Consider the following 57,671-nt stretch of genomic DNA (forward strand, 5'->3'; position numbering starts at 1 on the left):
GAGCTACTGTATCCACTGTCCAAGTCGTTGTACGTGAAACCGGTGCTGCTGCGTTACCGCACGCATCAGTTGCATTCCAGGTTCTGGTTTGTGAACGTAAACAGCCCGTGATCGTAACCACGCTATCGGTGAATGTCGGAGTTACCATTCCACAAGCATCCATTGCTGTTGCTGTTCCAAGTGCTGCATTTATTGCATCAGCGGATGGATTACAACCCAATGTACCGTTGGTTGGTGTTCCTGTAGCCGTGATTACTGGMGCTACTGTATCCACTGTCCAAGTCGCTGTACGTGAAACCGGTGCTGCTGCGTTACCACAGGCATCAGTTGCATTCCAAGTTCTGGTTTGTGAACGTATACAGCCCGTGATCGTAACCACGCTATCGGTAAATGTTGGAGTTACCATTCCACAAGCATCCATGGCTGTTGCTGTTCCAAGTGCTGCATTGATTGCAGATTCTGATGGACTACAACCCAATGTGCCGTTGGTAGGTGTTCCTGTAGCCGTGATTACTGGCGCTACTGTATCCACTGTCCAAGTCGCTGTACGTGAAACCGGTGCTGCTGCGTTGCCGCACGCATCAGTTGCATTCCAGGTTCTGGTTTGAGAACGTAAACAGCCCGTGATCGTAACCGCGCTATCAGTGAATGTTGGAGTTACCATTCCACATGCATCCATGGCTGTTGCTGTTCCAAGTGCTGCATTTATTGCATCAGCGGATGGGTTACAACCCAATGTGCCATTGGTAGGTGTTCCTGTAGCCGTGATTACTGGCGCTACCGTATCTCGAACATTGATGGTTTGCGCAGCGATAGCTGTGTTCCCACAATCATCCGTAGCAGTCCACGTTCTGGTTACACTATAATTTCCTGCGCAATTGCCTGGTGTAGTTACATCTACATAGACTAGTGACTTCACTGCGCAATTGTCAGTTGCTGTTGGTGTTGCAAAAGACAAAACTGCAGGACACTCAACCGTTGTTGGAGCTGGCAATGCAGAAATTACAGGAGGAGTCTTGTCCCGACACAATTTCAGTTGAATGGGAGCTCCAGGAAAATCTTTTAATTCAGATTGATTTGAACTTCCTGAAGATCTTGTTCTGATAAATAGTGTACTGAGGACAAAACAATCATTGTTGACAGCATTAAACACTTTGGTAAGGTTTACTGCTCCCTCGGCCCATTGATTCACTTGATAACTTCCACCAACGCCAGTACCATTAGGATCGCTTCCATAAACATCAAAAGGTACAGGAGTAATCGAGGTATTCTGCGTTATAAAAATATTACCAAGAAAATCGGAGTTTGGATGAAGTACATATTCATAAACACCAGGTGAGGTTTGTGTCCATACGCGAATAGAAGCGTTTGCGTCACCACCTCCCTGAACAAATTCAATGGTCACCAATATGTCACCAATTGTACGACCTCCATCAGTTCCGGCAGATTCAAAACTGCCACTACCACCAATGACTGGGCTAGTACCCGTTTGGGGGTTAAAAGCACCGTATACCGCTCCCGTTAATGTTAAGGATTTCTGTAAAAATTCGAAATCAATGTAACTGCTTCCATTGGTAACCTGACGGTCACCAGCAAATAGAACCCATAAATCATTAGGGTCTCCCATAACAGGAACACCATTAACAACCAAAGGAACTCCATTAACAACAGTTTGAATAGTTGGATCTCCATACGAAAAATGAGCACCGGCATTTTGGATTTCATTTTTATTAGGATTTTGTCCAGCGCCCCATGTATAGGTGCTAGGATTATCGTTTATTTTGTTGGAAAGGGTAAATATGGTTGGATCTTGTCTATCCCCTCCCCATGGATCCTGCAAGAAAAAAGTAAAACCCGGATACAGAAGATTACCCGTTGTTAAATCAAGGACGCCATGAGTACCGTTGGGATGGACTGCGTCAAACAAGTCGCCCACATTTGTGTAGCCGTTAGGCGTATGTGCGAAGGCATCGCCATCAACCCCTGAACCCAGTAAAGGAGTTTGAACCGGCACAACACCCTGAATGGACTGTGCTTCTGCCGTATAACCTGTTAGTAAAATTGCCATAAAAACAAGTGGCAACACAAATGACTGACGCCAACAGCGGAGCCATACATTTGACATGTAATTAATTGGATTTCCATCATTAAATTTTAAAAAATCTAACTTAGAAACAGTGTTTTTCGGTCTGAGACAACAATATATTTTGCTGGACAAAACATCGAAAAACTTGGTAATTGTACTCTTTTTCATAATTAAAGTATTTTTACATCATAAATTAGAAAAAAACGGAAGTTTACAGACTTGGAGGATCAAACTTGTATAAAAAGAAAACCTCTTCATAAACATTATGAAGTACTCGTCATTCAAAGAATTTTTGTTGACAATACAACAACTAAATTCTTTTACAGCCAGATTGTCGATTAAAAAATAACAATCTTAAAATTGTACTTTAAAACAAATAGCATTCTGATTAATAAAGTAGGATCGCACAAAAGTTTTCAAACTTGGGGAGAAAACTTGCAGATAAAAGAAACATCTTCAAAAAGTAATTTTTTGAAGTACTCCATCAATTAAAGGATTATTATTGCGGGGAACAATAGATTAATTCTTTACTAGCCATATGACTGCATGGTATGCGATCATAAATTGTACTGTAAAACAAATAACATTCTAAGTACTTTAATAAGATAAAATAAAAGTTTTCAGATTTGGGAAGAAAACTTGCAGCCAACGAAACATCTTCAAAAATAATTACTGGAAATACTCCAGCAAGTGAGGATTTATTGCTCAAAGAATAAAAAATATCTTTTGAATAACTTAAAATTTGTTCTAATAATAACTTTCCTCAGACCAGCTAAAGATTAAAATTAGTTAATTAAATTACAAAACGAAACAACAAATCAGCAAAAATCGTTAACAAACATTTATAACCGACAAATTACTTAGAGTTTTAAGAAAATTAGCACATAAAAGGCATAAATATTAACAATTGTTCACTATTTAAAAACTTGATTAACAGATAATTACATGTTAAAAAAAATGTTAAAATCACTTTTAATTATTGTGACTTTAGCTACTAAAAAACCATTATAATTTCACTTTCGAGAAAAAGTTAAATGAACCTCCATAAATTGAAGTAATTTACCTAATAATAATATTTTTCTGTAGAAGAACAATGAATTTACATATTAAAAATTAGACTAGAATATGCTTGCGGAATATAATCTTTTAACTTTATAATATTAGACACTTTCAATAACACTATCTAAAAACATGTTAAAAATCATCTGACAAACTTTTAATAAATTATTTAGAAACCTATAAAATTTATTCCAACACAAACAAAGGTAATCAGTGTTTTTAATTTATAAAAACAAAGAAACCTTTCTATGTATAGAAAGGTTTCTTTTATAAAAAGGATACGGTACTATTATATATAAGTTTACAGCAACAGCATTCACCCTTTCTAATTATCTAAAAATCGTTGAAAGGCTTACATATTACGTCTGTATTGTCCGCCTACTTCAAATAAAGCAGAAGTAATTTGTCCCAAAGAACAAACCTTCGTTGCTTCCATTAAATGTTCAAATAAGTTTTCGTTTTTAATGGCTGCGTCCTGAAGCGTATTTATATGTTCATCTACCAAATCCTGATTGGACTGGTGTAAATGATTCAACATATCAATTTGATATTGTTTTTCTTCTTCGGTGGCACGAATTACTTCCGCTGGAATGACCGTTGGAGAGCCTTTAGAACTCAAAAACGTATTGACACCGATAATTGGAAATTCACCCGTATGTTTCAAAGTTTCATAGTACAGACTTTCTTCCTGAATTTTTGAACGTTGGTACATTGTTTCCATCGCACCAAGAACGCCGCCACGTTCGGTAATTCTATCGAATTCCTGTAAAACCGCAGCTTCAACCAAGTCGGTTAATTCTTCGATGATAAAAGCTCCCTGAATTGGGTTTTCGTTTTTAGCTAAACCTAATTCTTTATTAATAATCAATTGGATCGCCATCGCACGACGCACAGATTCTTCCGTTGGCGTTGTGATTGCTTCATCATAAGCATTGGTATGCAGGGAATTACAGTTGTCATAAATCGCATATAACGCTTGCAAAGTGGTACGAATATCATTGAAATCAATTTCCTGCGCGTGCAAAGAACGTCCAGAAGTCTGAATATGGTATTTCAACATTTGCGCGCGTTCGTTAGCTCCGTATTTATTTTTCATGGCTTTCGCCCAAATTTTACGAGCCACACGACCAATAACGGCATATTCCGGATCAACTCCATTCGAGAAAAAGAACGATAAGTTAGGTCCAAAATCATTGATATTCATGCCGCGACTCAAATAATATTCCACGTAAGTGAAACCATTAGAAAGCGTGAATGCCAATTGCGTGATAGGATTCGCACCCGCTTCGGCAATGTGATAGCCCGAGATAGAAACGGAATAAAAGTTTCTTACATTCTTGGTAATGAAATATTCCTGCACGTCACCCATCAATCGCAGCGCAAATTCAGTAGAGAAAATACAGGTATTTTGTGCCTGGTCTTCTTTAAGAATATCAGCCTGAACTGTCCCACGAACTTGAGATAACGTTCTTGCTTTAATTTCATTATATACTTCTAAAGGTAAAACCTGATCTCCGGTAACCCCTAATAGCATCAGCCCTAATCCGTTGTTTCCCTCTGGTAAATCCCCTTGATAATGTGGTCTTTCGACTCCTTTAGCTGCATATATTTTGTTGATTTTTGCTTCAACTTCTTTTTCAAGACTATTCTCTTTAATATAAAACTCGCATTGTTGGTCAATAGCCGCATTCATGAAAAAACCTAATAACATCGGCGCCGGACCATTGATGGTCATACTCACCGAAGTCATCGCATGAACTAAATCAAAACCAGAATATAATTTTTTAGCATCATCCAAACAACAAATAGAAACTCCGGCATTACCGATTTTTCCATAAATATCCGGGCGTACATGCGGATCGTTTCCGTATAAAGTTACGCTGTCAAAAGCCGTTGACAATCGTTTTGCCGGTAATCCAGCACTTACATAATGAAAACGTTTGTTGGTTCTTTCCGGTCCGCCTTCTCCGGCAAACATGCGAGAAGGATCTTCTCCTTCGCGTTTGAAAGGATAAAGTCCAGCTGTAAAAGGAAATTCTCCAGGAACATTTTCCTGCAAACACCAACGTAAAATATCACCCCAAGCTTTATACTTTGGCAACGCAATTTTCGGGATTTGAGAATGTGATAAGGACTCGGTATGCGTCGCCATTTTTATTTCCCTGTCACGAACTTTAAACGTATAAACTGGATCTTTGTACTTGTTTACTTTTTCGTCCCAAGTCAAAATGATTTCCCAATTGTATGGATCCAAATCCATTTTTACTTTTTCAAACTGATTCAGTAAAAGATTTAGGAAAATTTTATTTTCAGCAACCCCTTGTTTTTCGGATTCCAAAGCCGTTGGCAAAACTGAATCATCGTCGATTCCAGTTTTGTTAATTACTGGACATTTTCCGGAAACACTCTCCAAAGTTTTGAAAATCCCGTATAATTTTTGTGCAACTTGCTCTTGGCTTATCGCAGTAACATCATATTTTCTGTTGCTTTCGGCAATTTCAGATAAGTAACGCGTTCTGTGGGGAGGAATAACGAAAATCTTCTCGCTCATTTCACGCGTAATTTGAAACGTTGATTTCAAATCAGAATTTGTTTTTTCATGGACTTTATCCATAATCGCTTTGTATAGCGTATTCATTCCCGGATCGTTGAACTGCGAAGCAATCGTCCCGAAAACCGGAAGTGTATCTAAATTCGCATCCCAAAGATTATGGTTGCGTTGGTATTGCTTTTTTACGTCTCTCAATGCGTCGAGAGAACCGCGTTTGTCAAATTTGTTTATCGCTACCAAATCAGCAAAATCAAGCATATCGATTTTTTCCAATTGGGTTGCAGCACCAAATTCCGGTGTCATAACATATAAAGAAACATCAGAATGATCCATGATTTCTGTATCGGATTGCCCGATTCCAGAAGTTTCCAGGATTATAATATCATAATTTGCCGCTTTAATCACTTGAATCGCATCAGCAACATATTTAGACAAAGCCAGATTCGATTGACGTGTAGCCAACGAACGCATGTAAACCCTAGGATTATTGATGGCATTCATTCGGATTCTATCTCCAAGAAGTGCTCCTCCCGTTTTACGTTTTGATGGATCCACAGATATTAATCCGATTGTTTTTTCCGGGAAATCGATAAGAAAACGACGTACTAATTCATCTACCAACGAAGATTTTCCTGCTCCACCCGTTCCGGTAATTCCCAAAACCGGAGTTTTACAATTGGCATTTTTTTTATGAATTGCATCTAAAGTATCCTTTGCAACATCAGGGAAATTTTCCGCGGATGAAATAATTCTGGCAATTGCCTTTGGATTTTTTTCGTCAAGCTGATTAATCTCTTGATCCAATTTATCTCCGACAGCATAATCTGATTTCTGAACTAAATCATTGATCATTCCCTGCAGTCCCATGGCTCTTCCATCATCCGGAGCATAAATTCTGGTGATTCCGTAGTCTTGCAAGTCTGCAATTTCTGAAGGCAGGATCACTCCTCCTCCACCGCCAAATATTTTGATTTGCCCGGCTCCTTTTTCCTGAAGCAGGTCATACATATATTTAAAATATTCGTTATGTCCTCCTTGGTAGGAAGTTATAGCAATTGCATTGGCATCTTCTTGTATTGCAGTATTCACCACTTCTTCGACACTTCTGTCATGACCTAAATGAATCACCTCAACACCTGTAGATTGAATAATTCTGCGCATGATGTTAATTGCTGCATCGTGGCCATCAAAAAGGGCCGCGGCGGTTACAATTCTTACTTTATTAACAGGGATATACGGTTTTACTAGTTCCATTTTATGAATATGATAATTTAAGTCTGCAATTTACAATTTTATTTTAAGAATTATTTGTTCCGATTTAGTGGATGTTGTTAAAAAGTAGGAATTTTGTCTTTTAGCCCCGATGGAAGCGGCATCTCCCGATTTAGAAAAACAAGGCTTTTTTAAGCCGTAGTTTTTATTAATCGGGAATACAGCGCACAGCGGGACAACTGTTCCTTAAAAAATACTAAATTTTGTGCTCCTAAAAAAAATTATGGCTTTGTTTTTGAATAAGTGTTAGTTTTACACGAGTCTCACGGCGATAATGCAATTAAACCTTAAAAACAATTTACAATGAAAAAAATTTTAATTATAATGGCAGCGGTGTCACTTTCCAGTTGTGCCGAAATGCAGCAGGTACTGAATCAGCTACCGCAAACGCAGGGAATAGGTGGCGTTGACATTTCAGGAGGATTGAAAGAAGCGTTAAACAACGGGATTTCTAAACAAGTGACAAAACTAACCACAACAGACGGTTTTTATAAAAATGCTGCTGTGAAAATCTTATTGCCGGAAGAATTGAGAAAGGTTGATGCAGGATTGCGAAAAATTGGAATGAGCTCATTGGCAGACGAAGGTTTAAAAGTTTTGAATCGCGCTGCCGAAGACGCAGTGAAAGAAGCGACTCCTATTTTTGTTGATGCGGTGAGAAATATGAGTTTTATGGATGCCAAATCGATTTTGATGGGTAATGAAAGTTCAGCGACAAATTATTTACAAAATAGTACTTCGAATGCTTTGTACGGGAAATTCAGTCCGGTTATTAAAAATTCGTTTACAAAAGTGGGTGCCGACAAAGTTTGGGCAAACATTATCACTAAATATAACAGCATTCCATTAATCACCAAAGTAAATCCTGATTTGACCGATTATGTGACCAATCAAGCGATGAACGGCGTTTTTAAAATGGTTGCTGTCGAAGAAAAAAACATAAGAACGAATATTACTTCAAGAACTTCACTTTTATTGCAAAAGGTTTTTGCTATGCAGGATAAAAGATAGTTTCGATTTTAATATACATTCAGAAATAAGAAATGCTTCCTTCTAGACTGCCCCCAAAAAGTTAGACACTATTTGGGGGTATTTTTATGGAAAGAAACTTCCGAAGCTCTGATTTTTCAATTCTTGTTATAAAAACAAAAAATATTCGCGTTCCCATTATAAAACGCAGTGATTTAATCAAGTGGAATTTTGGACAAAATCACTGTCTTGTTCATTTAATGTTAAGGTTTTACGAAACTCTTTGTTCAACAGGGTTGAATCAAAAAGATAAACTGCATTAAAATTTTCAGATATTCTGAAAATTAGTTTTATGGAATCGGTAACAAATAAATTGCTCGAATTGGTTTTGGAAATCGTTTGTGATCCAGTAACATCGTTAAAAATGGAATCCGTTTGATAATTATCATCGGTTAAAAATTCAGTTGCACCATATTTAATTAATTTGCAACTAGTTTAGTAGAGTTACTAAATCATCTGTAGATTAGATAGTTTTTACAGAGAAATACACTATCGTAGACCCATTTGAGAATTTAAACATTGTATGCAAGAGCTTTTAAATTCTATTTTAAAAACAAGACAGAAAATTGTGAGATTAATTAGAATTACGATTTACAGAAAAAAATATTTAGCTCTGAATCAACCTTTTAAAAAAGTTTCGAAAAACTTAACGTATCTGCAACAAAGTAATAACATAATCTTAACAGCAGAAGATCAAGTTATATTTGATCTTTGCAGAGTAATAAACTGGTTATTTATTATTTGGTTTTGGTTAGTAAAAGAATTGCCTGTATCGTAATGATACAGGCATTTTTTATTTGGTGTTATTGATAAAAGAAAGTACGGCACCATTAAAAACTATTGGCTGTTCCACATTGACCACATGTCCACATTTTTCAATTACAAACAATTTAGAAGATCGGTAATGATTGTCCACTACTTTGCGGACCGACGGTAAAAACATATAATCTTCTTCTCCCATTACATATAATGTCGGAATATTTAATTCGACCTGACGAAACCATCTCAGGACCGGATTTATTTCGGCCGTTAGCTTAAACCACTTTATAAATTCTTTCTGATATAATTTTTTAGCCTCATTGATAAAAAGTAAACGAGATTGTTTGTGACTTTTTTTAGGCATAATCACAAAAGCAAAAAACTTGTATAAAACTAAATAAGGCAAAACATATTTAAACATATTTCCCAACCTCATTAAAACCTGCGAACGAAAATTCATTTTTAAGATTGCGCCGCCAAGAATCATACTTTGCACTCGTTTCGGATACATTTCCGCTAGTTGTCTGATTAAAATTGTTCCCAGCGAAATCCCAACAAAGTGAGACTTTTCGATTTTTAGATAATCTAACACTTCCAGAATGTCATTGGCAAGAGCCGCAAAAGTATATTTCTGTTTAAAAGCAGTTTTGAGCGTAGGTTTTGAGTTTCCGTGACCACGTAAATCCAATAACAACACATTATATCGTTTTTGAAAATCCCGAATTTGCCTGAACCAAATAGACGAACTTCCACCAGCACCATGAACAAAGGTTACCCATTGCTCGCTATTTTCATTCTTGTAAATGGTATAATTAATCACTACTTTTTTTTGCAAAAATAGAATAATAAATTTAAATTGTATTCTTAACATATAATAATGAGGAATTATTATGTACAAAACGTAAATTTGCAAAAAATTACACCCATGATTGGATTATTGAAAGAGAAAAGTGAAATAGAAAAGCTTAAAAAAGAATACCAAACTCTTGCTGAGCAAAATTTTAATATCGAAAGAAAACATACTGAAATCGTACCGGAAGAATTAGTGCTTGAGGAATGCGAATCATAATCTGATATGCATTTTTTTAAAATAATCAAACGCTTTTAACAATCGGCTTCCATACCAGGAAAACATTTCGCCATCTACAAATATCGCTTTTGCGTGGTGCGTGTGCCTTCCTATTTCAAAAGCATCTTCTTCCTGAAAAGGATACGGTTCTGAGGATAGGAAAACCAAATCAGGGTCACCTTGCAAGCGTATTTTTTTGAGTTCAACTTCAGGATAACGCCCTAAAGTCGCTGGATTGTCAGCATAAATGTTCTTAAAATGATTTAGTTTCAGCAATTCATTGATGAAATTATCCGAACCAGCGACCATAAAAGGATTTTTCCAAATGAAATATGCCACTTTTTGTTCCGGTTTATCGTTGATGAAGTTTTTAAAATCGCTCAAGGCAAAAGCCAATTTGTCGTTCCATTTCTGTGATTCGGTTCTGCAATTAAAAAGTTGACCAAAGTCAGAAATCATCTGGAAATTATCTTCAATCGTAATAATATTCGTCACCCAAACTGGACAAATTTTACGCAATTCTTCCACAATTTCAACTGTATTTTCCTCTTTATTACAAATGATAATATCCGGTTGCAGCAATCTGATTTTCTCGTAATGCACTTTCTTGGTTCCGCCAACAATTTTCTTCGTTGATTTAAGATGATACGGATGCACACAAAATTTTGTAATTCCTATAATGCGGTCTTCCAAACCTAAATCATACAGCAACTCCGTTTGTGACGGAACCAGTGAAATAATACGTTTTGGCGACGTTTCAAAAGAATGTGTTATTCCAATTTGATCGATTAGAGTTTTTTGTTTCAAGTTTAAAGTTTAAAGTTGATAGTGTTGCAGCATCACTTGACTGCTTTTTTACCGTTAAGATATTAAGTAAAGTTAAGATTTTAAAAATTTAACCGCAAAGGACGCAAGTATTTTCGCAAAGTACACAAAGTTTTTCTTGTTTAAAATTTAAGATTTAACCATTAAGAAATTAAGAAAAAGTAAGGCTTAAAAAGTTTGACGGCGAAGTTTTCTATATAAATCCTAGCGCAAGTTTAATGAAACTTAATGCCTTAATGGTTTAAAAATTAAGTTGCATTGAATTCAACATATTTTATGGACCATTCAAAAAACTTTAAACCTTAAACTTTAAAATTGTTCCACTTTAAAATCATAATCTCTTCCATTTCCTGCTGCATTTTCAACGCTTCTGCTCTTGCTTTTTCAGCAAAATCAGTTCCGTTTGAAGCATAAATAATACCACGTGACGAATTAATCAGTAATCCCACATCAGCGTTCATGCCATATTTACAAACTTCGGATAAACTTCCGCCTTGCGCGCCTACTCCGGGAACAAGCAAGAAACTGTCAGGAACAATCTTTCGAATTTCAGTAAAATATTCGGCTTTGGTCGCCCCGACGACGTACATCAGGTTTTCGCTGTTTTTCCAGGTTTTAGATGTTTCTAACACCTGTTTGTACAATTCTTTAGCTGCACTCCTTTCGGCTTCGCCTCGGGTTCCGTTTGTGGTTAAAGTCTGGAAATCAAACGCACCCTCATTGGAAGTCAAAGCCAACATGATCGTATGTTTGTTTTCGAAAGCTAGAAAAGGTTCCACCGAATCTTTGCCCATATAAGGCGCAACGGTTACGCTGTCAAAATTTAAATCTTCGAAAAAAGCTTTGGCGTACATCGATGATGTATTCCCGATATCACCTCGCTTGGCATCTGCAATCGTGAAGATATCCGGATACGTTGAATTGATATAATTGATTGTTTTTTGCAACGACATCCACCCTTTTATTCCGTAAGCTTCATAAAAAGCAGTATTGGGTTTATAAGAAACCACCAAGTCATGCGTGGCATCGATTATTGCTTTGTTAAATTCAAAAATAGGGTCTTCCAGTGCTAATAAATGCTGCGGAATTTTTTCCAAATCAACATCTAATCCTACGCAAAGGAACGATTTCTTAATTCTGATTTGGTCAATAAGTTGTTGTGTAGTCATGTGGTGTGTTTAACGGCAAAGTTCGCAATCCCGAAGCGTCGGGACTCGCAAAGTTCACAATATTGTTTTATATACTATTCGTTTTTAGCCCCGATTGATCCCGAAGCTTCGGGAGATATCCTCGCAGTGAAACGGAGATATAAAGGCGAAAGCGAGAAATAGCTCCAAAAAAAAAGCCTCAAATAATGAGGCTTAATTATTAAAAAACCTCGCTGGCTTCTTTCAGTTTTTCCATGTTGTTGACTAACGCCAACTCATCTACAATTTTCTGAATGTCACCATTCATGATATTTCCCAAATCGTACAACGTCAAACCTACGCGGTGATCCGTCACACGACCTTGAGCGTAATTATACGTACGGATTTTTGCAGAACGGTCACCAGAACTTACCTGAGACGTACGCGTTGTTGCATCTTCCGCTTGTTTTTTGGCTAATTCCTGTTCGTACAAACGGGAACGCAGAACGCCAAAAGCCTTATCTTTATTCTTGTGTTGTGATTTCTGATCCTGACATTGCGCCACCAATCCGGTTGGAATATGCGTCAAACGAACCGCTGATTTGGTTGTATTTACAGATTGTCCACCAGGTCCTGACGAACAGAAGAAATCCACACGAACATCATTCATATCAATTTGTACGTCAAATTCCTCTGCTTCCGGAAGCACCATAACCGTCGCTGCCGAGGTGTGAACACGTCCTTGCGTTTCCGTTTGCGGTACACGTTGGACACGGTGAACACCGGCTTCAAACTTCAAAGTTCCGTAAACATCTTCACCGGTAACTTCAAAAATCACCTCTTTAAATCCACCCGAAGTTCCCTCGTTCATATCCACCACAGAAGTTCTCCAACCTCTGTTTTCACAATATTTCGTGTACATACGAAACAAATCCCCGGCAAAAATACTCGCTTCATCCCCACCCGTTCCGGCACGAATTTCCACCATGACATTCTTAGCATCTTCGGGATCTTTAGGAATCAACATAAACTTGATTTCTTCCTCCAGTTCCGGCAATCTCTCTTTGGCTTCTTCCAGTTGCATTTTGGCCATTTCGGTCATGTCAGCATCACTGTTATCAGCAATTATTTCGTTTGCTTCGTCGATATTTGCCATCAAAACAACATATTCATCGCGTTTTTCAGCCAAAGCTTTTAAACTTTTGTACTCTTGATTCAATTGCACATAACGCTTCTGATCCGAGATCACATCCGGCTGAATTATCAAATCCGAAATCTCATCGAAACGTTGTTTTACTATTTGAAGTCTATCTAACATTTTCTTAGTCCTTTATTTAGGCTGCAAATTTAGTGAAATATTTCACATTATTTAGTGAAAAGATTTCACATTTTAGATTGTAGATTTTACATTTCTTTTCAGGAGCTGTTTCCTGCTGTCATTCCAATCTTTATTGATAAAACTTGCTTCGCGTTTTATCAATAAAGGATTTTCCCTTCCATCAGGGCTAGGGTATTTGTGTTAAAATAATTGCGTTTACGGTTTCCCGTAAAGTTCTTGAAACAAAAGGAGTTAGTTTTGGAAATGAAAGATAACTAAATGCATTTTCATCAGTATTTTCGGAAGAAAGTAATATATTTGAAATAAGATAAGGGGAACAAACTTTCGCCACTATCTCCATATTTGATTGTATGTAAGAAAGTTTATCTCGCCGTATGAAAGTTTACTGTAACCATAGCAAGAATATCTCTGAAAAAATATAAATTCACAAAATAAATATCAATGGAAGATTTAAAATTAAAATTGCAACAATTACATGAAAGAGTTGACTCTTTAAAAGATCAAATAAATACAGAGGAAGCTACAAAAAATGCTTTTGTAATGCCTTTTATTCAAATTCTCGGTTACGATATTTTCAATCCAACAGAAGTAATTCCTGAATTTGTTTGTGATATTGGAACTAAAAAAGGAGAGAAAATAGATTACGTAATAAAAAGAGATGGTCAACCAATTTTAATAATAGAATGTAAAAATTGGAAAGAAAATGTTGATGCTCATAATTCCCAACTTCATAGATATTATCACGTTTCAAAATCACGTTTTGGCGTTTTAACAAACGGACATATTTATAATTTTTATGCAGATTTGGAGAAACCAAATATAATGGATGAAAAACCATTTTTCACTTTAGATATATCAAACCTGAAAGATACAAGTTTAAAAATTTTAGAAAATTTTTCTAAAAATGGGTATAATCTTGAAGAAATTTTAGATTCCGCGGAAGGATTAAAATATATAAAGGCAATTAGAAATGAATTTGAAAAAGAAATACAAGAACCTTCCGACGAAATTGTTCGCCTTTTAGTAAACAGATTTTTCAATAAACCTTTGACAGCTCCAAGATTAGTTGCATTCAAAGAATATACTAAAAAAGCATTTTCAAATTCAATAAATGAATCAATAAACTTTAGATTAAAAAATGCTCTAAATATAACTGAAACTGTTCCTTCAAAAACGAATGAACAAATTACAGCAATTGACGAAAATGTCGAAACTCCAAAATTCATCACAACGGAAGAAGAAATTGAAGGTTCTCAAATAATTAAAGCAATTTTAAGAGAAATTTTGCCAGCTTCAAGAATTGCATTTAGAGATACACAATCTTATTTTGGTATTTTATTAGATGATAATAATCGAAAACCTATTTGCCGTTTACATTTTAATTCTTCAAATAAATACATTGAACTTTTCAACAACGGAAAAGATAATGGAGAGAAAAAATTAATACCTTCTATAGACGAAATTTATAATTACAAAGCTGAATTATTGACAACAATAAAAAACTACGGGTAAATCCAGATTGCATGGTTATGTTTTCAGTTCGATAGCGTGGATTTGCAAACCGTATAATTAGCTAAAAAAAGGACGAAAAAATATTTTAATAAAAACTCAAGTTGTTAACAACCAAGTAGTTTCGTTAAATTCAACGATTGAATTTAGCGAACATTCTTAATCTTTAAAACAAACAAAATTATGTCTAGTTGTACAGCACCAAGAAATGGACATCGCACAGCGAGCGGAGCAGCAGCTTGTCCCTCATGTAGCAGCCGAAGTTACCGTAGTCACTACAATTCATATCCATCGTATTCATCAACACCTTATTCCGCATCAAGTATCAGTGGAAGCAGCAGAAGCAGTGGTGGCGCAAGAAGTTCAAAGCCACGGTGGTCACAAGCAAGTTCTCCAGTTTATTACACACCTGCTGAGGTAATAGCACTTACACCAATCCGCCGAACAGTCGAGAATCTGGTAGAAATGAAACCCGACCTTAGAGATGTATTTCTCTGTCATGCTTGGGAAGACAGACAGGATGCCGCAAAAGAACTTCACGACTTACTTATTTTGAACGGAGTTTCTGTTTGGTTCAGTGAGAAAGATATTGCACTAGGTGTGCCATTAATGCGTGCCATCGACAAGGGTTTAGCAAACTCGCGAATTGGACTAGTATTGGTAACTCCTGCCCTACTTCGTCGTCTTCCTCTAGAAGGTATTGCAGACAAAGAACTATCAGCGTTACTAGCAACCGACCAGCTAGTTCCAATAGTCCACAATACTACATATGAAGCTCTACGTGATGTCAGTCCTCTTCTTGCATCGAGAACAGGTTTGAGCACTACTGACGAGACAATGAAAGAGGTTGCTGCTAAACTTGCAGAACTTATCGCTTATGAACCTGCAAAAACATAATGCTGTCTATTACAACAAAAAAATTACGAAAAAACATTTTTAATTCTTCTTTTTATTGTCACTTCAACTTTATTTGCTCAAATCTTGACAAGTTAAAGCTTGTTGAAAATGAAATTTCTAATGTTAAAAATTGACAGAAGAATCGAAATGCATTTCAATCCAAGCGTGTACTTTTTATAAACATCCAGGAATGTATTCAGCGTTACTTGGAAAAGTCAAAAGCAAAGAAACCCACTGGCGCTCGTTTGCAACGAATGCCAATTTTAATTTAGAGCACAATCGTAGCGTTTTCAACGCGGGTATTTTAATTTTAAGAAGTAGTTCTCCTCCAGCCGTCGCGAGAAGAAATAAAACCCGATCGCTCGGATATCCACAAGAGTTACCGTAATTTTGCAAACTGAACACAACGAGCAGCAAATAATCTGAATGGGATTGCTTCGTTCCTAGCAATGACTTAATTAAATTGCCCACAAATAAAACCAACTGAAATGAAAAAGATCCTCATTATATTTTCGATAGTTACATTCTTATCGTCCTGCAAAGAAACGACTAGCAAAAAAGCGGCTGAAGTTAAAAATCAACAAATTGACAGCACAGCAAATCAAGTGATAGAGGTTGCTGCGTTCAAAGGACAACAAGTTACCGGAGTCACAATTACTGATGTCGGGCGTATTTTTGTGAACTTTCCGAGATGGAGAAAAGGAGTTGATAATTCCGTCGTGGAAATAACAAATACTACCGTTCAAAAAAGCTATCCGGATGAAAATTGGAATTCTTGGGAGATTGGACAACCAGTTGTAGCCAATAAATTTGTTGGAGTGCAATCAGTAGTTGCCTTTGAAAACCAATTGTATGTTTTGGACACCAGAAGTCAATTATTCGAAAATGTACTGGATGCGCCTCGTATTTTTGTTTTTGATTTAACAACTGATAAATTAGTTAAAACCTATATTCTAGATAAAAACAGTTACCATCCCGATTCATACATCAACGATCTTAGAATAGATAAAAAAACTCAAAAAATTTATCTTACTGACTCAGGAAACTCTGGTATTGTCATCATCGACATTAAATCCGGTCGCTCCAGAAGAGTTTTAGACAACCACAAATCAACAGCTGCCGAACAAGGCTTTTTGACATTTGGAGACAAAAAATGGGAAAATACCATTCATTCTGATGGAATAGCCTTGGACACTGTAAACGACCGTCTTTACTTTCATGCCCTTACAGGATACAGCCTCTATTCAATTGCAACAAATATGCTGGCTTCTGAAGATGAAAAAAGCATAGAAGAAAGCGTTCGATTTGAGGCAAAAACTGCCGCACCTGACGGTATGATATTTGATGACAACGGTATTTTATATTTTGCCGATTTAGAAAACAACAAAATTCAGTATCGAAAACCAGATGGCAGTATTCACACTTTGGTAGAAGGTGAAAAGATTAAATGGGCTGATACCTTTAGCATTTATAACAACTACTTGTATTTTACAAACTCAAGAATAAATGAGGTTACTGCTGATATTTCAAATTTGACTTTTACTTTAAACAAAATCAAATTAGACAAATAGTCGAGAAAAGCTCACTAACAAATGTAGCATTTGCAGCGGACACGAAGTTTACTGATTTGGAGCGCTCGTTTTAAGTTTCAACACATATTATAAAATGGGTTCGCTTTTTCGGAATCCACTCAGTCCGATATCCACGAGCGTTGCCGTATAGCTAATTCGTCAGTTCGCTGTCGTTGTGTTGTATCCTGTGCCCAAAAGGAGAACCCGACCCCTCGAATATCCACAATCGTTAGCGCAGTTTTGCAAACTGTGCCCACAACAAGGAGCACGTTAAATAATAGCCAAACTGAATGGGATTGCTTCGTTCCTCGCAATGACTTAAGCCTACCGCTGACAAATAAACCAAAAAAACGCAAATAAGTACGAGTCCATTAAACAAACCAAACCGACGAAATTTCTACTGAACACCTTACTTTTAATGTTCAACCTTACACTATTCTCGCAATCGAATGGGTTTTCTGGTAAATACAATCTTACTTTTAGCAAATAAGGCGATCATTTAATTGAATAAAAATTGACCTTGTATCAAGATGGAACATTTGTATTTCATTCGTATTCTAAAATTAAAAACGGAATTCCCTTTGAAATAAATAAATATGGAAAGGAAAATCGACTGCTAAAGACATTGTGATTACTTTCTCTTCGAACAAACAAGAAGACTTTGATGAGAAATATAAGTTCGATTTTACGAACTCCAAAGCGAGATTTGTCACTAAAAATCCCAAAGATAAAAGTGACCAAATTATCCTGAACAAACTTGCGTTTGTAGCATCAGAAATTCCCCGTATGCAAAGACTGGATATTTTTAAAATATAAAAATGCGTTGTAACGCTGCTGATCGTAGTTTAAATAAAGAATTTCCTTCCGCTAGTGCATCATACAGACCAATTTTATTTTTTTATTTCGCTAAAAAAATGGGCTGCAGCACCAGTAATTCAAACAAAAAATCAAAATCCTTTGCTACTGCTTTCTCTATAATTTTATTTTTTGTTTAAATAATTGTTAAAAGAGATAAACAATCATTAATTATATGTACATTTGTTATTATTAAATAATTTTAAACATAAAACACTGACTATGAAATTAGTAAAAACAATTGGCGCATTTGTATTATTGGGAGTAATAACTACTTCTTGTGGAGAGAAAAAACAAGCTGAATCTACAGAAATGACTGATTCTACTGCAGTAGCAATGGATACTACAGTTGTAATGGAAACATCAACCATTGTAGACGTAGCTGCTGGAAATGCAGATTTTTCTACATTAGTTACTGCAGTAAAAGCAGCAGGATTAGTTGAAACGTTAAGCAGCGAAGGTCCTTTTACCGTTTTCGCTCCAAATAACGCAGCATTTGCTAAACTTCCAGCAGGAACTGTAGATGGATTGTTGAAACCAGAAAGTTTAGACAAACTAAAAGCAGTATTGACGTATCATGTAGTAGCAGGAAAATTTGAGGCTGCTGCGGTTATTGACGCAATAAACAAAAATAATGGAAAATATAGCGTTACAACTGTTCAAGGTGGTACTATTGTTTTGAGCTTGAAAGACGGAAAAGTGATGTTGACAGACGCAAATGGAGGAACTTCGACAGTAGTTCTTGCTGATGTGGCGGCTTCTAACGGAGTTATTCATGCAATTGACACCGTTGTTATGCCTAAATAAGGTTTTAATTCATTAATTCAGAAACCGTTACTTAATTGTAACGGTTTTTTTTATGGAATTATACAAGCAATTAACAACTGCTTTTTTTACACCACTTTACAGTCATGAACTAACTTTGGAGTTGGAATATTTGTTCCAAAATAAAATGAGATTCAAAAATTGATTTTGAAAAACTAAAAAATGACTTCTAAAACCTCTATTATGCAGTCATACAGACTTTTAATTATTCTTTCCGTGACGCTGATCGGTTGCCAAACTAAAGACAGCAATACGCCGCAAACCACAAATACAGAAATTAGTCTGGATACCGTTAAGGTTTTTGAAGAAAGCAAAGAGAAAATCATTGACAGTACTACGACTATCAAAACTAAAAATACCCATAAACTGCTGCTGACTTCCAATGCACTGCAATTAATACATAGAAAAACAGGTTCAACTATTGAAATCCCTTTTGGTAAACCCATCGATCAGATGATTGAGATCACAAATACCGCTCTGCAATCCAAACCGACCTCTATTGGAATAAATAAGGAATGTGGCGCCGGACCGTTAAAAATGGTTTCTTGGAACAATGGCTTAACAATAGTATTTCAACAAAAAAAATCAGAAACCGCAAAACCGGAAACCGATTGGAAATTTGCGGGTTGGTATATGGGTATCAGTTCCAGTAGTGCGCAAAAGATATCGACGATGGCTGGAATTAGTATTGGATCCTCCAGAGCTGAAATGGAAAGTGCTTACGTGATTACTGTTTCCCAAACCAGTTTAGGATATGAATTTTCCACTTCATCGGGATTGTATGGAATTTTTGAAGGTCCAGAGAAGGAGGCTAAAATCACAAGTTTATGGAGCGGGCTTAGTTGTAATTTCAGATAAATTGAAGCAGGAAACGTATCAGAAAACATTCAATCTTACGTGGGCAATTATCTTTTTTAACTTTTTTTAGTCTGACACTATTGACTTAATTCTGGATTGAGCAACTCAAATAGTGGTCCTGCCGTTCATAACTCCATTAAATTTCTTTTTAATACCAATTTCTAAATTCCTAATTTGCGCTCTTAAATTAAAGGGAGAAAATGAAGGTCTGTATTGCCGAAAAACCAAGTGTAGCGCGCGAAATCGCATCCGTTTTAGGAGCCAATACCAAGCACGATGGGTATTACGAAGGCAACGGTTATCAGGTAACTTATACTTTTGGTCATTTATGCACCTTGAAAGAACCAAACGATTACAAACCGCACTGGAAAAGTTGGGACCTCAACAACCTGCCCATGCTTCCCGAAAAATTCGAAACCAAAGTGGTAGAGAATTCGGGCATTCAAAAGCAATTCAAAATCATTAAAAGCCTTTTTGACAAAGCTGACTTGGTCATCAACTGCGGGGATGCAGGGCAAGAAGGAGAACTTATTCAGCGCTGGGTATTGAACGAAGCGAAATATAGAGGCGAGGTACAGCGCTTGTGGATTTCGTCCCTGACCACCGAGGCCATTAAAGAAGGTTTCCAGAACTTGAAACCATCCTCAAACTACGATAATTTATATTACGCCGGATTTTCCAGAGCCATTGGCGACTGGTTACTCGGTATGAATGCCACGCGTTTATATACCGTAAAACATGGCGGATACAAACAAGTTTTGTCTATTGGAAGGGTGCAAACCCCAACTTTGGCAATGGTCGTGGATCGATTCAAAGAAATCGAGAATTTTAAACCGCAACCGTATTGGGAACTACAAACCTTGTATCGAGAAACGCTTTTTAGTTATGAGGAAGGACGCTTTTTGAAAAAAGAAGATGGCGAACTCTTGGCTAATAAAGTCCAGGAAAGTGAGTTCGAAATCATTTCGGTTGAAAAAAAGAACGGCAATGAGTTTGCACCAAAACTGTTTGATTTAACTGGCTTACAAGTATATTGCAACACCAAATTTGGTTTTACGGCAGATGAAACGCTTAAAATTGTGCAGACTTTGTACGAACAAAAAGTAGTTACGTATCCAAGGGTTGATACCACCTTTTTACCCAATGATGTTTATCCAAAAGTACCCGGAATTCTTAAAAATTTGACGAATTATGTGGCGTTGACGCAACCACTTTTAGAAAAAAAGATAAAAAAATCGCCTAAAGTTTTCAATGATAAAAAAGTAACGGATCACCACGCCATTATTCCTACGGGCGTACAAAACAATTTGCAGTACAATCAGCAACAGGTTTATGATATTATTACCAAGCGATTTATTGCCGTGTTTTATGACGATTGTTTAGTAGCCAATACTACCGTGGTCGGTAAAGCAGCCGATGTTTTATTTAAAACAACCGGAAAAGAAATCTTGAAAAAAGGATTTCGAGTAGTCTTCGAAGATCCGAATACCAAAGAAAAAGAAGCCGATATCCTGCCGAGTTTTGTTGTAGGCGAGAAAGGACCACATCAACCTTCGTTTTTAGAAAAGGAAACCAAACCGCCGAATCAATTTACCGAAGCCACCTTGTTACGCGCCATGGAAACCGCTGGTAAACAAGTCGATGATGAAGATTTACGTGAATTAATGAAAGAAAACGGTATTGGTCGTCCATCCACGCGAGCCAATATTATAGAAACGCTTTTCAGACGGCAATACATCGTAAGAAATAAAAAACAGGTTTTGCCAACACCAACGGGGATTCAACTGATTGACACCATTCAAAATGATTTGGTTAAATCGGCTGAACTTACGGGTTCCTGGGAAAAGCAATTGAAAGATATTGAAAAAGGAACCTTTACCGCTGCTGCGTTTATTAACAATATGAAGCGCATGGTAGAAGTCTTGGTGTATGAAGTGCGAAGCGAAACCAGACGCGCTAATATTTCCCACGCAGGAAGCATTCAAAAAGAAGTCGCTACAGTAGAAAAAAAGAAAGCAGCGGGAATTTGGGCGGAAGCCTGTCCAAAATGTAAAAAAGGAAAACTCATCAAAGGGAAATCCGCTTATGGGTGTTCTGATTATAAATCAGGCTGTACTTTTCTATTGCCCTATAGTTTTGCCGACAAAAAAATATCCGAGAACCAATACTTGCGACTGCTTCAAAAAGGATCTACTGTCAACTTAAAAGACTTTAAAACGGATGCCGGCGTTGTGGAAGGTTTACTTCGCTTTGACGAAAATTTCAAACTTGTATTAGAACCTAAGAAAACTTTGGCGAAAGCCATTCCAGATGAATTGCCTTGCCCGAAATGCCAAAAAGGAACGATTTTGAAAGGAAAAACGGCTTACGGTTGTAGTCACTATAAATCAGGCTGTGATTTCAAAGTCACTTTTGAAACGGTGAGAAAAAAATTAAAAGATCAAAAACCAACAAAGGAATTAGTTTATACTATTTTGAAACAAAGTATTTAAGAACATAAACTAAATTTAATTTTTTACCATATAAGTCATATAAGAACAATTAAGTTAGCTGCTAAACAATCGCTTATATGCCCTTATATGACTTAGATGGTTAAGTTTTTTATAACGGTTGCATTTTAATTATTTGTTTGAAAAAGTATTCAAAAGTCTAGTCTTTTTTGAAAATTAAAAAAGTAAAAAAAGAACACTATTTTATTTATTCATAACTTAGCTTAATGAAAATAATCATTTAAAATCTAAACATATGTTTCAAAAAATGACTCTTATAATAATTTTGTTAGCCGTTGTTTCCTGCAAAGATTCGGATGCAAATGAAAAAGAAAAAATAAAAGCCGCCAATTGGCTTTTGGGTAATTGGGAAAGTAAATCAGTTGAGGGCAATCTAACCGAAACTTGGAAAAAAGTAAATGACAGCACGTTTCAAGCTAAGTCTTACTTCATTAAAGAAAAAGACACCTTGCATTTTGAATCCATCACTTTGCAACAAAAAGGGGAAGAATTAACGTATTCAGCTGCCATACAAGGACAAAATAATGACAAACCGGTCGCTTTCAAATTGACCACCGCAACAGAGAAACAAATAATTTTTGAAAATTTGAAACACGATTACCCTCAAAAAATAAGTTATACCCAAATTACGCCTGACAGTTTAGTGGCCAAAATTTCTGGAATCCAACAAGGAAAACCCAGTTCCGAGCAGTTTTCAATGAATAAAATTAAATAAAACCTTATTATTAGGGTCCCTGTTATAACCTTGCTCCAATTAAGCAAGGTTTTTTTATGACATTAAAATACTGTATTTCAATAGTGTAAAAAGTATTTACAAAACCTTATTCATATTTAATCTAAATAAGTTTTGTCAAACCAATATCAGATTATATATTTGCATCGTTATTTTTAATTATTCCAAATAAACGATCATGAAAAATATTTTTACACTATTATTAACTGTATTATTTAGTCTTGCCGGCTTTGCACAACAAGATTCAAATGACATTAAAAACGAGAACATTTTTGCAGCATTCAATAGTCCGTTTGACACTATAAAAAATAAAAAGGGCGGAATTCTTAAAGAAGTTGTTGTAACCCCAAATCAACAAAAAAAATCAGTTTCAGCCCTTAGATCAGGATTAAAACCGATGGATGTTCCTCAAAGCATTCAAATAATAGGGAGCGAAATTATAGGACAACAACAGTCTATCAGACTGAGTGATGTAATAAAGAATATAAACGGTGTTTATGTGGGTTCTGCCCGCGGCGGAGCACAGGAATCTTTCTTTTCACGAGGATATGACATGTCTAGCAATAATATGTTTAAAAACGGATTTCGTTTTAACAGTGGTTCAATTCCAGAAGTAGCTTCATTGGAGAAAGTAGAAGTACTCAAAGGAAGTGCCGCTTTACTCTTTGGAAATGTAGCTCCGGGCGGGATTCTGAATATGGTTACTAAAACTCCTTCTTTCCAAAAAGGAGGAGAAATAGCCATGCAATTGGGAAGCTATTCTTTTTACAGACCATCAGTGGATTTCTATGGTCCCTTAAACGATATAATCGCTTACCGCGTTACAGGTTCCTATGAAAACTCGGAAAGTTTTAGAGAAAATGTAACCAAAGAGCGATTTTACATCAATCCGTCTGTTCTTTTCAAAGCAAGTGATAAAACCGAAATTATCTTACAAGGTGATTATTTAAAAGATGATTGGATTCCCGACTTTGGAACTGCAATCATTGGAAAAGAAATTGTGAATCTTCCCCGCAGTACGTATTTAGGTGCGACTTGGTCCAATGGACAAACTAAGCAAGCTACCGTATCCGCATTGGTAAACCACGATTTTAATAAAAACTGGAAACTAAACTTCAATTCGTCATTTCAGGACTTTAGCAGAACTTCTAAAGGAACGGAACGAATACAGCCAACAGCAAATGGAAACTGGAGCAGACCTTTGGGACAAAATAAAAATATGGAACAAATAATTGGAGAACAATTAAGTCTGCAAGGTAATTTTTCAACGGGAAAAATAAAACACCAACTTTTTACAGGTGTAGATGTTGAAAACTCCTTTACAGAAGCCTATACTTTTACATTCAGCCCTTCTACTTACGGTAGCGGTAACATATTTGATTTCGAAAATTTTGATCAAGGCGGCGCAATACCAAATGCGACAAATACCAGAATCGTAAAAACTGACACCAACCGTTTTGGGATCTATGCACAAGATTTAATTTCAGTTACTGATAAATTTAAAGTATTGGCAGGATTGCGTTGGTCGTGGCAAGAAGCTAAAGTTGATACATATGACTTGGTTAAAAATACAGTTTTAGAAGCTCCAAAACGTAAAGACGAAGCTTTCACTCCCAAAGTTGGACTGGTATTTCAACCGACACATAATACGTCTTTATTTGCCAGCTATTCAAATTCATTTACACCAAATACGGGAACAACAGTAGACCTAAAAGCAATTGAACCTTCCATTATCGACCAATATGAAGTTGGGGTTAAAAAAGATTTCTGGAGAGGATTTTTAAGCACAAACATTACTTTGTACCAAATTACAAACAGCAATTTAGCACAAACCGCCGAGCTTAAAGCCGATGGTTCCAGTAATACAGATAGCTCGATAAAGGTTTTAAGCGGCGAAACGAGCAGCAAAGGAATCGAATTTGACATTACTGCAAAACCGGTTGAAGGCCTGAATATCATCGCGGGTTACAGTTATAACGACATGCGTTACACAAAAACATCTGGTTTAAAAGGTAGTTTAATCGAAGGTGATCGTTTAGCACGAACTCCTGCAAACACTGCTAATTTAAGCTTTTTCTATACATTGCCTTCGGGATTATTAAAAGGTGTATCTATTGGAGCTTTGGGGAATTACATTGGCCAGAGAGTGGGTGGTTGGAACAATCAAATTGATCCATCATTACCTAACGGAATTTATGACAGAGAAATTCCTTTGGAGGGATATACAATAATAGATGTATCGGCTGGATACAACTGGAAACAATTTTCTATCTTGTGCAAATTATCAAATATAACTAATGAGCTGAATTATACCGTTCATGAAAATTACAGCGTCAATCCAATTGCGCCACGTCAGATAATGACAAACTTGAAATATAAATTCTAATTAAACCTTTTTACCGATAACCGGTCTCAAGCATAATCCATTTCACAAAATATAATCAAATGAAAAAGAAAACCTTCAGAAATTTACACAGAGATTTAGGCTATTTCTATATCGGACTCATCGTTTCGTTCGCCATTTCCGGACTTATGATGAACCACAGAGATTCTTGGCATCCTGAAAAATATACGACGGCCACAAAAGCCATAAGCGTAAAATTACCCGCAGAAAGTGAAATTAGTGAAAAATTCGCTAAAGATTTAGGCGAAAAACTAGGCATCGAAGATAAATTCAGACGCCAAACTGTAAAGAAGGATGTATTTAAAATTTCTTTTGAAAAACACGATGTTGAAATTGATATGAAAACCGGAAAGGGTGAAATTGTAACGTTTTTAAAAACGCCAATTATCAGTCAATCCATGAGTCTGCATAAAAACACCTCTAATTTTTGGATTTATTATTCTGATATTTTTGCTTTGAGTTTAATTATAATTGCATTAACCGGAACTGTAATGGTGAAAGGTGGTAAATTCAGTTGGAAAAGCAGAGGCTGGAAACTGGCAGTAGCCGGAGTAATTTTTCCATTGATTTTCCTGTTTTTATTGGCTTAAATTTTAATTCAAAAACATAAAAAATCCCAATGCTGAAAATTTTTCAGTATTGGGATTTTTATTTTATAAATCTATTAAATCTTATTTCAAACCCGCCAAACTGTGTTCGATCGTTTCAATTTTTGCTAAAGCATCTGCTTCTTTTTGTCTTTCGTTTGCCAAAACTTTCTCCGGCGCACCAGCCACAAATTTCTCATTTGCTAATTTATTTTGAACAGATTTTAAGAAACCTTGCGTGTAAACTAACTCAGTCGTAAGTTTAGCAATCTCAGCTTCTACGTCAATATTTCCGGTGATTGGAATGAAATATTCATTCGATTTTACACGGAAAGATAATGCTCCGTCTACTTTATCCGATACATATTTTAACGAGGTGATGTTTCCTAATTTGGTCACAACCGAATCAAAATAAGTGGAAGCTTTATCGTTGTTTACCACTTTCAATTCGATGGTATCTTTAAACGGTATATTTTTGTCTTTACGAATCGTTCGAATTCCGGAAATCACTTCTATTGTATTGTCAAAATCAGCAATTAAAGCTGCGTTAAACGGTTTCATTTCTGGCCAAGTCGAAACGATTAACGCTTCTTCTGGAGTTCTTTCGGCAAGAATCTGCCAAATTTCTTCTGTCAAAAACGGCATAAACGGATGCAATAATTTCATGTTGTTTTCCAACATTTCTATGGCTTTCGCCAAAGTTACACTGTCAATTGGCTGTTGGTAAGCCGGTTTTATCATTTCCAAAAACCAAGAACAGAAATCGTCCCAAACCAATTTGTAAATTGCCATCAATGCATCGGAAATTCTGTATTTCTCGAAATTATCTTCGATTTCCAGAAGTGTTTGTTGCAATTTGGCTTCGTACCATTCGATCGCCACTTTTGAAGATTCCGGTTGTGGAATAGCATCCGAAACTTCCCAACCTTTGATTAGTTTGAAAGCATTCCAAATTTTATTAGTAAACGCTTTTCCTTGGTTACACAATTCTTCATCAAACATAATGTCGTTTCCTGCAGAAGCACTCAAAAGCAATCCTACTCGAACTCCATCGGCACCAAATTTTTCAATCAAGTCTAAAGGATCAGGCGAATTTCCTAATGATTTAGACATTTTGCGTCTTTGTTTGTCACGAACCAAACCAGTCAAATACACATTTGTAAATGGTTTTTTGCCTGTGTATTCATAACCTGCTATAATCATTCTCGCTACCCAGAAAAACAAAATATCCGGGCCGGTTACTAAATCATTTGTTGGATAATAGTATTTAAAATCTTCACTTTCAGGATCCATAATTCCTCCAAAAACCGACATTGGCCATAGCCAAGAAGAGAACCAAGTATCAAGAGCATCAACATCTTGCTTTAAATCTTTTGTTTCAAGTTTAAGGTTTAAAGTTTTCTCTCTAGCTAACTTTAAGGCGTCTTCAATGTTTTCCGCAACCACGAAATCTTCTTTTCCATCGCCATAGAAATATGCAGGAATTTGTTGTCCCCACCATAATTGACGGGATATATTCCAGTCGCGAATGTTATTCAACCAATGGGCGTAGGTATTATTAAAACGTGCAGGGTGCAATTTGATTTCGCCATCTTCCAAAACGGATTTAATTGCCGGTTTTACCAAATCTTCCATTTTCAGGAACCATTGGTCTGATAAACGTGGCTCGATAACGGCTTTCGTTCTTTCCGAAGTTCCCACTTTATTGAGGTGAATTTCTGTTTTTGCTAAAGCTCCAATCGTTTCTAATTCTTTGGCAACAGCCTCACGAACCACGAAACGATCTTGTCCTTGGTAGTGCAATCCAAAACTATTTAAAGTAGCATCTTCATTGAAAATATCCACAATCTCAAGATTATGTTTTTCTCCTAAAGCCTTGTCATTCATATCGTGCGCCGGAGTTACTTTCAAGCAACCCGTACCAAATTCGATATCAACATATTCATCTTCGATAATAGGAATTACTCTTCCGCAAATAGGCACAATTGCTTTTTTGCCTTTGAGATGAGCAAAACGTTCGTCATTTGGATTAATACAAATTGCTGTATCACCAAAAATAGTTTCCGGACGTGTGGTTGCAATCGTCAGAAATTCCTCCCCCAACCCCTCCGAAGGAGGGGAGTCAAGCGCATCGGCTCCCTCTCCTTCGGAGAGGATTTTATATTTTAGGAAATATAGTTTTCCTTGTTGTTCTTCATAAATTACTTCTTCGTCAGACAAAGTAGTTTTCGCTTCGGGATCCCAGTTTACCATTCGATATCCTCTGTAAATCAAACCCTTATTGTATAAATCGACAAAAGAACGAATTACTGATGCTGACATATCAGGATCCATCGTAAACTTAGTTCGCTCCCAGTCGCAAGACGCTCCCAGTTTTTTTAATTGGTCTAAAATTACGCCACCGTATTTATCTGTCCATTCCCACGCATGTGCCAGGAATTCTTCGCGAGTTAAATCATTTTTATTGATTCCTTCGGCTTTCAACTTCGCTACCACTTTTGCTTCGGTTGCAATCGATGCGTGATCTGTTCCCGGGACCCAACAAGCATTAAACCCTTTGAGACGCGCTCTTCTAATCAAGACATCTTGAATGGTGTTGTTCAACATGTGTCCCATATGCAAAACCCCAGTCACATTTGGTGGAGGAATTACAATGGTATATGGTGTTCTGTGATCTGGTTCTGAGTGAAAATAATTATTTTTCATCCAGTAGTCATACCACTTATTCTCAATAGTTTTGGCGTCAAATTGTGCAGGAATTGTCATTTTATCGTGGATTCGTTTACTCGTTAAATTAGATTTTTATTAATTCAGTTAAACAAATAACCAAATAAACAAACAACCTTTTAAATTTTGGTCTGATATTTGTAATTACAATAGGGAACAAAAGTAAATAATTAAGTACAGTATAAAAAGAGAAATATTTATTTGTACATTAATTAAAACAAGTACTTTTACTTTAATGAATTTAAAAAAAATGAAAATGAAAAAAACAATTACTTTAATAGCGATCCTCTTAGTAGGCAGCATCGGTTTTGCTCAAAATGGCCCTAAAATTGTATTTTCTGCCAAAGACAACACTATCGATTATGGAAAGGTGACTAAGAACGAAAACGGCGCGCGCGATTTTATATTTACAAATACTGGAAACGCTCCGTTAATTATCACCAATGTGCTTTCTACATGTGGTTGTACGGTTCCTACAAAACCTACTGAACCAATCATGCCGGGAAAAACAGGAAAAATAACGGTAAAATACAACATGGCTCCTGGGCCAATAAGAAAAACAATAACCGTTGAATCAAATGCGGTAAATTATGAATCGGGAAGAGTTGCTTTGAAAATAAAAGGAGAAGTTATTGCCAATTAATTTCAGAATTATACAAAAATAAAATAAGTTAAACGCTTTTGGAGACCACTTCCAGAAGCGTTTTTATTTTATAAGATATTATATAATTGAAAACTGAATTGTAAGATTTCATTATTGCGTTCCACTTCTAAAGTAATCCATTTTTCATCCTCGGACTTAAAAAAAGAATAAATTTCCTGTAAAGTATATTTATAGGCGGGATTCCTATTTATTGTAATGATTATATCGCCTTTTTGCAATCCGGAATTTGCTGCAGGAGAATTTTCTCTGATATAAGCTATATCGTAAATTGGCTTTAACTGGAATTTATATTTAAAATCACTAGTTATTTTAGAACCTCCAAAGTTTTCCGGAACAGTTTCCAACTTTACAGTCTCTTGAACCCATTGCAAGCCGTTATGCTGCACTTCAACTCCACTTTTATTATAAGTAAAATGATCATTAAAGTCACTATTCTTTTTAAAATACATTTGACTTTCCGGGTAATCAAAAACAACAGTAAATCTTTTCATAATCTCCGCTCCTACTGAGCCCATTCTGTCTGGAACCATACTCACATTTTTAATCGAGTTGGGATCTGGAAAAGCGACTATCGGATTGTTAAATTTAAATCCTGCCATCTCAAATTTTTGAATTTTGGCTCTCTTTCCCTCCACATCGCCGCTAAAACCCCGACCTAAAAAATCATTAAAATTTTTAACAGGAACTTTCAGTAAATCGGAGCGACCTTCAAATAACCAAATTGCGTCGCTGTTCCCTATATCAATCAACAATTTTACAGGAATTTCTATATCGTCCTGAAACACGTTACTATTTATATAAGGCTTAGATTTTTCGATCGATATAGGAACACTGACAAATTTTTTTCGAATCTTTTTCCTGACAGCCTCGTTCTCTTTGTATACCACAATCCTCTTTTTCTGATAATTAATTTCAATTAAATTATTCCTAAAAAACTGAAAACCAATAATTCCGTTGACCGGAATTCCAACATGAGAGGACAGATTAAATTCAGGATCCAAAATGATGTAAAGCATGTGACTCTTACATTTCATAGTACTGAATTCCAAAACATTATTTGTTGATTTTAATCCTTCTACTGCATCCTGACTCCCAAGACCTCTTAAAAATATTTTCTCGGCATTAAAAAAACGTACCTCCTTTTTTTCTTCCAGGCTGAACAATATTGTTTCTTCAACACCGGAATCTAATAAAAAATTCAGTTCCACTCCGTTAACTTTGATGGGTATAAAGACCAAATTATTAATCAATTTGAAGGGCATGCTAACTTTATTTTTGTTTTTTTCAAAAAGAAAACCTTCCTGCGCTGAACTGCTGCAGATACCCAGACTTAAAAAAAACAAAATTACAATTCGGTTCATTTTTGTCGCTTTTTATAAAATTACTAAAAATATCAACCAAAACCATTCTTTAGAAAATATATCCACCTGCTGATTGTGAAAAATTTAAAAAAAAAATCGCAAATTTGCACTTCAATAATTAAGACTATGCCAAAAATATCAAATAAAGGCAAACAAATGCCTGAATCACCAATTCGAAAATTGGTTCCCTACTCAGAAATAGCCAAGAAAAAAGGACATAAAGTCTATCATTTGAACATTGGCCAACCGGATATAAAAACTCCTGAGGTTGCAATGAACGCCGTTAAAAATATCAATTTAACTATTTTGGAATACAGCCACTCTGCCGGAAATGAGAGCTATAGAAAAAAATTAGCTTCTTACTACAGCAATGAAAGTATTCCGGTAAACATCGAGGATATTATAATCACTACTGGTGGATCAGAAGCGCTTATGTTTGCAATGGGAAGTACGATGGATCACGGAGATGAAATCATTATCCCGGAACCTTTTTATGCCAATTACAATGGGTTTTCAACAGCTTCAGGAGTTACTGTAGTGCCTGTAATATCAACAATTGAAACTGGTTTTGCGCTTCCGGCTGTAGAAGATTTTGAAAAACTGATTACTCCAAAAACGAAAGCGATACTTATATGTAATCCAGGAAATCCAACCGGATATTTATATTCTAAAGAAGAAATCATGAAACTGGCAGCATTAGTCAAAAAACATGATTTGTTCCTGATTGCTGATGAAGTATATCGTGAATTCACTTACGATGGTGATATACATTATTCTGTTATGAATGTGCCTGGACTTGAAGAGCACGCGATCATGATTGATTCTGTTTCTAAAAGATACAGTATGTGTGGCGCAAGAATAGGATGTATTGTTTCTAAAAACAAGGAAGTGATGGCTACTGCCATGAAATTTGCACAAGCACGATTAAGCCCTCCTACTATTGAACAAATTGCAAGTGAAGCCGCTCTGGATACACCACAAAGCTATTTTGACGAAGTAATTTCAGAATATAGAGAACGCAGAGATACTTTGATTGAAGAATTAAATAAAATCGAAGGCGTTATTGTAAGCAAACCAAAAGGTGCATTCTACTGCATTGCGCAATTGCCGGTTGAGAACGCTGATGCGTTTGCACAATGGCTTTTAGAAAGTTATGATTTAGATGGTGAAACGGTAATGGTAGCTCCTGCTGCAGGTTTTTATTCCACTTCAGGAATGGGATTAAATCAGGTTCGAATCGCCTATGTTTTGAAAAAAGAAGACTTAATAAGTGCGGTACGCATACTAAAAGCGGCAATTCCAGTTTTCAACGCCATCCATACTTTAGTGTAAGTAAACACATAGCTTTTGATTGACCGAGGAAGCAAATTGAATGATTTTTAAAAAGGCAATAACGAGTTCGTTATTGCCTTTCTTTTTAGGTTCCAAAACGAAACGAGAATCTGCTGATTAACAAATAAAGTAGTCTTAAATAGTACGTGCTATAGAAATTCTTTAATTTTTATTATTTATCTTTACCCCTTAAATATTTATACCAACAATAATAGTTGCTTTTAATGATAAAAAACGAAGAATTTCAAGACGAAATAGGAGACAATCATGTTAGTTTATCCGCAAAAAATCCAGTAAGAGAGGATGCTTTTGATATTACTGATGACGAAAAAATTGAGAAAATAAAAAAACACGTTGAAAGCATTCTTATCACACTTGGGATGGATTTGACAGATGACAGCTTAAAAGGCACACCCAATCGTGTAGCAAAAATGTTTGTGAAAGAAATCTTTGGTGGTTTAAATCCATCCAAAAAACCAAAAGCTTCTACATTTGACAATAATTACAAATACGGCGAAATGCTCGTCGAAAAAAATATTATTGTTTATTCTACCTGCGAACATCACTTATTACCCATTATAGGAAGAGCACATGTTGCTTATATTTCTAACGGAAGAGTAATTGGCTTATCCAAAATGAATCGTATTGTGGAATATTATGCCAAAAGACCTCAGGTTCAAGAGCGTTTAACGATGCAAATTGTTCAGGAATTACAAATCGCTTTGGGCACCGAAGATGTAGCTTGCGTGATTGATGCCAAACACCTTTGCGTAAATTCAAGAGGAATCAGTGATATTGAAAGTAGCACGGTAACCTCCGAATTTGGTGGTAAATTTAAAGATGCAGTAACTCGCAGAGAGTTTTTGGATTATATTAAATTAGAAACTAAGTTCTAGTCCTCTCCCCGACCCTCTCCAAAGGAGAGGGAGCCTGGTCTGAAAAGATCAGAACAAGATTATAACAATTATTAATAACACATTCACGTCTCAGCTCCCTTCCCTTTGGGGAGGGCTGGGGTGGGGAAAACAATAATTTACAATGCCATTATACAGTAGCCAAAATCTAAAAATATACAATTCTCTTTCGGGAGAAAAGGAAGCATTTACACCAATACACGAAGGAAATGTGGGAATGTACGTTTGCGGACCGACGGTTTACAGCAATGTGCATCTTGGAAACGTACGTACTTTTATGTCTTTTGACGTGATTTTCAGGTATTTTTTGCATTTGGATTACAAAGTGCGCTATGTTAGGAACATTACAGATGTAGGTCATATTGTGGATGATGTGGATGAAGGCGAGGATAAAATTGCCAAAAAAGCACGTCTGGAGCAACTGGAACCTATGGAAGTTGTACAACGGTATACCGTAGATTTTCATGACATTCTGAATGAATTTAACTTTTTGCCACCAAGTATTGAGCCAACGGCAACGGGTCATATTATTGAACAAATTGAAATTATAAAAACTATCATTGAAAAAGGAATTGGTTATGAAGCCAATGGATCCGTTTATTTTGATGTGGTAAAATTTAATGAAACCAATCATTACGGACGATTAAGCGGTCGTAATATTGAGGATATGCTTACCAATACCCGTGATCTTGATGGACAAAGTGATAAGAGAAATCCCCAGGATTTTGCACTTTGGAAAAAAGCGGAAGCACAACACATTATGCGTTGGCCTTCGCCATGGAGCGATGGATTTCCGGGATGGCATCTAGAATGTACCGCGATGAGCACCAAATATTTGGGTAATCATTTTGATATTCACGGTGGCGGAATGGATTTGAAATTCCCGCATCATGAATGTGAAATTGCACAAAACGAAGCATGTACCGGACAAACTCCTGTGAATTACTGGATGCATGCCAATATGCTGACTTTGAACGGTAAAAAAATGGCGAAATCAACTGGAAATAATATTTTACCAAGAGAAATATTGACCGGAGAAAATACAATTTTGAGCAAAGCTTTCTCCGCATCGGTTGCACGATTTTTTATGTTACAAGCGCATTACAGAAGCATTCTTGATTTTTCTGACGATGCTATTGTTGCCGCCGAAAAAGGGTACAAACGATTAATGGAAGCGTTGCATTCATTAAAAGAAATCACTGCTGGCGCAAAAAGCTCGATTGATATTGCTGTATGGAAACAATCCTGTTATGATGCAATGAATGACGATTTTAACACCCCAATTTTGATTGCTCAATTGTTTGAAGGCGTTCGCTTTGTCAATTTATTAAAGGATGAAAAAGAAACTTTGAATGCCGATGACTTAAATTATTTTGCAAAAGCTATGCATTCGTTTGTTTTTGATGTTTTGGGATTGGAAGACGAAAAAGTGTCCGACAGCAATAACGACAAATTGGAAGGCACAGTGAATATGCTTATTGAAATGAGAAAACAAGCTCGCGACAATAAGAATTTTGCCTTGTCTGATCAAATCAGAGATCAACTGATTGCATTGGGAATTCAGCTGAAAGATGGTAAAGAAGGAACATCATTTAGTATTTAGTGTTGAATACTCCTTTTTTAATGATTAGGGCAAAATTTCAAATTGAAACTAATAAAATATGATTTCAAAAATTCTCATATTTCCTTTTGTGCTGTTAGTTCGATTTTATCAGGTCGCCATTTCACCATTTACACCTTCCGCTTGCCGATTTGAACCAACTTGCTCTTCCTATATGATTCAAGCATTACAAATTCACGGTTTGTTTTATGGAAGTTTTTTGGGGATAAAACGAATTGTAAGTTGCAATCCTTGGGGAAAAACTGGGTATGACCCTGTTCCTAAAAAAAAATGCGATCATAAACATTAAACTTTTTGAGTATAAATGTACTTTAAAACTCTATTTTTACGACTAATAAATAAATTTAACACTAAATGACACACGCTTTAAACATCGTTTGGAATCCATCAGAAGGAATTGATTTAGGCTTTTTTATCATTCGATATTACAGCTTAATGTTTGTAATTGCTTTTGGATTAGGCTGGTACATCATGAAAAACATCTTTGAACGAGAAGGTGAATCGATAGAAAAATTGGATTCTTTGTTTATCTGGACTGTGTTGGCAACCTTAATTGGTGCGCGTTTGGGACACGTTTTCTTTTACGATTGGGAATATTATCGGAATCATTTATTAGAAATTATTTTACCTTTCCGCTTTTCTCCAAATTTTGAATTTACGGGTTATCAGGGCTTAGCGAGTCATGGTGCTGCTATTTCTATTATAATTGCAATGTACTTTTACAGTAAAAATGTCTTGAAAAGACCACAGTTATGGATTTTGGACCGTGTGGTTATTCCGGTAGCGAGCGGCGCTATTTTTGTACGTTTGGGTAATTTTTTCAATTCGGAAATTATAGGACATGAGACAACTTCGCCCTTTGGAATAAAATTCATCAAAGATCATTTTAGCCCGATGGACGCTGTAAATGCAACTCAAATAGCCAATCCTAAAGATGCTTATACAGCAATTGCAACAGATCCTAAATTTGCCGCTTTATTGGAGCAAGTTCCTGTAAGACATCCTACGCAATTGTATGAAGCATTTAGTTATGTTTTTGTTTTCGCAATCTTATTTTTTATGTATTGGAAAACCGAAAAAAGAAACTACACCGGATTTATTTTTGGAATGTTTTTAGTGCTGCTATTTACAGTACGTTTTATAGTAGAATCCGTTAAGGAAAGTCAAGGTGGTTTCGAAAGTGCCTTAGGCCTTTTTTCTACAGGACAATGGCTCAGTATTCCATTTATACTTATTGGACTTTATTTTATATTTACTGCAGAGAAACCTGTTAGAATATAATATTAAAATAAATCTTTACATCCGATTCTAATAAAAAAGCTTCCAAAATTTTGGAAGCTTTTTATTTTATCTTTTTAATGAAAAATGAGCACTAAACTTTTTGGGAATAGCCTGTTCTGTGTATTCTACACTAAACCAATAATCAGTTGCGGGCATAGGTTGTCCAATATAAGTTCCGTCCCAACCTGAACCATCTGGAAAAATTTGTTTTAAAAACTTACCATATCGGTCAAATATTAAAATTCGGGAACTAGGCTGATCTTGTAAACTAAAAATATTCCAAGTATCGTTGTGCCCATCGTTATTAGGTGTGAAAAATTTAGGATAATTGATTACTAAAATATCATTAATAGTAATCGGCGGGCTACAACCATTTTTGTCTATCACTGTGGCAGAATGTGTTCCTAAAGAAACATATTCAAAAACAGGGCTTTCCTGGAAAGGCCCATTATCCAACTGATACAAATAATCTCCAGAACCGGAAGCAATAATAGTTACTATTTGATTATTGGCAAATGCGTCTGCAACCGTCCAGTTTACACTGTCAAGAGTATTCGAAGGAGTTATCGTAACATTGATAGTCTGTGATATCGCGCATTGATCTGGATTTGGAGTAAAAACATAAGTTCCGCTCGTAGTGTTGTCAATAACAGAAGGCAACCAAGTACCAGTTATTCCATTTGGTGACGTACCATTCAACGCGGGAACAATTCCACCGGTACAAATAGCTAAATCTGTGAAATTTGGCTGAATTAGTGGATTAATTGTAACTGTTAGTGTTTGATTTGTAGCACATTCCGTTACGTTAGGTGTAAAAATGTAGTTCCCACCCGCTGTATTACTTATAGTTGCTGGAGACCAAGTGCCAGCAATACCGTTTGGTGAAGTAGTTGCTAAAGTTGGTGCGGTTGTTCCTGAACAAAAAGCAGGTATCGCAGCAAAGTTTGGAGTTGATTTTGGTGTGACTGTTACGTTCAAGGTTTGAGTCGCGGCACACTGATTTGCATTTGGAGTAAATAAATAATTCCCACTTACTGTATTGTTTATCACAGCTGGTGACCAAGTACCTACAATTCCGTTGGGAGACGTATTAGATAGAATTGGTGCTGCGGTTCCAGAACAAAAAGGTGCAATAGCCGCAAAGTTAGGTGTTACCACAGGTACGATAGTGATAATAACCGTAGTCGGCGTTGATGAAGCACATTGACCAGGAGCGGGATTAAAAGTATACGGTACTGGACCTAAAACTGTAGTATTTACAGTGGCTGGACTCCATGTACCAGTTATATCTATAGAATTTGTTGAATTGGGTGGTAAAACTGGTGCTGTTGCATTTTGACAAACAGTGGTTGGAATCGTAGTAAAAGTTGGTGTTACTAATGGATTTACTGTTACCGTTAGCGTTTGAGTTGTAGCGCAAGGGAATAAAACCGTATTTGGCGTAAATACATAATTGCCGCCAGTGGTATTGTTTATTATTGCGGGAGACCATGTTCCGGTAATGCCATTTGGTGATGTAGCACCTAGTACTGGCGACATGGATCCTGAACAAAAAGGAGCGACTGCAGGGAAATTTGGTGTAACTGTAGAAGTTCCACAAGGCACACTACAAGTAATCGTTTGCGGAGGAACACATGGATGAGTTGCTGAGCTTAATGTTAATGTCGCCGATTGTCCAGGTAACATACCAAAAACCTGAGCATTAGATACACCTGTACTTCCTTTAATAACCGGCCCACCTTGAATGGTATATGAATAAGTGTATGAATTAGAGATCAAAGGATTATTTGACCAATCAAAAAGTACTGAAGAAGCTTTATCGGCTGCGGCAATTTGTGAAGGATCACATCTGAAATTAAGAATCTGGGCTCCATTATCGGCAACAACATTTACAATTATTTGAATACGAGCACTTTCAACTCCTCCGACTGTTTCGCTGACATAATACGATGTGGAACCCACTGCTGCAGTGCTGGGCACAGGCGCAGTAGCAGATGCCGTTCCGCCGGTTACGTTAGTGCCATACCAATTCAAAGTTCCTCCTGATGAAGGTGTTGCGGTTAATGCCGTTGCGGTACTATTTTGACAATAATATACAGGAGAATTGACTGTTGGCGGAGCTGCAAGAAAAGTCAGTCCAACGTTTCGCGAAACGTGACTTTTTAAAAATTCTCCCATATCAAAGCGGGACTCAGATGAGAATAGCAAATAATTAACCACAATATCTTTATAGCTACTTTCATGATTAACATTTTCAATTTTTGCATAAACGCTTTCATTACATAAAAAAGCAACCAAAAAAAGTAGCACGAAAGAATTGATTAGTTTTTGCATTATATGTAAGTTTTTAATTTTAACTATAACAAAGAAGTTTCTCTTAACAAATATTTAGTAAATATATAAAATTTGCTACTTTGATAATACAAACTTTCAATTAATATATAACTTTAGAGATGCTAAGTGATTTTAGAGCATAAAGAAAGATTCATCATTCTATAAAGAAAACAAGAGGCCAAAATCAATATTTGTAGTATCATAGCCTGAATTTACCGTTTTTAATCCAGCATTTGATACATGACGGAAATTTGGTCTTACATCAAATGTAATGTTATTTATCTTAAAAGATATTCCTAAAGCAACGATGTTTGAAAAGGCAAACCCTTCTGATAATCTTTCTGTCTCAGTATCAATAATCATTGGCCCAACACTTCCCGAAACATAGATACTAGCCGTTTTTAAAATTGGTTTTCGCATCAAGAACCCAATATTCAAAACATATTCCTTTATATCTTTTAGCTTGGTATATCTTTCCCGTTTCTCAATGTAATTGGGATCATCAGGCTTTACAAAATAAAAGTTCAAAAGTTGATGCTTTGCAAAGTTTAGTTCTGGTTGTAATAAAAACTCATATTCTAAATGCTTTGTTTGTAAGACTGAATAGTATACTTGTAATTTATAATACCTGTTACTATACGAATAATTAGTGTTTTTTAATTCATTTCCAATACCATATGCAAAGCCGAATTTCACTTTACTCAATTTATCTTGAGCGTAAAAAGACTTTGAAATAAAGATAAAAATTAAAATAAAAACTATTTTTTTATACATGAAATTTATTTTTAAAACCAACACATTCCACCCATTTTAAGTACTACTATAAAATTAAAAAAGCATTCATAAATTAAAAAAAAAAGAGATTCAACTTTCGCCGAATCTCTTTTTTAAATTAAATTAAAAGCAATTTTACTCTTCTAAATGTGCATTTTCAACTCTGTTTTTATCTTCTTTTGAAATTGTATCAACTAATACTGGTGTTGCGATGAATAATGAAGAATATGTTCCTACAATGATACCGACCAACATAGCGAATATAAATCCTCTTATAGATTCTCCACCAAATACAAACATGATCAACAAAACAACAATCATAGTCAATGAAGTATTGATCGTTCTTGACATTGTTGTATTAATAGACTGATTTACGATTTCGGCAAAAGTTCCTTTTGTTTTACCAGCTAAATATTCACGAACCCTGTCAAATACGATAACAGTATCATTCATCGAATATCCAATAACGGTTAGAATCGCAGCGATAAAATGCTGATCTATTTCCATACCAAAAGGCATGAACTTATAACATAAAGAGTAAATTCCCAAAACAAAAATAACATCATGTGCAACAGCAGCAATGGCACCTAAGCTATATTGCCATTTTCTGTAACTGATCATCAAGTATAAAAACACTATAGCCAATGCTCCAAGTACAGCCCAGTAAGCATTTGTTTTAATGTCTTCTGCTACTGTCGGACCAACTTTAGATGCTAATAAAATACCTGTTTTTTTACCATCATAAGCATTTACAAATTTCTCGTAGGTCATGTCTGCTGAAAAATGCTTTTTTAAAGTAGCAAACAACAATCTATTCACTTCTTCATCCGCTTTAATTCCTGGCTCTTGAACTTTGTATTTTGTTGTGATTTTTAATTGATTATCACTACCAAAAACTTTTACTTCTGCATTACCATCAAAAACTTTTGCTAATTCTGTTTTTACAGTTTCTGGTTCAATTGGTTTTTCAAAACGCACTTGGAATGTTCTCCCTCCTACAAAATCAACTCCTTGATCCAGACCGTTTGTCGCTAATGAAATAACACTAATAATTACAACGATACTAGAAAATAAATAGGTCCATTTTTTCATTCCTAAGAAATCAAAATGAAAGTTATTAAACATATTCTTAGAAAAATTTGTTACAAATGTCAAATTATTCTTTTTGCTTATGTTCCAGTCAATAAAGATTCTTGCAATAAAAATAGATGTAAATAACGACGTTACTATACCAATTAATAATGTTGTAGCAAAACCTTTAATTGGTCCTGAACCAAAGATAAACAATACAGCTCCAGTTAAAATATGCGTAACATTCGCATCTGTAATAGATGACATCGCACCTCTCCAGCTGTACGACGTTTTCACAGCTTCTTCTAATGTTTTACCAGCACGTAATTCTTCTTTTGCTCTTTCATAAATAATGATATTCGCATCCACTGCCGTACCCATTGTAAGAACAATACCTGCAATACCCGGCAATGTTAATACTGCTCCAAGACTTGCTAAAATTCCGAATAAGAATAATAAGTTAACCGCTAACGCGACATTAGCATACCAACCCGCTTTACCATAATAGATCATCATCCAAAGTGATACTAAAAGCAATCCTATCAATGCGGAATTCGTACCATTGTCAATTGCCTCCTGACCTAAGGATGGTCCTACCACTTCTGATTGAACAATATCTGCAGCAGCAGGAAGTTTACCCGCTCTTAAAACATTTGCTAAATCTTTAGTTTGTGTTACATCAAAAGTACCAGAAATTTCAGATCTTCCACCAGAAATTGGACCACTTGAAACACCCGGTGCTGAATATACTACATCATCCAAAACAATAGCAATATTGCTTTTTTGAGTAAATGCTCTACCGGTCAATTCTTCCCAAGTTTTAGCTCCCTGGCCATTCATTTGCATAGAAACCGCTGGTTTACCCAATTGGTCAAATGTATCGCTTGCATCTGTAACAACACCACCAGCCATGGCTGGAACATTGTCTCTGTTTCCTTTTAATGCATACAATTCTAATACTTCAACATTTTTACCCTTTGCATCTTTGATTGTAGTTGGAATACCCCATACAAATTTTGCATAACGTTGGTCACCAGCCAATAAAACTTTAATGTCAGCTCTTTTCAAATATCCGTTTACAACGGCAGTATCTTTTGGAGAGAAAAGACCTAAAACTGGACCACCACCTTGACCGATAATTTTATCAAATAGAGGATTTTCACCTTTATTAGCTGTAGTTGAATCTTTAGCATCCGTCAGTAATGCACTTAACGAATCTTTTACCACTGGTTGTACTTCGGTAGTTTTTATTTCAGTTCTTTTCAATGACTCATTTGCAGCCATTAGAAAGTTACCAATTTCTTCAATTTTATATGTTTCCCAGAACTCTAATTGAGCGGTACTTTGTAATAATTTCTTGATTCTGTCTACATCCTTAGCCCCCGGAAGCTCTACTAGAATTCTTCCAGATTCTCCTAATTTTTGAATATTAGGCTGAGTTACACCGAATTTGTCGATTCGTTTTCTTAATACTCCAAAAGCACTTTCTACAGATTCGTCTACTTTTCTTGAGATTACCTTTTTTACTTGTGCATCAGTCATTTGAAAATCAACTCCACCTTCACCCTGCAAACTTCTGTTTGCGAAAATGTCCGGAGACGCCAGTTTTACGGTTCCTTTTGAATTTGCATCAAAAGCATCATAAAAAGCATCTAAATAACTTTGATTTCCTTTTTGGTTTGCAGTAGCATCAGCCAAAGACTTGTTGAAAACAGGATTTTTTGAATTATTAGATAAACCTTTTAAAATATCTTTAACCGAAATTTGAAGTATAACATTAATACCACCTTCTAAATCAAGACCTTTATTGATCTGCTTATCACTTACTTCATTAAAAGTAAAATCGGTAAATCCAAGGTTAAATACTTTTTCTTTACCAATAGAATCTAAATATTTTACTTCTTTGTCAGCATTTCCATTGGCAAAAGATTTTGCATCGTTTTTTACTTTACTTGCGACAAAAGTGAAAGAAAGTTGGTAAATACTTACCAATGCAAATAGAATTGCGAAAAATTTAATAAGTCCTTTATTCTGCATTATTACTAAAAATTAATTATTTTTTATTTATTTATTTTTGCTTTAAACCTTATAGAATAAGACTTGACGTTGTTTTTTTAATTTAAAAAAGAAAATCCCGAATTACATTATTTTTTTAAACCGAGCAAATATATAATTAACGTTAAGATTAACCAATTTATTTATAGATTAATCTCAAGAAAAAGACTGCAAAGCTGCAGTCTTCTCTTTTTTATATATAAATTTTTATACCAAAATCGATTTTAAAGCGTCATTCATTTGTCTAACTGCATCTGCACTTTTAGAAAATAAGGCTTTTTCTGCATCGTTTAGTTTAATGTCAAGAATTTCTTCTACTCCATTTTTACCAATAATACATGGAACACCAATACAGATATCATTTTGTCCATATTCTCCTTCAACAAAAACAGAACAAGCAATCATTTTCTTTTGATCATTCAAAATACTGTCCACCAAGAAAGCAACTGAAGCTCCCGGAGCATACCAAGCTGATGTTCCAAGAAGGCCTGTAAGTGTAGCTCCACCTACCATAGTATCAGCAGCTACTTTTTGCAATTCTTCCTCTGATAAAAATTGAGAAACCGGAATTCCGTTATAAGAAGCCAATCTTGTCAAAGGAATCATAGTGGTATCACCATGTCCACCGATAACCATTGCTGAAATATCATTAGCTGGTTTGTCTAAAGCCAAAGACAAATACGTTCTAAAACGAGAGCTGTCTAATGCTCCACCCATACCAATAATTCTGTTTTTTGGCAATCCGGTAGATTTTAATGCCAAATAAGTCATGGTGTCCATTGGATTGGAAACTACCACTATAATCGTATCAGGTGAATGCTTTAATACATTTTCAGCAACAGTTTTCACAATTCCTGCATTTATACCTATCAATTCTTCACGAGTCATTCCTGGTTTTCTTGGAATACCTGATGTAATTACCACTACATCACTCCCTGCTGTTTTAGAATAATCATTGGTAACGCCTGATACTTTAGTATTAAAACCTGTGTTTGTAGCACATTGCATGATATCTAGTGCTTTACCTTCAGCAAAACCTTCTCTGATATCCAATAATACTACCTCACTTGCAATCCCTCTATAAGAAATTACATCCGCACATGTTGCTCCTACATTTCCTGCTCCTACAATGGTAACTTTCATATTTTAAAATTTATTCGGTTATTTGTTAATTCGGTTATTTGTTAATCTGTTACTATTTTCTAAATAAAAAAGAATGATCAATCCAGTTATGCATCAATCTTAGCATAAACAGCATTTTTCTCAATAAATTCTCTTCTAGGCGGTACCTCATCACCCATTAACATAGAGAAAACTCTATCAGCTTCCGCCAAACTGTCAATAGTTACCTGACGCAAAGTTCTGAAACCAGGATCCATTGTGGTTTCCCATAATTGCTCCGCATTCATCTCCCCAAGACCTTTATAACGTTGAATTCCTGCGCTTCCGCCCATTCTTTCGTTCGCCTGATCACGTTGCAGGTCATTCCAAGCGTATTCTTTTTTGTTTCCTTTTTTAACTAAATACAAAGGTGGTGCAGCAATGTATACGTGACCTTCTTCGATTAATTCTTTCATAAATCTAAAGAAGAACGTTAAAATTAAAGTAGAAATGTGACTACCATCGACATCGGCATCACACATAATAATTACTTTATGGTAACGCAGTTTTGAAATATTCAATGCTTTGCTGTCTTCTTCTGTGCCAATGGTCACACCAAGGGCCGTGAATATATTTCTGATTTCTTCGTTTTCAAAAACTTTGTGATGCATCGCTTTTTCCACATTCAAAATCTTACCACGCAATGGCAAAATAGCCTGAAATGCACGATCACGACCTTGTTTTGCAGTTCCACCTGCCGAATCTCCCTCGACAAGATATACTTCACATTTTGCAGGATCTTGTTCAGAACAATCAGATAATTTCCCTGGTAATCCGCCACCACCCATTACGGTTTTGCGTTGCACCATTTCACGGGCTTTTTTGGCTGCGTGACGCGCTTGTGCTGCTAAAATTACTTTTTGAACAATGATACGTGCATCATTTGGATTTTCTTCCAAATAATTCTCAATCATTTCACTCACCGCTTGACTTACCGGAGAAACGACTTCTCTATTTCCAAGTTTTGTTTTAGTTTGCCCTTCAAATTGTGGTTCCGCAACTTTTACTGAAATAATTGCCGTAAGTCCTTCACGGAAGTCATCCCCAGAAATATCAAACTTCAATTTGTCTAACATTCCTGAAGCATCCGCATATTTCTTAAGCGATCTGGTTAGACCAGTTCTAAAACCTTGTAAGTGAGTTCCTCCTTCGTGTGTATTGATATTATTTACATACGAGAAAATATTTTCGGTATAACTTGTATTATAAATTAACGCAACTTCAACCGGAATTTCTCCCTTTTCATTATCCATCGAAATCACGTGGGCGATGATTGGCTCACGATTTCCATCCAAATAACGGATATATTCTTTTAAACCTTCATCAGAATGAAAGATTTCAGAAACAAAATTTCCGTCTTTATCTAATTCTCTTTTGTCAGTAAAAGTAATTGTAATTCCTTTATTCAAATAGGACAATTCACGCATACGAGCAGATAAAGTATCGTAAGAATACTCTATTGTTTGCGTAAATATGGATGGATCTGGGTAAAAAGTAACGATTGTTCCTCTTTTTGTCGTTTCACCAATTTGTTTTACAGGATATAATGCTTTTCCTTTTTCGTATTCTTGTTCGTATATTTTACCATCGCTACTGTGAACGGTAGCTCTCAAATGATTCGATAAAGCGTTTACTACAGAAACCCCGACACCGTGAAGTCCTCCAGAAACTTTATAAGAATCTTTATCAAATTTTCCTCCGGCGCCAATTTTAGTCATTACAACTTCCAATGCCGAAACACCTTCTTTTTTATGAATTCCAACTGGAATACCACGACCGTTGTCTTCTACAGTAACAGATCCATCTTCGTTAATATCAACAATTATGGTATCACAATGGCCTCCCATCGCTTCATCGATAGAGTTATCTACGACCTCATAAACTAAATGATGCAGTCCTCGAACACCTACATCTCCAATATACATTGAAGGACGCATTCTTACGTGCTCCATTCCCTCTAATGCCTGAATACTATCTGCTGAATAACTGTCCTTCTTGATTTCTTCGCTCATATATTTTATTCTAAAAAAATGTAATTTTTGTATAACACGCAAATATATAAAAACGTAAATTATATAACAGTTAAAATCAATTTTTAAGCCTTTAAGTTATTAACATTTGTTCATATAATTACAAAAAAACGCTCTCAAAATTGAGAGCGTTCTTCATTTATAAAAAATTCAAATTTTTGTTTCAAATTACAACTCCTGTTTTGGCAATTTGAGTATCTGCCCGAACGTGAGCTGCATTAGCTCTTCCGCTTGGATCTAGGTTCTCTTGCCATTTTGGAATCCATTTCCTAACTGTTTGCGCGGCACTTATTTGCGGATAATATTTATTAAATATCGACCTATAAAAATAGGCTTCTTTGGTTGTAGGAGAATTGTATGGGAATTCGGCTGCAGCTCCGGCTAATTGCTCGTCCGTAACTTGCGTTGCACAATATTCAATCAATTGATCGATCCAATTGTATCCTACTCCATCCGAAAACTGTTCTTTTTGTCTCCATAAAACTTCTTGTGGAAGATATGGATTGTCCGGAGTATCAAACGCTTTTCTTAGAATGTATTTTTCTTTTCCATCGTATGTTTTAGGCATTTTTTCTTCTGCTTTGATGCGAATTGACACATCCAAGAACGCTTTATCCAAAAACGGAACTCTAGTCTCTAAACCATGCGCCATCGTTGATTTATCGGCTCTTAACAAATCGGCAGTGAATAATTTCTGCACTCTTTCGATTGTTTCTTTCTGGAAATCTTCCGCTGAAGGCGCATTTCTAAAATACAAATATCCACCAAAGATTTCATCAGCTCCTTCACCTGAAAGCACTACTTTTACACCCAAATCCGTAATCGCTTTCGACAAGAAATACATTGGCGTACTTGCTCGCACCGAAGTCACGTCATACGTTTCTAAATGCCAAATTAGTTTCTCTAAAATTTCAATTCCTTCTTCGACAGTAAAATGAATTTCATGATGCTCTGTTCCTAAATACTCCGCAACTTTTCTGGCTGCCGCAGCATCTGGCGCATCAGCATTTAAACCAATTGAAAATGATTGTAATTTATTGCCGGTTTCTGCCAATAATCGCGAAGCAATTGCTGAAGTCAATGAAGAATCTAATCCTCCAGAAAGTAACACACCAATAGGCACATCGCTCATTAATCGTTTACGAGTCGCTTCGGTCAACGTTTCTCTGATTAACTCCAAATCTAATTCTTGGTCGGCTTTCAAATAATCTTCATATTCCGGTTTGTAATATTTTACAAAACCAGTTTTTGCAGTGTAATAATGTCCTGGAGGAAAAGTAGAAAATGTTTTACATTGATCCGCGATAGGTTTCATTTCAGAGGAGAAATAGATTCTTCCTCTTTCATCCAAACCATAATATAGCGGTTTCACTCCCATTGGGTCTCTACCGGCAATAAAGTCATCACCATCCACAACCACAAAAGCCCAATCTCCGTCCAGCATATTGCAAAAATCGTATCCAAACTCTTCATACAAATGCACAATAACTTCAGAATCTGATTTTGTTCTAAAAGTATGATCTTTCAAAACACCATCTCTTAATTCCTGATGATTGTATATTTCGCCATTATGAACCATATAAGCCGTTTTCGTGCCTTGTATCGGTTGTTTTCCGGAATGCAAATCAATTATCGATAGCCTTTCATGACTTAGAATATGCCCTTTTTCAGTAACATGCAAATCACTTTCATCCGGACCACGATGCGTCATTCTTTTTGAAAGTTCTCCAAACAGTTGTTCTTCTTTTCCTCTCCCGATAATGGCTAATATTCCGCACATAAGTCTGTATTTTTATTTTTTTCCAATTCTAAGTCGACAAATATGCAATAGCAGTTACAAACACAAAACATAATTAATGTATTTAGTTACTATTTAAAACAAAAAAATGAATTTTATCTTAAAAATGTAATTCAAATACCAATAAATTAAAATATTCTATTACAACTGTAAATTATCGCTATGTTAGAAAATAAAAAGCTTTAATTTTAAACATATAAGTCATGTAAGTTTAAAAAAGTCAGTTTCTCAAATTGTAATTAAAAGGAAAAATAAGTTAAAAAAGTTCTTCGCAAGACTATGTGACTTTACTTAAATGAACTTTTAGTTTTATTTGATTTTATTCAAATTAAAAACTTATATGACTCATATGTTTTAACAATGTATTCTACAAAATGCTATTATTTGCAGAATTAATCGTAAATTATAAAAGGCTGACAATTCAATTATTTTACTTTCTTCCCCTTTAAATAGGTGTTGGTAGGTTTCATTTTCACTATTTTATTTTCTTCCACTTTCATTAAATCCTGATCAAAAATTACAAAATCAGCCCATTTCCCCACTTCCAAACTTCCTTTCTCTTTTTCTTCGAAATTAGAAAAAGCAGCCCAAATGGTCATTCCTTTTAAAGTTTCGGCTCTGGTTAATGCATTTTCCATTTGGAAACCGCCTTTCGGATATTCCTTACTGTCTTTCCTGGCTACAGCCGCATGAAAAGTTAACATCGGATTGACTTCTTCCACAGGAAAATCAGTTCCAAGAGCTACCATTCCCGCTTTTTGAAGTAATTTTTTATAAGCATACGCATTTTTAAGCCTTTCTTTCCCCAACCTATCTTCAGCCCAATACATATCAGATGTGGCATGTGTAGGTTGAACCGAAGGAATAATTCCAAATTTAAAATAATCAAAATCTTGTTCACGCAAAACTTGTGCATGCTCAATTTTCCATCTTCTGTCTTTTGTACCGGTCAAAACATCTTCGTAAATTTTCAAAATCACCGTATTTGCCGAATCGCCAATAGCATGCGTATTCAACTGAAATTTTGAAGCTGCAATCTGCTTAGCAACATCGCTTAATCCAGAAATTGGTGCCAACAAAGCACCGTATTGGCCTGGCTTGTCAGAATACGGTTTGTGCATACAAGCACCACGAGAACCCAAAGCGCCATCGCCATACATTTTAAAGGAACGCACATTTAAATTATCCGTTTTATAAATTCCTTTTTTTAGGTATAAATCAATATTTTTCTGATTTGCCGTAATCATAGCGTACACATTAAGCTTCATCACTTTTGCTTTTTGCAAGCTGTCCATCAAATGAATAATGTCCGGATCCAATCCTGCATCATTTACCGTTGTCAATCCATAATCAAACATCACTTTTTCAGCATCTAGCAACGCGTCAATTTGTATTTTACGAGTTGGTTTTGGAATTATTTTAAACACTAATTCCATCGGATTGTCAACTAAAATTCCTGTCGGTTGCCCGTTTTCGATTTCAATCTGACCACCATCTGCTTTTGTATCTTTAGTGATTCCTGCTAATTTCAACACTTTACTATTAACGATAATCGCATGACCGTCAACTCTGTTTAATACAACTGGAATATCTGGAAATGCAGCATCTAAATCTTCTTTTGTAGGATACTTTTTTACTTTCCAATCGTTTTGATCCCAACCATTACCCACAATAAACGTTGGATTTTTATCTTTTTGAAAAGCCTTTAAGCGGGTTATTATTTCGTCCATACTTTTAGTACCGCGTAAATCCGCTTCCTGTAAACTTAAACCATAACTGTAAAAATGGCAATGTGCGTCAATTAATCCCGGGTAAATGAATTTCCCCTCTGCATCTATTGTATTCTTGGATTCATATAGATTTGAAATTTCACTATTAGTACCAATAGCCACAATTTTCCCCTTATCAATTGCCATAGCCGAAGCCGTTCCAAAAGAGTTATCTACCGAGTAGATAGTTGCATCGGTAACAATAGTATCAACGCTAACTTTATCTTTTTGATTACAGGAAATCAACAAAAACAAAGCAAGAAATAAAGTAATAGATCTCATAATAAACATTTTAGTTGGGCTAATATAAAAAACTGCAGCCAATTATTTTAACCAAAGGAGAATTAAAAGAAATTTTTGAATTCTTAACTTAATTATTCCCATAAAAAAACGCTCTCGAAAAGGAGAGCGTTTGTCTATTTGTAAAATCTTAATTAATTGTTTATGCCTTTGCATACGCATCATCATGCACGCTAGCTACTGCTCTTCCGGATGGATCATTCATGTTCTTGAATGCTTCATCCCATTCCAATGCAATTTTTGTACTACACGCAACGCTTGCTTCTTGTGGAACACACAAAGCAGCGGCATCACTTGGAAAATGCTCATGAAAAATAGAACGGTAATAATACTCCTCTTTTGAAGTTGGTGTTTGTAAAGGGAACTTGTATTTAGCATTTGCTAATTGTTCATCCGAAATTTCAACAGCAACAACCTCTTTCAAAGTATCAATCCAGCCGTATCCTACACCATCACTGAATTGTTCTTTTTGTCTCCAAGCAACACTTGGCGGCAACATTTCTTCAAAAGCTTTACGAACTACCCATTTTTCCATTGGATGTTCTGCATTGATCATTTTATCTTGTGGATTAACGCGCATCGCCACATCCATAAATTCTTTATCTAAAAACGGCACACGACCTTCAATTCCCCATGCGGCTAAACTTTTGTTGGCACGCAAACAGTCATACATGTGCAATTTACCTAATTTACGTACGTTTTCTTCGTGGAATTCTCTTGCGTTTGGCGCTTTGTGGAAATACAAATATCCTCCAAAAAGCTCATCCGCTCCTTCACCTGACAACACCATTTTGATACCCATAGATTTAATAACTCTCGCCATTAACCACATTGGTGTTGATGCTCTAATTGTCGTTACATCATAGGTTTCTAAGTTGTAAATTACATCTTTAACCGCATCCAAACCTTCTTGAATAGTGAATTTAATTTCGTGGTGAATCGTTCCAATATGATCCGCCACGATTTGAGCTGCCGCTAAATCTGGAGAACCTTCTAATCCTACAGAAAACGAGTGTAATTGAGGATACCATGCATCAGCAACATCTCCAGATTCAATACGTTTTTGCGCATATTTTTTGGCTACAGCCGAAGTAATAGACGAATCTAACCCTCCAGAAAGCAATACTCCATAAGGCACATCACTCATCAACTGTCTGTGAACCGCAGCTTCTAAAGCCACTTTAATTTCGTCAATGCTGGTTACGTTGTCTTTAACGGCATCGTAATCTGTCCATTCTCTTTTATACCATTGTACAAATTCGCCATCTTTGCTAGTCATATAATGTCCCGGAGGAAACAATTGGATTTTGGTACAATATCCTTCTAATGCTTTCAATTCTGAAGCTACATAAAAAGTTCCGTGCTCATCCCAACCAATGTATAATGGAATAATTCCCATGTGATCACGAGCAACAAAATACTCATCTTTTTCTACATCATAAATCGCAAATCCAAATATTCCGTTCATTTCATCTATAAAATGAGGTCCCTTTTCTTTGTATAGTGCCAGAATTACTTCGCAGTCACTTTCTGTTTGAAAGTTGTATTTCCCTTCAAATTGTTTGCGTAATTCTCTGTGGTTATAGATTTCACCATTTGCAGCCAAAATCAGTTGTTTATCCTCGCTGAACAAAGGTTGTTTCCCTGAAGCCGGATCTACAATTGCCAGACGTTCGTGAGACATAATCGCTTTTTCATTACTAAAAATTCCACTCCAGTCCGGTCCACGATGACGGATAATTTTAGACATTTCTAATACTTGCGGTCTTAAAACTTCCGCTTTTTGTTTTAAATCAAAGGCACATACTATTCCGCACATAACTATATATTTTTAATGTTTTGTTTATTTTGATAGGGCAAAGATGGAGTTATAGTTTCAATCGAAAAACACAAATGCCATTTTTAGTTATAAATTATAACCAAAAAATAGCATTTGTATTTAAAATGTAATTAAAAGAGAATAAAAAAGGAATCGAAGTTGAGAATTGTAAAAATGGAATAAAAAGCAGACGAATTTTATTCAATATTCTCCACCAAATACTTCGTTCCATTAATCTCAAAAGTAAAACCTTCTTGATTTCCCATCAATTTATTGCCCAAAGGCGATTGTGGAGATAATGCGATAATATTGATTCCTTCAACATTAATTTTAGGAAGCGCCACACTCAGATACAAATAGATTCCGTTGGCTTTTACCAAACTCCCTACGATAATTGTTTCGGCAACTGCAGCAGCATCAATTTTATCCAAAACTGTTTTTTGATCCAATACTTCTCTCAATTTACGATTGAGTTTTTCCTGTTCAATGTGCATCATTGATAAAGCGGTTTCATGTTTGTCTCCGGCTGAACCTTTGGCATCGTTCTTAGAATCTTCGGTAAGCGCCACAATCATGTCTTTGAAAACATCGATTCGATCCTGAACTAATTGCACGTAATGAGTATGTATTTTTTGTTTGAAAGTCATTTTTAGTGAGAGGCAAAGTTATAAAGGGACAAAGAGGCAAAGGTACAAAGCAACAAATAGACAGTATCAATTATCTGCAGAAAAAAACCGCTTTTTATCTTTGATTCTCTGCCTCTTTTGACCTTTTTTAAAAATCAAATTTATAATTTACTCCCAAAATGACCTGAAGTCCCTGAACCGGATAGTTCAGCCATTTTTCATAAGATTTATTGGTAAGATTATTTCCTTTTACAAAAGCGGTTAATCGGTCATTATATTTGTAACCGACATTTGCATTTACATCAAAATATGAAGGCAAAGTAATCGGACTTACATCAATTAAATTCATGTTTGTATTCCATTCTTGATCTTTTCGCTCCCCCACATAAAACACATTGGCACCGGCAAACCATTTTGGCGTAATATTAAAATCTAAGCTTGAGCTTATTTTTACAGCTGGCAAATTCCAGGCTTCTTTCTCGAATTCAGTAGTAAAACTGCTGAAGCTACCATTGATTCCAAAAGTCACATTTTTAGAAAAATCAGCTTTTAATTCACCATAAAAATTAAATGTTTTCATATCATCATACACCACCTGAAAGGAATTCCCATAAGCGTAGTCTTGATTACTTGTATTTTCATTATAATCATTGCTTTTAAACAAGGCTTTATTTCTCTGATTTAGATACGAACCTTTTATGTTATAACTTACATTATTAGTGATTTTCCCTTTTAAACCTGCAAAAAGATCATACTGCTGATCTGTTGGCGCAATATTTAATGTTGGCGATAAAAATGGATTATCATCCACAAAATCCTGATATGAATTTTGCTCTAAATTCCCTTCGGCTCCGGCGTAGAACATCATCAAATCACCAACCACTTTATAGGAAGCGGTAAATCTTGGATAGATATAAAGCGTATTCCTTTTGTTCTGATTGTTCATACTGTAAAAGAATGCTGCACCTATGTTTAGCGTCCAATCGTCTTCCTGCATGACAAAGCTCGGTGCTATTCCAAAATTAGTGAAGCCATATTTCATCGGCTCAGAATTTGTGTTCGAATAATTCTCTTTGAAACTGCCGGCAACGTAATCAACAATTAAATCCGTTTTTACAGCACTATCCATAATATCAAATTGCACCGTTGGTTGAGCTGAAAATCTGCTCTCTGACGAATCAAAAATATCTGTAAAATGATTGAATTTCAAATTCACTTTTTCGACAATACTTTCATTGAAAGCGATATTTCCGCCTAATGAAATCGTATTATAGGATTGTTTAGGATCAATACTGCCAATCAAAACCGCTCTTTCCTGAGAGGTCAACGTATTGCCAAAATCAGTTGGAAGCCCATACCAGTTGTAAATTTGATTTTTATATCCTAAATCCATATTCCAGGACACCGATTCTCGATTTGATCCGTACATCACATCCACTGAATTATCTAAAAAACGATTGTCTAATTCTACATTTTCGATTCCGCCTTTGGACGAATGATGACGAAACATTGCACCAACATAATCGGTATCATTAAGGTCATGGTTTACGAATAATTCTCCGATAAACGTCCCGTAATTTCCGGCACCAAATGTGGCATAATTTTTATATAAATGGCCTTGTTTTTCTTTCTCAACGCCTTCTGCCTTGCCTTTAGTTGGGCTAAATGTTGACGCCACCGGAAAAGAGAAAATAGTATATTTTACCATTTCCTTCTTAGTATTTCCTTCTTCTTCAAGCGTTGCAACTTCCTTAATTTTGAAGGCATCGGATATTTTTGGCGTATAAGGTTTTACAACATTAACAGTTTCCGTCCCGATTTGTTCTTTTTTTTGTGCAAAAGAAAATTGAAAAACTAAAAGAAACAAGATTCCCAATCCAACCCTTCTTGACGGGAATGGCGCCGAAATTGTTACGATATTTTCTGTGAATGAATTTATGTTTAAATGTTTAAATGTCATGTTGAATTTTTTAACTTCTTATTTATAACTCGTCTTTTGTAACCTTATAATTATACTTCCCATTCCCCTTTTGCAATGAATTGCGATTTGCCCCCAATTTTAATATCAAAATCATTGTCCATACGTTTACCATCAAAATAAATCTGGGAAGGTCTGTTTATAAAATCGCCCTGATGATTTATAATTCGAATCTCCGGCGCATCGTATTTTAAAAGAAAAGCCTGCAAACATGTACTTGCACTTCCTGTAGCGGCGTCTTCTTTAAGTTGGTTGTCCTCTATACACAGCATTCTACTGCTGAGATTATTCTCTTCTAAACAATAAAAATACAACGCTCTATGACTGGTTTTGCAGTGCGAATGCAACCATTCGTTCATTTTATTCTTGTCGAGAATCAAACTTTCCAAGGCTTTTTTATTTTTGAGCGGAACAATTACAAAAGCGCTTCCGGTGGATACTTCCTGAATTGGAAAGCTGTCCTCAAAATCAGTACTGCTTAAATTGCTAAACGATAAAAACTCCTGTGCCGAAAAAATATCCAAAAACTCCGGCTGAGCCGCTTGTAACCAAATCAAATCTCCCGATTGATGCACTGGAATTTCGCCTATTGGCACTGACACCGTAATCTTTTCAGGCTGATTTTGAAATATCTTATGCATCAAAACCCAAGAAGTCCCTATAATTGGATGTCCTGCAAACTTCATTTCGTAGTCCGGGGTAAAAATTCTGATCGTTGCCGCTCTATTTTCAGGATCAAGCTTAGTGATAAAAGTGCTTTCCGCAAAATTAATTTCTCTTGCAATTTTCTGCATCTTTTCTGCACTCAAAGCATCGGCACCTAAGAAAACAGCGAGTTGATTTCCAGCATACTTTGTCTCGGCAAAAACATCAACGATATAAAAAGATAGGTTCATTCCCTTTGTTTTTTTCTTTCGATTATTTTAAAAATTTCATACAATTTGTGGTTGTTTCCCAACTTCAAACCTGTGATTTCTTTACTTCGTTACTGATGAATTTGTTTTAGATTCTTCGGCTTTTATTTTATCCAATTCCATTTTCGCAGCTGCAACAACATCAGGATAATCAGTGAAGTTTTGGATTACATTTTCCAAAATGTAGGTTGCCTGAAAACTATCTTTCAGTCCGTAGAAATTTTTTGCCATCAGGATTAATCCTTTCGCTCCAAAATACTTATAGCTTGAGTAATTCTTCGCTAATTTCTGCACTGCAGTATTGGAAACTTCAAACTTCCCGTCTTTGTTTTTAAAATAAGCGTCATAATACAACGCCTCGGCTGCTAATTCACCTTTGGCAGTAGTCAATAATTTCGCGTAAGCAACGCGAGCTTTATTTTCATCGCCCGTCTGAAAGGCCGCACGCGCAATGATAATTTGCGCATCGCTCTTCACATTCTCATCCGCTTTGGAATTCATCAAAACTTTCTCCGCATAAATTACCGAATTTAAATAATCCTTTTTATCATAATATAATTTCATCAAATTGGACTGTGCAAAAGTGGTGTTCTGCGAAATATCCGATTCGTTTTCCAATCGTGACAATATTGCGACAGCTTTGTTGTCATCCTTATTTTTAAGATAAATCTGAGCCAGTCTTGACAGAGACTGTTCGCTGAATTCACTTCTGGACTGCGCAATCACATATTCATAATGTGGAACTGATTTGCTCTCTGAACCTTCGGCAAAGTACAATTGGGCAAGATAATAATTAGCTTGTAACGCATGCATCCCTTTTGGAAACTGATTTATATACCCGCTAAATCCTGCGATTGCCTGCTTAGCATTGTTTTGTTGAAATTGTTTTTCGGCTGCCTCAAAGGTATCATTATCAAGTTCCACATTTGTCACCGAAACAAAATCCAAAGTTCGAACCCAGCTCGCATATTCGTCAACGCGACCACTCTCTACATAAACCAATCTTGCGGTGGCAACTGCTTCTAGCGCTTCAGGAGTTCTGGGGAAATCCGCGGCTACTTTTTTAAATTTCAGCAATGCCTGATCATTTTTATCGGAATTATAATAAATCAATCCCTGACGCAAAATGGCTCTTGAAGTAAAAGAACTTTTCTTAAATTCCGTATTCAGTCGGTCATATGTTTTTATGGCAAGGTCATTTTCATTCTCGGCAACGTATGTGTTTGCAAGTTCAAACAATGCATCATCTCTGTAACTCGATTTGGAATACGACTGTAAAAAAGCATTCAGTTCCTCAATTTTTTTATCATTTTTAGCCACAAAACCATAGCTAATTGCTCTTTGGAAATAGGCATAATCCGCATCTACACTTTTAGATTCAATCACTTTCGAATACCCATCTATTGCTGCTCCATACTTCGAACTCACAAATCGACAATCTGCCAAACGTAAATAAGAATCGTTCAAGCGCACTTTGTCATCTTTCACTTTTTCCACTTGGTTTTGAAAATAATTTCCCGCCTGATCGTAGTCTTTCAATTTGAAGTACGTGTAGGCAATATTGTAATTGTGGTTTTTATATTCCGGTGTTTTTTCGGCTTGAGCCAAAGTTGTAAATTGTTTAAAACTTGACAATGCATCTTTAAAATCATTCAAAACATATTCTGTTTCTGCTTTCCAGAAAGTAGCTCGCGCCGTAAAAACAGCATCTTTAGATTCGGCTATTGATTTTGTAAACATCTTTAACGCCTCCGTGTAATTCCCATCGGTGTACAACTCCAGTCCACTGTAAAAAAGAACCTTCTGATATGCTAATTTATTCTCTGGAGTTTTACTTTTTTCCAATAAAACTAGAGCTCCTTTATAATTTTTAGAAGAAATATAGGAATCGATCAACAGTCTTTCAATCTCAGAACGGCCGGCATTATTCGGATATTTAGTCACGAAAGCCTGTAGAACCGCCGGAACGCTTTGATACGAATTACCCAGTTCATAACTCAGTTTTGCATAATTCAAACTGGCATCTTCCTGAATAGCCAAGTCAAATGCCATTTCCGAAGCATTTTTGAAAGCATTCAAAGCCTGTTGTTTTTTATCAGTATTTAAATAACTTTCTCCCAGATGGTAATAGGCATTTTGCGCCACAGAATCTTTCCCTCCTATAATTTTATTAAACTGGGAAATTGCATTTTCGTAGTCTTTTTGTTTGTAATAGGCATAACCCAATTGGTAGAAATCCGTATTACTCCATCTTCCCTTTTGTCCTTTGTAAGCTACCAGATAGGGAATGGCTTTGTCATATTGTTTCAAATTGAAGTAGCTTTCGCCAATAATTTTATTGAGTTCTGATTTTTCCAGAGGAGTAGATTTTGCCATCGCTTTTCCACCCAAATCAATTGCTTTTTGAAAATTCCCTAATTTAAAATTCATGTCGGCTTGATAATACGAAAGCTTTTCTTTGTATTTTTCGTCACCTGAAACTTCCTCAAAATACTTATTTGCTTTCTGGTAATCATCGCCCTGATAAGCCAAAAATCCCAAATAATATTTAGCCTGCGAACCGTATACCGGTGATTTTTCTACTTTGTTAAAATAAACTGTGGCCTCTTTTTTATTTTTGCCATTAAAAAAACTGTATCCTTTCTGGAAATTGAATTTATCACGGTCGCTTTTGCTTAAATTGCTTTCGTCCACTTTACTGAACCATTTTAAAGCTTGTGGATAATTCCCCTCGTTAAAGTGAAAGTGAGCCACTTCAATATAAGCCTGATTTTGTTTAACGCTGGTTGGATAGTCTTCTACAAATTGCTCCATCAACTGATCTGCATTGGCCTGATTGGTTCGAATGGCACAATTAGCGGCATAATAAGCGCAGTCTGATTTCAGTTCTTCAGTAGTAGCAGTTTCTTTTACTTTATTGAAAATAATTTGTGCAGAGGCGTATTGCCCGTCTTTAAACAAAGAAAGCGCTTTATTGAAATCTTTTAAATCGTGGGTATAAATGGTCGATTTTTGTGCCGATGTGGAAATAGTGATACTAAAAAGGAAAATGAAAAAGAGCCAGGAAGTTTTACGCATTGTGATTTTATTTTAATAATTCAAATGTATCATATTCTGAAGTGTATAACGAAGCGCCGCCAGCTTTTATTATGAACATTTTTTTTAACATTGCAAAATTTAGCTATCATCGCGAGATCCCAAGGCCCATATTCTTCTAATCAACTAGGTGCCTTTTCACGATTATTTGATTTTTATTAAATTCTGCCTATTAGAATAG

At 35.9% G+C, this 57,671-nt stretch carries 38 protein-coding genes; 18 read left to right on the plus strand and 20 right to left on the minus strand.

The genetic code is table 11. The features are described from left to right. Both E0F89_RS15940 and E0F89_RS15945 read right to left on the minus strand, forming a co-directional pair. Positions 1–2,254, minus strand: a 2,254-nt coding sequence (locus tag E0F89_RS15940; protein WP_449404029.1) for an HYR-like domain-containing protein, incomplete at its 3' end; no start/stop codon positions are given. 1,243 nt (positions 2,255–3,497) lie between these two features. Beyond that, positions 3,498–6,950, minus strand: a complete 3,453-nt coding sequence (locus E0F89_RS15945) for a methylmalonyl-CoA mutase family protein (RefSeq protein WP_131910726.1) — start codon at positions 6,948–6,950, stop codon at positions 3,498–3,500. Positions 6,951–7,271: 321 nt separating this feature from the next. On the opposite strand from E0F89_RS15945, the gene E0F89_RS15950 reads away from it, so the two are divergent. Beyond that, entirely contained in the window at positions 7,272–7,979 is a 708-nt protein-coding gene (locus tag E0F89_RS15950) for a DUF4197 domain-containing protein (RefSeq protein WP_131910727.1), read from the plus strand. Positions 7,980–8,790: 811 nt separating this feature from the next. Here E0F89_RS15950 and E0F89_RS15955 read toward each other — a convergent pair. Further along, positions 8,791–9,576 (minus strand): alpha/beta fold hydrolase, encoded by a 786-nt coding sequence (locus E0F89_RS15955; protein WP_131910775.1) that lies wholly within the window; start codon positions 9,574–9,576, stop codon positions 8,791–8,793. A gap of 57 nt (positions 9,577–9,633) precedes the next feature. Here E0F89_RS15955 and E0F89_RS17190 point away from each other — a divergent pair, with 57 nt between their 5' ends. After that, positions 9,634–9,825, plus strand: coding sequence for a hypothetical protein (locus tag E0F89_RS17190; protein WP_165930054.1), 192 nt, complete (start codon positions 9,634–9,636; stop codon positions 9,823–9,825). Here E0F89_RS17190 and E0F89_RS15960 read toward each other — a convergent pair. The 3 genes from E0F89_RS15960 to prfA form a co-directional block, all read right to left on the minus strand. Next, positions 9,820–10,632, minus strand: a complete 813-nt coding sequence (locus tag E0F89_RS15960; protein WP_165930055.1) for an ABC transporter substrate-binding protein — start codon at positions 10,630–10,632, stop codon at positions 9,820–9,822. The two genes, E0F89_RS17190 and E0F89_RS15960, sit on opposite strands and share 6 nt — an antisense overlap. Positions 10,633–10,952: 320 nt before the next feature. After that, on the minus strand, positions 10,953–11,819 hold the full coding sequence (gene pyrF, locus E0F89_RS15965; protein WP_131910728.1) for an orotidine-5'-phosphate decarboxylase: 867 nt from the start codon (positions 11,817–11,819) through the stop codon (positions 10,953–10,955). A gap of 199 nt (positions 11,820–12,018) precedes the next feature. Then, positions 12,019–13,095: a peptide chain release factor 1 gene (gene prfA, locus E0F89_RS15970; protein WP_131910729.1), complete on the minus strand. Its 1,077-nt coding sequence runs from the start codon at positions 13,093–13,095 to the stop codon at positions 12,019–12,021. 462 nt (positions 13,096–13,557) lie between these two features. Here prfA and E0F89_RS15975 point away from each other — a divergent pair, with 462 nt between their 5' ends. The 10 genes from E0F89_RS15975 (at position 13,558) to E0F89_RS16015 (ending at position 25,868) form a co-directional block, all read left to right on the plus strand. Then, entirely contained in the window at positions 13,558–14,628 is a 1,071-nt protein-coding gene (locus E0F89_RS15975; RefSeq protein ID WP_131910730.1) for a type I restriction endonuclease, read from the plus strand. 205 nt (positions 14,629–14,833) lie between these two features. Further along, entirely contained in the window at positions 14,834–15,046 is a 213-nt protein-coding gene (locus E0F89_RS17390) for a hypothetical protein (protein WP_243699539.1), read from the plus strand. A 44-nt stretch (positions 15,047–15,090) separates the two neighbouring features. Further along, a complete protein-coding gene (locus E0F89_RS17395; RefSeq protein WP_243699540.1) occupies positions 15,091–15,522 on the plus strand; it encodes a toll/interleukin-1 receptor domain-containing protein in 432 nt (143 codons plus the stop codon). A 488-nt stretch (positions 15,523–16,010) separates the two neighbouring features. Beyond that, complete coding sequence (locus E0F89_RS15985; protein ID WP_131910732.1) at positions 16,011–17,093, plus strand: L-dopachrome tautomerase-related protein; 1,083 nt, start codon at positions 16,011–16,013, stop codon at positions 17,091–17,093. 1,077 nt (positions 17,094–18,170) lie between these two features. Further along, positions 18,171–18,755 (plus strand): fasciclin domain-containing protein, encoded by a 585-nt coding sequence (locus E0F89_RS15990; protein ID WP_131910733.1) that lies wholly within the window; start codon positions 18,171–18,173, stop codon positions 18,753–18,755. Positions 18,756–18,956: 201 nt separating this feature from the next. Then, on the plus strand, positions 18,957–19,631 hold the full coding sequence (locus E0F89_RS15995) for a hypothetical protein (RefSeq protein ID WP_131910734.1): 675 nt from the start codon (positions 18,957–18,959) through the stop codon (positions 19,629–19,631). Between the two features lie 200 nt (positions 19,632–19,831). Then, on the plus strand, positions 19,832–22,123 hold the full coding sequence (locus E0F89_RS16000; RefSeq protein WP_131910735.1) for a DNA topoisomerase 3: 2,292 nt from the start codon (positions 19,832–19,834) through the stop codon (positions 22,121–22,123). Between the two features lie 265 nt (positions 22,124–22,388). Next, complete coding sequence (locus E0F89_RS16005; protein WP_317126104.1) at positions 22,389–22,856, plus strand: DUF6265 family protein; 468 nt, start codon at positions 22,389–22,391, stop codon at positions 22,854–22,856. A 196-nt stretch (positions 22,857–23,052) separates the two neighbouring features. Further along, positions 23,053–25,260, plus strand: coding sequence for a TonB-dependent siderophore receptor (locus E0F89_RS16010; RefSeq protein ID WP_131910737.1), 2,208 nt, complete (start codon positions 23,053–23,055; stop codon positions 25,258–25,260). A 59-nt stretch (positions 25,261–25,319) separates the two neighbouring features. Next, entirely contained in the window at positions 25,320–25,868 is a 549-nt protein-coding gene (locus E0F89_RS16015; protein WP_131910738.1) for a PepSY-associated TM helix domain-containing protein, read from the plus strand. An 81-nt stretch (positions 25,869–25,949) separates the two neighbouring features. Here E0F89_RS16015 and E0F89_RS16020 read toward each other — a convergent pair whose 3' ends face one another. Then, a complete protein-coding gene (locus tag E0F89_RS16020; protein ID WP_131910739.1) occupies positions 25,950–28,631 on the minus strand; it encodes a valine--tRNA ligase in 2,682 nt (893 codons plus the stop codon). 217 nt (positions 28,632–28,848) lie between these two features. On the opposite strand from E0F89_RS16020, the gene E0F89_RS16025 reads away from it, so the two are divergent. Continuing rightward, entirely contained in the window at positions 28,849–29,235 is a 387-nt protein-coding gene (locus E0F89_RS16025; protein WP_131910740.1) for a DUF1573 domain-containing protein, read from the plus strand. A 68-nt stretch (positions 29,236–29,303) separates the two neighbouring features. Here E0F89_RS16025 and E0F89_RS16030 read toward each other — a convergent pair whose 3' ends face one another. After that, the gene (locus E0F89_RS16030; protein WP_131910741.1) at positions 29,304–30,617 is read right to left on the minus strand and encodes a PDZ domain-containing protein; all 1,314 of its coding nucleotides are present in this window, start codon (positions 30,615–30,617) and stop codon (positions 29,304–29,306) included. 126 nt (positions 30,618–30,743) lie between these two features. On the opposite strand from E0F89_RS16030, the gene E0F89_RS16035 reads away from it, so the two are divergent. From E0F89_RS16035 to lgt, 5 genes are all read left to right on the plus strand, one after another. Beyond that, on the plus strand, positions 30,744–31,949 hold the full coding sequence (locus E0F89_RS16035; protein WP_131910742.1) for a pyridoxal phosphate-dependent aminotransferase: 1,206 nt from the start codon (positions 30,744–30,746) through the stop codon (positions 31,947–31,949). Positions 31,950–32,173: 224 nt separating this feature from the next. Then, a complete protein-coding gene (folE, locus tag E0F89_RS16040) occupies positions 32,174–32,845 on the plus strand; it encodes a GTP cyclohydrolase I FolE (RefSeq protein ID WP_131910743.1) in 672 nt (223 codons plus the stop codon). 142 nt (positions 32,846–32,987) lie between these two features. Then, on the plus strand, positions 32,988–34,466 hold the full coding sequence (gene cysS, locus E0F89_RS16045) for a cysteine--tRNA ligase (protein ID WP_131910744.1): 1,479 nt from the start codon (positions 32,988–32,990) through the stop codon (positions 34,464–34,466). Between the two features lie 58 nt (positions 34,467–34,524). After that, positions 34,525–34,773 (plus strand): membrane protein insertion efficiency factor YidD, encoded by a 249-nt coding sequence (gene yidD / locus E0F89_RS16050; protein WP_131910745.1) that lies wholly within the window; start codon positions 34,525–34,527, stop codon positions 34,771–34,773. A gap of 65 nt (positions 34,774–34,838) precedes the next feature. Next, positions 34,839–35,765, plus strand: coding sequence for a prolipoprotein diacylglyceryl transferase (lgt, locus tag E0F89_RS16055; protein ID WP_131910746.1), 927 nt, complete (start codon positions 34,839–34,841; stop codon positions 35,763–35,765). Positions 35,766–35,831: 66 nt separating this feature from the next. Here the strand turns inward: lgt and E0F89_RS16060 are convergent, their stop codons facing one another. From E0F89_RS16060 to E0F89_RS16115, 12 genes are all read right to left on the minus strand, one after another. Beyond that, positions 35,832–38,099, minus strand: coding sequence for a T9SS type B sorting domain-containing protein (locus E0F89_RS16060; RefSeq protein WP_131910747.1), 2,268 nt, complete (start codon positions 38,097–38,099; stop codon positions 35,832–35,834). A gap of 159 nt (positions 38,100–38,258) precedes the next feature. Further along, complete coding sequence (locus E0F89_RS16065; protein WP_131910748.1) at positions 38,259–38,873, minus strand: acyloxyacyl hydrolase; 615 nt, start codon at positions 38,871–38,873, stop codon at positions 38,259–38,261. A 135-nt stretch (positions 38,874–39,008) separates the two neighbouring features. Then, on the minus strand, positions 39,009–41,981 hold the full coding sequence (gene secDF, locus E0F89_RS16070; RefSeq protein ID WP_131910749.1) for a protein translocase subunit SecDF: 2,973 nt from the start codon (positions 41,979–41,981) through the stop codon (positions 39,009–39,011). 225 nt (positions 41,982–42,206) lie between these two features. Continuing rightward, positions 42,207–43,142: a malate dehydrogenase gene (gene mdh, locus E0F89_RS16075; RefSeq protein WP_131910750.1), complete on the minus strand. Its 936-nt coding sequence runs from the start codon at positions 43,140–43,142 to the stop codon at positions 42,207–42,209. A gap of 86 nt (positions 43,143–43,228) precedes the next feature. Next, the gene (gene gyrB / locus E0F89_RS16080) at positions 43,229–45,172 is read right to left on the minus strand and encodes a DNA topoisomerase (ATP-hydrolyzing) subunit B (RefSeq protein ID WP_131910751.1); all 1,944 of its coding nucleotides are present in this window, start codon (positions 45,170–45,172) and stop codon (positions 43,229–43,231) included. 181 nt (positions 45,173–45,353) lie between these two features. After that, the gene (asnB, locus tag E0F89_RS16085) at positions 45,354–46,970 is read right to left on the minus strand and encodes an asparagine synthase B (protein WP_131910752.1); all 1,617 of its coding nucleotides are present in this window, start codon (positions 46,968–46,970) and stop codon (positions 45,354–45,356) included. A gap of 443 nt (positions 46,971–47,413) precedes the next feature. Beyond that, entirely contained in the window at positions 47,414–49,039 is a 1,626-nt protein-coding gene (locus E0F89_RS16090) for an amidohydrolase (RefSeq protein ID WP_131910753.1), read from the minus strand. Between the two features lie 160 nt (positions 49,040–49,199). Further along, positions 49,200–50,876, minus strand: coding sequence for an asparagine synthase B (gene asnB, locus E0F89_RS16095; RefSeq protein ID WP_131910754.1), 1,677 nt, complete (start codon positions 50,874–50,876; stop codon positions 49,200–49,202). Positions 50,877–51,073: 197 nt separating this feature from the next. Further along, on the minus strand, positions 51,074–51,523 hold the full coding sequence (locus tag E0F89_RS16100) for a hypothetical protein (RefSeq protein ID WP_131910755.1): 450 nt from the start codon (positions 51,521–51,523) through the stop codon (positions 51,074–51,076). Positions 51,524–51,650: 127 nt separating this feature from the next. Further along, on the minus strand, positions 51,651–53,462 hold the full coding sequence (locus E0F89_RS16105; RefSeq protein ID WP_165930056.1) for a porin family protein: 1,812 nt from the start codon (positions 53,460–53,462) through the stop codon (positions 51,651–51,653). A gap of 50 nt (positions 53,463–53,512) precedes the next feature. After that, the gene (locus tag E0F89_RS16110) at positions 53,513–54,376 is read right to left on the minus strand and encodes a PhzF family phenazine biosynthesis protein (RefSeq protein ID WP_131910756.1); all 864 of its coding nucleotides are present in this window, start codon (positions 54,374–54,376) and stop codon (positions 53,513–53,515) included. An 81-nt stretch (positions 54,377–54,457) separates the two neighbouring features. After that, entirely contained in the window at positions 54,458–57,472 is a 3,015-nt protein-coding gene (locus E0F89_RS16115; RefSeq protein ID WP_131910757.1) for a tetratricopeptide repeat protein, read from the minus strand. Positions 57,473–57,671 lie beyond the last annotated feature (199 nt).

Origin of the sequence: Flavobacterium caseinilyticum (assembly GCF_004349085.1) — a bacterium.
Taxonomy (GTDB): Bacteria; Bacteroidota; Bacteroidia; order Flavobacteriales; family Flavobacteriaceae; genus Flavobacterium; species Flavobacterium caseinilyticum.

Excerpts from the sequence above, each read along its gene's own strand:
- E0F89_RS15985 (WP_131910732.1), top strand. The coding sequence starts at position 16,011 with ATGAAAAAGATCCTCATTATATTTTCGATAGTTACATTCTTATCGTCC.
- E0F89_RS15945 (WP_131910726.1), bottom strand. The coding sequence starts at position 6,950 with ATGGAACTAGTAAAACCGTATATCCCTGTTAATAAAGTAAGAATTGTA.
- yidD (WP_131910745.1), top strand. The coding sequence starts at position 34,525 with ATGATTTCAAAAATTCTCATATTTCCTTTTGTGCTGTTAGTTCGATTT.
- E0F89_RS16060 (WP_131910747.1), bottom strand. The coding sequence starts at position 38,099 with ATGCAAAAACTAATCAATTCTTTCGTGCTACTTTTTTTGGTTGCTTTT.
- asnB (WP_131910754.1), bottom strand. The coding sequence starts at position 50,876 with ATGTGCGGAATAGTATGTGCCTTTGATTTAAAACAAAAAGCGGAAGTT.
- E0F89_RS15990 (WP_131910733.1), top strand. The coding sequence starts at position 18,171 with ATGAAATTAGTAAAAACAATTGGCGCATTTGTATTATTGGGAGTAATA.
- asnB (WP_131910752.1), bottom strand. The coding sequence starts at position 46,970 with ATGTGCGGAATATTAGCCATTATCGGGAGAGGAAAAGAAGAACAACTG.
- E0F89_RS15995 (WP_131910734.1), top strand. The coding sequence starts at position 18,957 with ATGCAGTCATACAGACTTTTAATTATTCTTTCCGTGACGCTGATCGGT.
- E0F89_RS16110 (WP_131910756.1), bottom strand. The coding sequence starts at position 54,376 with ATGAACCTATCTTTTTATATCGTTGATGTTTTTGCCGAGACAAAGTAT.
- pyrF (WP_131910728.1), bottom strand. The coding sequence starts at position 11,819 with ATGACTACACAACAACTTATTGACCAAATCAGAATTAAGAAATCGTTC.
- E0F89_RS16020 (WP_131910739.1), bottom strand. The coding sequence starts at position 28,631 with ATGACAATTCCTGCACAATTTGACGCCAAAACTATTGAGAATAAGTGG.
- secDF (WP_131910749.1), bottom strand. The coding sequence starts at position 41,981 with ATGCAGAATAAAGGACTTATTAAATTTTTCGCAATTCTATTTGCATTG.
- E0F89_RS16025 (WP_131910740.1), top strand. The coding sequence starts at position 28,849 with ATGAAAAAAACAATTACTTTAATAGCGATCCTCTTAGTAGGCAGCATC.
- gyrB (WP_131910751.1), bottom strand. The coding sequence starts at position 45,172 with ATGAGCGAAGAAATCAAGAAGGACAGTTATTCAGCAGATAGTATTCAG.
- E0F89_RS16105 (WP_165930056.1), bottom strand. The coding sequence starts at position 53,462 with ATGACATTTAAACATTTAAACATAAATTCATTCACAGAAAATATCGTA.
- E0F89_RS15975 (WP_131910730.1), top strand. The coding sequence starts at position 13,558 with ATGGAAGATTTAAAATTAAAATTGCAACAATTACATGAAAGAGTTGAC.
- E0F89_RS17395 (WP_243699540.1), top strand. The coding sequence starts at position 15,091 with ATGAAACCCGACCTTAGAGATGTATTTCTCTGTCATGCTTGGGAAGAC.
- prfA (WP_131910729.1), bottom strand. The coding sequence starts at position 13,095 with ATGTTAGATAGACTTCAAATAGTAAAACAACGTTTCGATGAGATTTCG.
- E0F89_RS16115 (WP_131910757.1), bottom strand. The coding sequence starts at position 57,472 with ATGCGTAAAACTTCCTGGCTCTTTTTCATTTTCCTTTTTAGTATCACT.
- folE (WP_131910743.1), top strand. The coding sequence starts at position 32,174 with ATGATAAAAAACGAAGAATTTCAAGACGAAATAGGAGACAATCATGTT.
- E0F89_RS16100 (WP_131910755.1), bottom strand. The coding sequence starts at position 51,523 with ATGACTTTCAAACAAAAAATACATACTCATTACGTGCAATTAGTTCAG.
- E0F89_RS17390 (WP_243699539.1), top strand. The coding sequence starts at position 14,834 with ATGGACATCGCACAGCGAGCGGAGCAGCAGCTTGTCCCTCATGTAGCA.
- E0F89_RS16030 (WP_131910741.1), bottom strand. The coding sequence starts at position 30,617 with ATGAACCGAATTGTAATTTTGTTTTTTTTAAGTCTGGGTATCTGCAGC.
- E0F89_RS16015 (WP_131910738.1), top strand. The coding sequence starts at position 25,320 with ATGAAAAAGAAAACCTTCAGAAATTTACACAGAGATTTAGGCTATTTC.
- E0F89_RS16035 (WP_131910742.1), top strand. The coding sequence starts at position 30,744 with ATGCCAAAAATATCAAATAAAGGCAAACAAATGCCTGAATCACCAATT.
- E0F89_RS17190 (WP_165930054.1), top strand. The coding sequence starts at position 9,634 with ATGAGGAATTATTATGTACAAAACGTAAATTTGCAAAAAATTACACCC.
- E0F89_RS16065 (WP_131910748.1), bottom strand. The coding sequence starts at position 38,873 with ATGTATAAAAAAATAGTTTTTATTTTAATTTTTATCTTTATTTCAAAG.
- E0F89_RS15950 (WP_131910727.1), top strand. The coding sequence starts at position 7,272 with ATGAAAAAAATTTTAATTATAATGGCAGCGGTGTCACTTTCCAGTTGT.
- E0F89_RS16090 (WP_131910753.1), bottom strand. The coding sequence starts at position 49,039 with ATGAGATCTATTACTTTATTTCTTGCTTTGTTTTTGTTGATTTCCTGT.
- E0F89_RS16010 (WP_131910737.1), top strand. The coding sequence starts at position 23,053 with ATGAAAAATATTTTTACACTATTATTAACTGTATTATTTAGTCTTGCC.
- lgt (WP_131910746.1), top strand. The coding sequence starts at position 34,839 with ATGACACACGCTTTAAACATCGTTTGGAATCCATCAGAAGGAATTGAT.
- mdh (WP_131910750.1), bottom strand. The coding sequence starts at position 43,142 with ATGAAAGTTACCATTGTAGGAGCAGGAAATGTAGGAGCAACATGTGCG.
- cysS (WP_131910744.1), top strand. The coding sequence starts at position 32,988 with ATGCCATTATACAGTAGCCAAAATCTAAAAATATACAATTCTCTTTCG.
- E0F89_RS16005 (WP_317126104.1), top strand. The coding sequence starts at position 22,389 with ATGACTCTTATAATAATTTTGTTAGCCGTTGTTTCCTGCAAAGATTCG.
- E0F89_RS16000 (WP_131910735.1), top strand. The coding sequence starts at position 19,832 with ATGAAGGTCTGTATTGCCGAAAAACCAAGTGTAGCGCGCGAAATCGCA.